General features: G+C 36.8%; 49 protein-coding genes, 4 tRNA genes and 2 pseudogenes (1 of these 55 cut by a window edge). 10 read left to right on the forward strand and 45 right to left on the reverse strand.

The genetic code is table 11. From position 1 onward, the window contains the following. Window positions 1–751 carry the 3' portion of an LLM class flavin-dependent oxidoreductase gene (locus C0966_RS13885; RefSeq protein ID WP_274856339.1) on the forward strand. Its footprint begins 299 nt before the window's first position, so 751 of the gene's 1,050 nt are visible here — the last part of the coding sequence; its start codon lies beyond the left edge, outside the window; its stop codon occupies window positions 749–751. Between the two features lie 207 nt (window positions 752–958). Here the strand turns inward: C0966_RS13885 and C0966_RS13890 are convergent, their stop codons facing one another. After that, window positions 959–1,906: an ABC transporter substrate-binding protein gene (locus tag C0966_RS13890; RefSeq protein ID WP_274856340.1), complete on the reverse strand. Its 948-nt coding sequence runs from the start codon at window positions 1,904–1,906 to the stop codon at window positions 959–961. A 230-nt stretch (window positions 1,907–2,136) separates the two neighbouring features. Between C0966_RS13890 and C0966_RS13895 the strand changes: the two genes are divergently transcribed. The 5 genes from C0966_RS13895 (at window position 2,137) to C0966_RS13915 (ending at window position 7,114) form a co-directional block, all read left to right on the forward strand. After that, window positions 2,137–3,141 (forward strand): FecCD family ABC transporter permease, encoded by a 1,005-nt coding sequence (locus C0966_RS13895; protein WP_274856341.1) that lies wholly within the window; start codon window positions 2,137–2,139, stop codon window positions 3,139–3,141. Beyond that, a complete protein-coding gene (locus tag C0966_RS13900; protein ID WP_274856342.1) occupies window positions 3,138–4,145 on the forward strand; it encodes a FecCD family ABC transporter permease in 1,008 nt (335 codons plus the stop codon). The genes C0966_RS13895 and C0966_RS13900 overlap by 4 nt, the downstream gene beginning before the upstream one ends. Window positions 4,146–4,157: 12 nt before the next feature. Then, a complete protein-coding gene (locus C0966_RS13905; protein ID WP_274856343.1) occupies window positions 4,158–4,943 on the forward strand; it encodes an ABC transporter ATP-binding protein in 786 nt (261 codons plus the stop codon). An 11-nt stretch (window positions 4,944–4,954) separates the two neighbouring features. Beyond that, window positions 4,955–5,659, forward strand: coding sequence for a (2Fe-2S)-binding protein (locus tag C0966_RS13910; protein ID WP_274856344.1), 705 nt, complete (start codon window positions 4,955–4,957; stop codon window positions 5,657–5,659). Between the two features lie 231 nt (window positions 5,660–5,890). Further along, window positions 5,891–7,114: a rhomboid family intramembrane serine protease gene (locus tag C0966_RS13915; RefSeq protein ID WP_274856345.1), complete on the forward strand. Its 1,224-nt coding sequence runs from the start codon at window positions 5,891–5,893 to the stop codon at window positions 7,112–7,114. A 122-nt stretch (window positions 7,115–7,236) separates the two neighbouring features. On the opposite strand, the gene C0966_RS13920 is transcribed toward C0966_RS13915, so the two are convergent. From C0966_RS13920 to C0966_RS13975, 12 genes are all read right to left on the reverse strand, one after another. Further along, window positions 7,237–8,034 (reverse strand): ABC transporter permease subunit, encoded by a 798-nt coding sequence (locus C0966_RS13920; protein ID WP_274856346.1) that lies wholly within the window; start codon window positions 8,032–8,034, stop codon window positions 7,237–7,239. A gap of 17 nt (window positions 8,035–8,051) precedes the next feature. After that, window positions 8,052–8,792 (reverse strand): ABC transporter permease subunit, encoded by a 741-nt coding sequence (locus tag C0966_RS13925; RefSeq protein WP_425535957.1) that lies wholly within the window; start codon window positions 8,790–8,792, stop codon window positions 8,052–8,054. 159 nt (window positions 8,793–8,951) lie between these two features. Then, entirely contained in the window at window positions 8,952–10,835 is a 1,884-nt protein-coding gene (locus tag C0966_RS13930; RefSeq protein WP_274856347.1) for an AlwI family type II restriction endonuclease, read from the reverse strand. Between the two features lie 15 nt (window positions 10,836–10,850). Beyond that, the gene (locus tag C0966_RS13935; protein WP_274856348.1) at window positions 10,851–11,816 is read right to left on the reverse strand and encodes a hypothetical protein; all 966 of its coding nucleotides are present in this window, start codon (window positions 11,814–11,816) and stop codon (window positions 10,851–10,853) included. A 208-nt stretch (window positions 11,817–12,024) separates the two neighbouring features. Beyond that, window positions 12,025–12,942 (reverse strand): DNA adenine methylase, encoded by a 918-nt coding sequence (locus C0966_RS13940; RefSeq protein ID WP_274856349.1) that lies wholly within the window; start codon window positions 12,940–12,942, stop codon window positions 12,025–12,027. A gap of 9 nt (window positions 12,943–12,951) precedes the next feature. Then, complete coding sequence (locus tag C0966_RS13945; protein WP_274856350.1) at window positions 12,952–14,172, reverse strand: DNA adenine methylase; 1,221 nt, start codon at window positions 14,170–14,172, stop codon at window positions 12,952–12,954. 186 nt (window positions 14,173–14,358) lie between these two features. Then, window positions 14,359–14,811, reverse strand: coding sequence for an OsmC family protein (locus C0966_RS13950; protein ID WP_274856351.1), 453 nt, complete (start codon window positions 14,809–14,811; stop codon window positions 14,359–14,361). A gap of 278 nt (window positions 14,812–15,089) precedes the next feature. Further along, window positions 15,090–17,723 (reverse strand): BpuSI family type II restriction endonuclease, encoded by a 2,634-nt coding sequence (locus tag C0966_RS13955; protein ID WP_274856352.1) that lies wholly within the window; start codon window positions 17,721–17,723, stop codon window positions 15,090–15,092. Window positions 17,724–17,801: 78 nt separating this feature from the next. Beyond that, window positions 17,802–18,917: a DNA cytosine methyltransferase gene (locus C0966_RS13960; RefSeq protein ID WP_274856353.1), complete on the reverse strand. Its 1,116-nt coding sequence runs from the start codon at window positions 18,915–18,917 to the stop codon at window positions 17,802–17,804. 2 nt (window positions 18,918–18,919) lie between these two features. Further along, the gene (locus tag C0966_RS13965; protein ID WP_274856354.1) at window positions 18,920–20,605 is read right to left on the reverse strand and encodes a class I SAM-dependent methyltransferase; all 1,686 of its coding nucleotides are present in this window, start codon (window positions 20,603–20,605) and stop codon (window positions 18,920–18,922) included. A 251-nt stretch (window positions 20,606–20,856) separates the two neighbouring features. Next, window positions 20,857–21,183 (reverse strand): type II toxin-antitoxin system RelE/ParE family toxin, encoded by a 327-nt coding sequence (locus C0966_RS13970; RefSeq protein ID WP_274856355.1) that lies wholly within the window; start codon window positions 21,181–21,183, stop codon window positions 20,857–20,859. Next, on the reverse strand, window positions 21,167–21,439 hold the full coding sequence (locus tag C0966_RS13975; RefSeq protein WP_274856356.1) for a type II toxin-antitoxin system Phd/YefM family antitoxin: 273 nt from the start codon (window positions 21,437–21,439) through the stop codon (window positions 21,167–21,169). Before C0966_RS13975 ends, C0966_RS13970 begins: the two co-directional genes overlap by 17 nt. Before the next feature lie 167 nt (window positions 21,440–21,606). Between C0966_RS13975 and tnpA the strand changes: the two genes are divergently transcribed. From tnpA to tnpC, 3 genes are all read left to right on the forward strand, one after another. After that, window positions 21,607–21,933 carry an IS66 family insertion sequence element accessory protein TnpA gene (tnpA, locus tag C0966_RS13980; RefSeq protein WP_274856357.1) on the forward strand — a complete coding sequence of 109 codons (327 nt, stop codon included), beginning with the start codon at window positions 21,607–21,609 and terminating at the stop codon, window positions 21,931–21,933. Further along, window positions 21,927–22,283: an IS66 family insertion sequence element accessory protein TnpB gene (gene tnpB / locus C0966_RS13985; RefSeq protein WP_274853330.1), complete on the forward strand. Its 357-nt coding sequence runs from the start codon at window positions 21,927–21,929 to the stop codon at window positions 22,281–22,283. The genes tnpA and tnpB overlap by 7 nt, the downstream gene beginning before the upstream one ends. Window positions 22,284–22,359: 76 nt before the next feature. Further along, entirely contained in the window at window positions 22,360–23,943 is a 1,584-nt protein-coding gene (gene tnpC, locus C0966_RS13990) for an IS66 family transposase (RefSeq protein ID WP_274856358.1), read from the forward strand. Between the two features lie 743 nt (window positions 23,944–24,686). Here tnpC and C0966_RS13995 read toward each other — a convergent pair. The 9 genes from C0966_RS13995 to C0966_RS14035 form a co-directional block, all read right to left on the reverse strand. Beyond that, the gene (locus C0966_RS13995; RefSeq protein ID WP_274856359.1) at window positions 24,687–25,430 is read right to left on the reverse strand and encodes a hypothetical protein; all 744 of its coding nucleotides are present in this window, start codon (window positions 25,428–25,430) and stop codon (window positions 24,687–24,689) included. A gap of 126 nt (window positions 25,431–25,556) precedes the next feature. Then, window positions 25,557–26,677 (reverse strand): IS3 family transposase gene (locus tag C0966_RS14000; protein WP_274856360.1). Its coding sequence is split into 2 segments (ribosomal slippage): window positions 25,557–26,431 and window positions 26,431–26,677, totalling 1,122 coding nucleotides; the frame shifts between segments, so codons are not numbered across the junction. A 271-nt stretch (window positions 26,678–26,948) separates the two neighbouring features. Beyond that, window positions 26,949–27,641, reverse strand: coding sequence for a caspase family protein (locus tag C0966_RS14005; RefSeq protein WP_274856361.1), 693 nt, complete (start codon window positions 27,639–27,641; stop codon window positions 26,949–26,951). Between the two features lie 210 nt (window positions 27,642–27,851). After that, window positions 27,852–28,442, reverse strand: coding sequence for a hypothetical protein (locus C0966_RS14010; RefSeq protein WP_274856362.1), 591 nt, complete (start codon window positions 28,440–28,442; stop codon window positions 27,852–27,854). 12 nt (window positions 28,443–28,454) lie between these two features. Next, window positions 28,455–29,414, reverse strand: coding sequence for a nucleotidyltransferase domain-containing protein (locus C0966_RS14015; protein ID WP_274856363.1), 960 nt, complete (start codon window positions 29,412–29,414; stop codon window positions 28,455–28,457). A gap of 266 nt (window positions 29,415–29,680) precedes the next feature. Continuing rightward, a complete protein-coding gene (locus C0966_RS14020; RefSeq protein WP_274856364.1) occupies window positions 29,681–32,929 on the reverse strand; it encodes a type I restriction endonuclease subunit R in 3,249 nt (1,082 codons plus the stop codon). A gap of 40 nt (window positions 32,930–32,969) precedes the next feature. Further along, the gene (locus C0966_RS14025; protein WP_274856365.1) at window positions 32,970–34,190 is read right to left on the reverse strand and encodes a restriction endonuclease subunit S; all 1,221 of its coding nucleotides are present in this window, start codon (window positions 34,188–34,190) and stop codon (window positions 32,970–32,972) included. Continuing rightward, complete coding sequence (locus C0966_RS14030; RefSeq protein WP_274856366.1) at window positions 34,180–35,697, reverse strand: type I restriction-modification system subunit M; 1,518 nt, start codon at window positions 35,695–35,697, stop codon at window positions 34,180–34,182. Before C0966_RS14030 ends, C0966_RS14025 begins: the two co-directional genes overlap by 11 nt. 20 nt (window positions 35,698–35,717) lie before the next feature. After that, window positions 35,718–36,311 (reverse strand): helix-turn-helix domain-containing protein, encoded by a 594-nt coding sequence (locus tag C0966_RS14035; protein ID WP_274856367.1) that lies wholly within the window; start codon window positions 36,309–36,311, stop codon window positions 35,718–35,720. Window positions 36,312–36,695: 384 nt separating this feature from the next. Here C0966_RS14035 and C0966_RS14040 point away from each other — a divergent pair. Continuing rightward, window positions 36,696–37,601, forward strand: a pseudogene (locus C0966_RS14040) (nuclease-related domain-containing protein). A gap of 367 nt (window positions 37,602–37,968) precedes the next feature. Here the strand turns inward: C0966_RS14040 and rlmH are convergent. The 23 genes and pseudogenes from rlmH to rpsF form a co-directional block, all read right to left on the reverse strand. Then, complete coding sequence (rlmH, locus tag C0966_RS14045) at window positions 37,969–38,448, reverse strand: 23S rRNA (pseudouridine(1915)-N(3))-methyltransferase RlmH (RefSeq protein ID WP_274856368.1); 480 nt, start codon at window positions 38,446–38,448, stop codon at window positions 37,969–37,971. Between the two features lie 80 nt (window positions 38,449–38,528). Next, on the reverse strand, window positions 38,529–38,690 hold the full coding sequence (locus C0966_RS14050; protein ID WP_274856369.1) for a CxxH/CxxC protein: 162 nt from the start codon (window positions 38,688–38,690) through the stop codon (window positions 38,529–38,531). 213 nt (window positions 38,691–38,903) lie between these two features. Continuing rightward, window positions 38,904–40,130: a S1C family serine protease gene (locus tag C0966_RS14055; protein WP_274856370.1), complete on the reverse strand. Its 1,227-nt coding sequence runs from the start codon at window positions 40,128–40,130 to the stop codon at window positions 38,904–38,906. 436 nt (window positions 40,131–40,566) lie between these two features. Further along, window positions 40,567–41,361 (reverse strand): MBL fold metallo-hydrolase, encoded by a 795-nt coding sequence (locus C0966_RS14060; protein ID WP_274856371.1) that lies wholly within the window; start codon window positions 41,359–41,361, stop codon window positions 40,567–40,569. Between the two features lie 25 nt (window positions 41,362–41,386). Further along, complete coding sequence (locus tag C0966_RS14065; protein WP_274856372.1) at window positions 41,387–42,163, reverse strand: two-component system regulatory protein YycI; 777 nt, start codon at window positions 42,161–42,163, stop codon at window positions 41,387–41,389. After that, a complete protein-coding gene (locus C0966_RS14070) occupies window positions 42,150–43,481 on the reverse strand; it encodes a YycH family regulatory protein (protein ID WP_274856373.1) in 1,332 nt (443 codons plus the stop codon). Before C0966_RS14070 ends, C0966_RS14065 begins: the two co-directional genes overlap by 14 nt. Next, complete coding sequence (gene walK / locus C0966_RS14075; RefSeq protein WP_274856374.1) at window positions 43,478–45,298, reverse strand: cell wall metabolism sensor histidine kinase WalK; 1,821 nt, start codon at window positions 45,296–45,298, stop codon at window positions 43,478–43,480. The genes C0966_RS14070 and walK overlap by 4 nt, the downstream gene beginning before the upstream one ends. A 9-nt stretch (window positions 45,299–45,307) precedes the next feature. Continuing rightward, entirely contained in the window at window positions 45,308–46,018 is a 711-nt protein-coding gene (gene yycF, locus C0966_RS14080) for a response regulator YycF (protein WP_274856375.1), read from the reverse strand. Between the two features lie 203 nt (window positions 46,019–46,221). Further along, window positions 46,222–47,070 (reverse strand): annotated as a pseudogene (locus C0966_RS14085) (peptidoglycan DD-metalloendopeptidase family protein); the annotation flags it as partial. 265 nt (window positions 47,071–47,335) lie between these two features. Further along, a tRNA-Phe gene (locus tag C0966_RS14090) sits at window positions 47,336–47,408 on the reverse strand. A 16-nt stretch (window positions 47,409–47,424) separates the two neighbouring features. Next, window positions 47,425–47,500: transfer RNA gene (locus C0966_RS14095), tRNA-Asp, on the reverse strand. Window positions 47,501–47,575: 75 nt separating this feature from the next. Continuing rightward, window positions 47,576–47,647: transfer RNA gene (locus tag C0966_RS14100), tRNA-Glu, on the reverse strand. 9 nt (window positions 47,648–47,656) lie between these two features. Then, a tRNA-Lys gene (locus C0966_RS14105) sits at window positions 47,657–47,732 on the reverse strand. Between the two features lie 478 nt (window positions 47,733–48,210). Continuing rightward, complete coding sequence (locus C0966_RS14110) at window positions 48,211–49,032, reverse strand: hypothetical protein (protein ID WP_274856376.1); 822 nt, start codon at window positions 49,030–49,032, stop codon at window positions 48,211–48,213. Between the two features lie 206 nt (window positions 49,033–49,238). Beyond that, window positions 49,239–50,531, reverse strand: coding sequence for an adenylosuccinate synthase (locus C0966_RS14115; protein WP_274856377.1), 1,293 nt, complete (start codon window positions 50,529–50,531; stop codon window positions 49,239–49,241). Window positions 50,532–50,856: 325 nt separating this feature from the next. Beyond that, on the reverse strand, window positions 50,857–52,221 hold the full coding sequence (dnaB, locus tag C0966_RS14120) for a replicative DNA helicase (RefSeq protein WP_274856378.1): 1,365 nt from the start codon (window positions 52,219–52,221) through the stop codon (window positions 50,857–50,859). 163 nt (window positions 52,222–52,384) lie between these two features. After that, window positions 52,385–52,834 (reverse strand): 50S ribosomal protein L9, encoded by a 450-nt coding sequence (gene rplI, locus C0966_RS14125; protein WP_274856379.1) that lies wholly within the window; start codon window positions 52,832–52,834, stop codon window positions 52,385–52,387. Then, on the reverse strand, window positions 52,831–54,804 hold the full coding sequence (locus tag C0966_RS14130; protein ID WP_274856380.1) for a DHH family phosphoesterase: 1,974 nt from the start codon (window positions 54,802–54,804) through the stop codon (window positions 52,831–52,833). Before C0966_RS14130 ends, rplI begins: the two co-directional genes overlap by 4 nt. A 31-nt stretch (window positions 54,805–54,835) precedes the next feature. Beyond that, a complete protein-coding gene (locus C0966_RS14135; protein ID WP_274856381.1) occupies window positions 54,836–55,780 on the reverse strand; it encodes a YybS family protein in 945 nt (314 codons plus the stop codon). Between the two features lie 330 nt (window positions 55,781–56,110). After that, window positions 56,111–56,353, reverse strand: coding sequence for a hypothetical protein (locus tag C0966_RS14140; RefSeq protein ID WP_274856382.1), 243 nt, complete (start codon window positions 56,351–56,353; stop codon window positions 56,111–56,113). Window positions 56,354–56,494: 141 nt separating this feature from the next. After that, window positions 56,495–56,734: a 30S ribosomal protein S18 gene (gene rpsR / locus C0966_RS14145; RefSeq protein ID WP_003347052.1), complete on the reverse strand. Its 240-nt coding sequence runs from the start codon at window positions 56,732–56,734 to the stop codon at window positions 56,495–56,497. A 49-nt stretch (window positions 56,735–56,783) separates the two neighbouring features. Continuing rightward, on the reverse strand, window positions 56,784–57,278 hold the full coding sequence (ssb, locus tag C0966_RS14150) for a single-stranded DNA-binding protein (RefSeq protein WP_274856383.1): 495 nt from the start codon (window positions 57,276–57,278) through the stop codon (window positions 56,784–56,786). 75 nt (window positions 57,279–57,353) lie between these two features. Then, window positions 57,354–57,641, reverse strand: a complete 288-nt coding sequence (gene rpsF / locus C0966_RS14155; RefSeq protein ID WP_274856384.1) for a 30S ribosomal protein S6 — start codon at window positions 57,639–57,641, stop codon at window positions 57,354–57,356. Window positions 57,642–57,671 lie beyond the last annotated feature (30 nt).

Below are 57,671 nucleotides of genomic sequence, written 5' to 3' on the forward strand. Positions count from 1 at the left end.
ACAATTCGGAACTCTCGAATCTCTGTTTCCCGGCCGAATTGATCTTGGTCTTGGCCGCGCACCTGGTACTGATCAGCTTACCGCTCATGCTTTAAGACGCGACCTCAGAAGCCATGGCGAGGATTTTCCTGAGCAATTAGCTGAGCTTCGCGCCTATTTTGATCCGTCTTTATCTTCAGGAAGAATGCATGTAAGAGCAGTCCCGGGCGAGGGCTTGAATATTCCAATTTGGTTATTGGGCTCAAGCGGATACAGTGCACAACTTGCCGGCATGCTCGGTCTGCCATTTGCTTTTGCAAGCCACTTCTCACCTAACAATACACTGGCGGCTCTGAAGATATATCGCAATTGCTTCAAGCCTTCAAAAGTGCTTGATGAACCGTATGCAATGGTCGCGGTGAACGTGATTGCTGCAGAAACAGATGAAGAAGCACGCCGTCTGGCAACTACATTGCAGCAGCAATTCCTGAACTTGGTTCGGAATCATAATGTGCCGCTGCAGCCTCCTGTAGAAAATATGGATGCTCTTTGGAACGAATATGAAAAAGAAGCCGTCGAGCAACAAATAGGTTCATCCATCATCGGCAGCCCTGAAACCGTAAAAGAAAAGCTGCAGAAATTTTTAGACGATACCCAGGCCGATGAAATCATGGTCAATGCCCAAATTTATGATCACCAGGCGCGTCTTCGTTCCTTCGAAATCGTAGCCGACATCACGAATTTACAGGAACAACGCGAAACACGGATTTAAATTATACGATAATGTACAAAAAAGGAACTGCACTAGGCGGTTCCTTTTTTGTTTTATACTTCGTTATTTTTAGGCTTTTAGGGTCTACTGGAAACGTCAAAAAGCAAAGGGTCAGGCCCCTCCAATAGAACATATAGACAAACACTAATAAAATCATTCTATCTATTGTCATTATGTCAGCCCCTACACCATATTAGGTATTTCACGTTATTTTTTCGCTAACGAATCAACAATTTGGTCAATTGTAAGTTTATTAGCAATCACACCGCTAATTGTCCAATGGCTCGGATCTTCCATGTTATATACGTTTCCTTTTTTAACAGCCGGAATACCATTCCAAACAGAACTATTTTTTAGTGTTTCTAATCCAGGTTCATTAGGTTTGCTAACAAGGAACAGGTGATCAGCATCAAGTTTGGACAATGCTTCAAGTGAAACCGGCTTCCATGTTGCTTCGGCTTTCGGTAATTTTTGAATCATTTCAGGTTGAGCAACACCTAAATCACCATAAAGAACATTTGCTGCAAAGCGTGTATTTTCAAACAAGTAAAATTGATCACCAGCTACCCATAAAATGGCTGCTGTTTCATCACCAATTGCATCTTTAATTTTCTTAGATGCTTCTTTCACTTTTGCATCATAATCAGCCAATAGATCTTTTGCTTGCTCTTCTTTACCTAACAATGTTCCCATTATTTCTAATTGTTTACGCCAGTCGGCACCCTCTTCATCTTTAAAAACATATGTTGGCGCCACTTTTTTGTACTCTTCATAATTCCCTTTTTGAATAGACGATGCTGAACTAAAAATAATTAAATCAGGTTGTGCTTTAATCGTTTGTTCTAATGGTAAATCCCAACTAATTGTTGGCACGTCTTTTAAATCTGATTGTAAGTAATCAAGGACAGTTGTTCCAATTGACCACTGAGCTGCCGGAGTCACGCCAAGTGCCACGAGCGAATCTTCCATGTATGGAGCAAGAATGCGTTTCGGATTTGCAGGGATCGTTACTTGTCCCATTGCATCCGTTACTGTCACATCTTTTGATTTTTCTTTTATTTCTTTAGCTTCGTTGTTCGTTCCACAACCTGCTAATAGTAATATCGTACATATGAAAACAGTGATGATTCCTTTATACGTATTTCGAAACTTCATTTGCATCCTCCTTAGTCTTTCTTTTCGATGAAAATGATAATCATTATCAACCAAAACGTCAACATAAAAATAATTTTTTTGATAATGGTTTTCAATTAATTTGTTAAATATATTGAAAGGATTAGATATTCGTTTTATACTTAATTATTATTGATAATGATTATCACTATTACAAAATAACAATGAAGGGTTGTTTTTAAATAGTGGCTAATTTACAGCGCGCTTCAATAGTGAGAAAACATAGATTAAAAACAGGTTTCATTTTGCTTGTCGGAATATGTTGTGTGTTGTTGGCGATTTGTCTTTCTCTCGTTTATGGGACGGAAACGATCAAACTGACAACCGTTTGGCAAGCGATTTTCGATCATCATCCTGATAACAAAGCACATCAAATTGTTCAAGAAATTCGTTTACCGCGTGCATTAATAGCAGCATTGATCGGTTCTTACTTAGCGTTATCTGGAGCAATTATGCAGGCAATCACAAGAAATCCACTCGCTGAACCCTCTCTTTTAGGGGTATCTTATGGAGCGGCATTTTCCCTTGTTATGACAATAGCCTTGTTTCCGAGCGTGTCGAATTTGGGAGCAACTGTTGCTTCTATGGTTGGTGCAGGAATATCAGTCCTTTTCGTATTTATGTTATCTGCTGCTTCAAAAGGTGGAGCATCACATGTGAAATTGGCACTTGCCGGTGTAGCGGTAGGAATGTTCTTGAATTCATTAACCTCCACTGTGGCGCTTCATTTTGATGTGTCAAAAGAGATGAGCTTTTGGTATGCCGGAGGATTGGCTAACACAAATTGGAATGATTTTAGAATTCTCGGTTTTGTTGGATTCATTGGCATTCCGATCGTCTTTGTCATTGCTCGTGCTTTAACGTTGCTCAATCTTGGCGAGGAAGTAACGCAAGGGCTGGGAATTCATTTAAATCTAGTCAAAGCTCTTAGTATCACGGCCGTCTTGCTATTAACCGGGGCCTCGGTTTCTGTAGCCGGATCAATTGTCTTTGTTGGACTCGTTATACCTCATATTAGCCGAATGTTAGTTGGACCGGATTATCGCTTATTGCTCCCCGTTTCAGCAGTATTGGGCAGCTTGCTCCTTGTTCTAGCGGATGTCGGTGCAAGAATGATGAATTCTCCTTTTGAAACACCTATTGGAGTCGTCACAGCAGCCATTGGAGTGCCCTTTTTCTTATATTTAGTTCGAAGTGAAAGGAGTAGGTTCATATGAACAACATCTCTATGAAGTTTAAATGGACGATGTTCACATTAATCGTACTCCTTTTCATCGCTTGTTTCATAAGTTTAAACTTCGGTGTTGTGCCCATTTCACCAAATGAAGTGCTTCATACATTGATTGGTAATGGGACGAAACAACAACAGTTGATCTTGTTTGAGATTCGTCTGCCAACAATGATATTAGCTCTCCTCGTTGGTGCAGGTATGGCTGTTTCAGGTACCATTTTACAAAGTATAACTCGTAATGAACTGGCTGACCCTGGTATTTTAGGCATTAATGCAGGTGCGGGTGCAGCTGTCGTCATTTATCTTTCTTTTTTTAAAACAGCAACAGGAAGCCTTAGTACGTTCAGTACTTTTGCTTTGCCTCTCTTTTCTTTTTTGGGAGCATTATTGACAGCAGGTTTGATTATAGGTCTTTCTTGGAAACGCGGATTTCATTCCATTCGCCTCATCTTAGTTGGAATTGGAATCAATGCAGGTTTGAGCGCTCTATTGATTGCCCTTCAATTAAGAATGACACCACACGATTTTATGCAAGCAATGGTTTGGCTGTCAGGAGATCTATGGGCAACGCAATGGAAGTTTGTATGGGCTTTGTTGCCTTGGTTTATCGTACTTATTCCATACTCATTGTATAAAGCACATACACTTAATATTTTGAACTTAGGGAGTTCAGTGGCAACCGGTCTTGGAATACGTTCAAATCGTGAACGACTGCTTCTCCTTATGGCAGCGGTAGGGATAGCCGGTCTAGGAGTAGCCGCAGGCGGTGGAATTACTTTTTTAGGTTTGATTGCCCCACATATTGCCAGGAGTCTTATTGGACCAAACCATCGTTTGTTGCTTCCGATCGCTGCATTGATTGGATCGTTCATTTTACTGATGGCTGATACAGTAGGAACGAATTTGTTGTCACCAACAGAAATTCCGGCTGGTCTTGTCGTATCGATTGTTAGTGTTCCATATTTTATTTATTTATTAATGAAAAAGTAGGGAGGAAGCGCTATGACCACTCTATCAGCAGAACAGTTGACTATCGGGTACGAGGACCAAATCATTGTTGAACAATTGAATTTGGAAATTCCATCGAATCAAATTACTGCCATTATTGGTCCAAACGGCTGCGGCAAATCGACTATTTTAAAAACAGTGGCACGACTGCATCCGGCATTATCCGGTGTCATTTATTTAGATGGAAAAATGATTCATAAGACACCGACAAAAGATGTTGCGAAAAAGATGGCCATTTTACCTCAGTCACCGGAAGCACCGAGTGGATTGACAGTGTATGAATTAATTTCATATGGACGGACACCATATCAAACAGGATTTTCACGACTCAGTAAACATGATTACGAAATGATTGATTGGGCGCTTGAGGTTACCGGACTAACCAATCTTCGAGACCAGTCTGTTGATACGCTGTCAGGCGGCCAAAGACAACGAGCTTGGATTGCGATGGCGATTGCGCAAGAAACGAATTTATTACTATTAGACGAGCCAACAACGTATTTAGATTTAGCTCATCAATTAGAGATTTTACAGCTCCTGGAAAAATTAAATCAAGAAGATGGACGGACGATTGCGATGGTCATTCATGATTTGAACCATGCTGCCCGTTTTGCACATCACATGGTTGCTCTTAAGAACGGAACGATTGTAAAACAAGGATCACCGGAAAAAGTCATGACGTCCGAAGTACTTAAACAAGTATTTAATATTGATACAGTGATTGTTACGGATCCCAGAACAGCGAAACCGGCCATGATTTCATATGATTTAATAAAATAGAGGTTGATATCATGCTGCAGCAAAATGAACTCTGGAGAGAACTTGAGAATTTTCAAATTGTTCCACATGAAACAACAACAGTGCCTCTCTTTGATAAAGATTTTTCAAAGCTATTCAATCTTGTGAAGGAACGGACGAAAGCAGAACAGCCATATGTCATCGCTTCCATCTTGATGAGGCATGCAGCCTTTTTATTTACAGGACAATTATTTATCCTCAGCAAGTATCGTGTGAAATGGACAGGCGATGTATCCCAAGTTGGAGTAGTGGATCGGATAATAAACAATAGATGGGCGCCGCAATGGTCGCTTTCCAGCGGGAAGTGGATTCCTTTGGAAACAGAAAAAGACGTAAAGGAAACGATCCAACGTATCATTTGCCATGATTGTCGAATGATTGTGAAAGCTGTTTCTACTGAATCGAAGAGCTCGCCACTCGTATTGTGGGAAAATATTTGGGGTTACGTCCTTTGGATGTACGTGCAGCTTCTCAACCAAGGAGACGATATTTCTACAAGAGCACGTGATGACCTGGAATTTTTGCTGGACTCAGCAACGTGGAAAGATATTGAACGATACTCACCGTTCCAAAGATTTTTAAACGGACAAACACCAGAAGAAGCAATGGCTCATTATGCTCGAGTTACGTGCTGCTATTACTATAAGGTCCCCGGAAATGATAAGTGTTCATATTGTCCTAAGAAACAAACAGACTAGACTATCTTTTAAAAAGACTTCTATCCTTTCATTTATAGAATCTTTAAAAGGAATCGATTAATGGTCGATTCCTTTTTCATCATTATTTATTTAATGCATTTTTCAATGGAGCGGAATAAGAAAAAAATCGATTATTGCAAAAATTAAGGAAATAAGTATCATAAAAGATGGTAGGAATATTATACCAAATGATTCTTCTTCAAATATTAAGTATTTTTTAAGGGGGAAACTATGTCATTTTTTGTAAGGAGGGAAAATTTAAGGACCTTTATCCGTCGTTTTCCCGCTGTTACATTGTTAACGCTCGCAATTATCGTTATACAACTAGCAACTTATTATTTTGGAAATGGCCCTACTGATCTTGAAACAGCTCGCCGTTTTGGAGCCATTCAAACGGGTGATACATCTCCAGAGGAGTGGTTCCGGCTTGCAACATATATTTTTGTGCAAATTGGCGGAACTATTCATTTGCTCTCTAATGTAGCTAGTTTAATCATTTTTGGTCCTCCACTTGAACGAATTTACGGTTCAGCCAAATTTACATTTTTATTTTTTGCAACAGGAATTGTCGGTGGTCTATTTATTCTAATTTTTTCAGAGAATGTTATATCAGCAGGAGCGTCAGGCAGCCTCTTTGGATTAATGGGACTGTATTTAGGGCTAATGATAAAACAAAATAAGATGATCGATTCAGAAAGCAAAGGTGTAATCTGGAGTGCTTTTGCGGGAAATATTATTTATACATTTTTAGCACCAAATATTTCAATTCCTGCTCACCTTGGGGGACTGTTTAGTGGTTTTCTCCTGTCATTTTTCGTTCACCCTCAATCATTTCGGCGTTTAGCAGAAACGAAGTGGAGTCAAGAAGTCATTCAAACAGCAATGGTTACATTGCTGTGGTTTTCAATACTATCTTTCCCGAAGTATCTTCCGGCATCCACTGAAATAAGTGGATTGACAGCAGAATTCGAAAAAATGAAATCAGTCGAAATGAATACATTTAATAAGTTTCATGTATCTGGCAATAAAAACGATTCCCCTCAAGTGAGTGAGCCTCAAAATAATCAAGAAAGTCAAAATGAAACTTTAAAAGAACCTAGCATCAAAATTTTACATGTAAATTCTGGAGTTAGAGAGGGTTGGATTGATACGAGGGAAGATTTTTTTGATGAAGTAGTATTAACTATTCAGGTGAAAAACAGATCAGAAAAAACAATTGATATTTATCCGGAAATGTTTATCCTATCAGATTCGGCAGGATATACTCCATCACTAGTCAATGAGGAACTATATTTTGAGAGTATTCCGCTTCCCCCAATGCAGCAAGTAACATTTGACCTTGTATATGCAATTTCATTGAAAGAAACAACTGGACAATTTTTGCTTTCCGTATCTGGTTGGAACTCTTTTGATCGATTCAACATAGAGTACTCAAAATTAATTTCGAGTAAATAGCCAGATCTTATTCACTTACTACGCTATATTTTAATAGAGTCGGAGTAAGGGAGCCTTTCCAATTTACTGTGGATTGGCTCCGTATTTTTCTTTGACTTTTGCCTGCAGTTTTCCCGCACAAACTACACATTCAAATCTCTTTTCTTAAAACATACATACGTTATTATCGAAAGCCCGACAATCATGACCACTGATAATATGACAAAGACCGCATCAAAACCTCCGCCGTACATCAAATTTTTCGCATCATAATATTTAAATGGTGTTAAATATTTCAAGTATTCAATGTTCTCATTCAAGTCAATAGCAATGGATAAAATAAACGTGATCAAAAGGATTCCGGTCGACAATGAGGCAGCGGTTTTTGGATTTTTTTTGACGGCTGCGATCGCTGAACCAATCACCATAAACAGAAGCTGTAAAATAAACATCCCAACCATTAAAATGGAAATATCATCACTTACCTCTTCGCCTTTGCTGTACTTTTGTACGATTAGGATAGAAGAAACAAAAGTAACCAGATTGAAAATCAATATATTTACAAAAGCTGCCAACAATTTCGATGTGAGAATTTTATTTCTGGAAGCCGGTTTTACAAATAGGAATTCGGTTGTTTTATCTCGTTCTTCTTTCGCAATCATATTTGCTCCGAGCATGGCAGCATGGATCGTTGCCATAACCAATAAGTATAAAAAGAGAACTCCATAATAACCGCCGGCCTTTGATAAATCAAAAGTTCCCGTCCCCATAATCGCCTGGAACGATTTCGGCATATCAGCCATAAGGTCATTCATGGATTGACCGGAAGAATACAGACTGTCATATTTATTCATTCCGGAAGCAACCATGAAGATGACACCAATACACCAAATGATTAGAGATTTTCGATTGGCTTTCATTTCTCTCAAAAATATATTCATTATTTTTCCCTCCTTCCTTAAACGGCATGGATATCCTTTTTGGCATAAATGAAATAGCTCGCAACAATCGAAGCAACAATAATCCCTATTCCGACAATTAAAAATGAAGTCTCATAGCCCGAATTTTTGATGATATAGTCAGTGTCAAAATACTTAAAGGGAGAAAGATATCGCAACGCTTCATCTTCAGCGGTAGAACTAAGCATACCAATAATGAATAAAGCAAAGACAGTACTAAGAGACACGGTTAAGATGGATTTAATTTTACGAACAATCACTGACATGATCATTCCCAATGCAAGAAAAATAAGCTGAACGAAAAACAATGTAATCGAAATCAGAAAGAATATTTTGCTGCTATAATCTTCTGTTTTCACTTGAGAAGCCATCATGTTTGCAGCCGCTAAATAAACGACATTCGTCATAACTAATGAAGTCAATGCTGCCAATAGCTTGGATGACAATATTTGTGTACGGGATACAGGCTTCGTTAAAAGAAAGTCTGCTGTTTTTTCGCGGACTTCCTTAGAGAAAATGGAAACACCTAAATTCATTGCCTGAATGGCTCCGCAAAGTGTGATATATAAAAACGCATACGAATAGAATCCTAGAATGGAAGCAATGCTGTCCACATTCAACCCAATTGCTTTCCTTACCGCCTCCGGATACCCTTCCAGCAGTTTTTTGAATTCCTCCGCATCCTTTGCGAAAGAAGGAAACAAGGAATAGATGGGAATTGTGATGAAGGTGAAATAAATATAATTTGGAAATGGTTTCCTTTGGAAAAAGTACTATGGTGTAAATTAAAAGGGTCAGACCTCTCCAATACAATATATAGATAGCCACTAATAAAAGCATTCTATATATTGTCTTTTTCGGAGGGAGTCAGACCCTTATGAATCAGCCATTTTTTTAGATCATTTATCTCTTGCCAACAACGAAGAACCCCATTCTTCAATTATTGTATCAACATTCTCTAACCAGGCGGTTGAATCATTTCCGGCAACCTCACTATGGGTAAATATGTCTGACAACAGTTTTTTGAAATCTAAATGGTTTATTCTTCTTCCTTTTTCATTTAGTTCCTTTACTTTTTTAAGTACTTTAACATACTGTTCAATTGTTAATGGAACAATCTTTTGAATTTTACCTTCATAACCCAATTTTACACTCATCCAAAAAGTATTTAGCGTATCACGATGAATGTTTGGAGCAATAAATAAACAGTAGTTGTCAGCAGATCGATTTTCTTCCCTTTCCTCAAAGTCTCTTAAATGCCGCATAACGGGCTGGCCTTCATTAAACCACTGATCCCGCCCTCTTAATAGTGTTACTTCACAAATCATATTAAAAGATGAATAGAAACATTCGATATCCGGGTTATTCCCTGGGGCAGTAAATAATGGTAAGTTATCATCACCCACTGAATAATTAGGTGAAATTTCTTTGGCATCATCTAAAGCCATTAATGATAATGTTACATAATACTCTAAATTCAATGGATCCTGGCCACTAACACTCTTTCTGCGATTTGCCAATTCTGATAACTTCTTAATATAGATATCGATGTTTTCTAAACTTCTTTCTCTTAAAATAGACAAATCATTGTTAAGCGTCTTTATTACTTCTCTAAGATAAGAGATTTCCACATTATAATCATTTATTGATTCAAGATTTTTCTTAACTAAAGAGAACTGGTGCAACGCCTGGCCACTGTATTGATTATTGATTTCAATTTGCAGGGAGTTTGCTTTCTCCAAAAGGTTTTCATAAACAGACTTCAAATCATCTAAATTTTCCCAAGGAAGCGCCGGTTTATTTATATCAGACATATAATTTAGATACTCATCTGCATCTTCGAACTCAATAGCACTTCCGTCGTAATTTTCAAGCAGCCTATCTATTTCAACTTTTCTTGTAGGGGCTAAATCCACATATCTTCCGTTTCCTCTATAAAAAAATAACTTGGTTTGTCTAAAATATCTTATTGCAGAGTCGCCATAATCATATAGATTGTTTACTTTTGTTTCAATTTTCTTTTTATCTGCAGGGTTTAATTTAAATACTTCAATTGCCGTTTCAATAAATCTTCGATCAACATAACGTTGTGCTTCATTTTTGTTCAACGCTTTTTTTTCTTTCCGAAATTCAATAATTTTTTCTACTCGATCTTCAATATCTCTGTAATCAATCAAAGTTGTCAAAAATAAAGAAAATTCTTCTTTAGATACACCTACAGGCTTATTCCCCAGTTCTTCCCACTTTCTATTCACTTTGCTGATCACATGCATTGCGGCTATAAAAGGGATAATATTAAAGTCTTTATAACCTCGTTCGGTTGGATTAGGCAATTGCCATTTTAAGAAATATCTAAAGAATACATTAACTAAGTCAATTTCACCGTCTATTAATTTTCTTCCCAGCTCAGTTATTTTCACAGCACCCATAGACTCTTTTGCAATTGCGAGACCCATTTTAGTCATATTACTTACAGCTGTTCTTCCTCTAAATGCATATGCTTTATTTTGGTCATTATTAAAACTCTTATTTTCGTAATTTACCTGACTAAGGATTTCTTCCAGTTCTTTATCTGTAAATTCCTCAGGTTCTTCAAATTTATTATTGTAATAATCTGATAAACCAGTAGGTTTATATACCTTAGTTTTTATTAATTCTTTAAAGTACTTTCCTTGAACATTCTCATCAAAAATCTGCCCTTCAAATCTTGCAAGAACTTTTAAGAATGCAACAATGCGCTCAGGATTTCTTAATGTTGTACTTATACTCCATGTGCCTGGCATTGCTCGATCCTCCCATCAAACTATAAACTCAGAGCCATATCGCTTTTTATTATCATTAAAATTCTTGAAGAACTCTCTATCATAGTGAACACACTTGAAGTCTGAAAGATAGTCCTTGCTTTGATTGGAATAGTGGTTCATATCATGTAGCCATCCTAAAAATTCATTTCTACTCATACAATATTTATTTTCAGCCAAGATGCCATTATTAACATCTAAATCAAGAATTTCAATAACAGAAATTTTTTCATAGATATCATCACTATAATTCACCAGCAGCAAACGTCCGTTTAAAAAGGACCTTAAATTCCATAAAGAAATATATTTCTGCTTGTTATCATTAGGCTTGCCTGACCAACAATATCTCATTGGATGTGCTTGTATATTGTTAATATATGGATTTTCTCTTTTCAAAAATTCATAGATAATAAATTCACTCGTAGATGATATGTACTGAAACAAATCGAGATCAAAACCTTTTGTCGTATCTCCATTTAAAAGTTGCTTTGTTAAATCCAGACCATTATCATCTTGGAAGTCACTGATGTTATAAAGAGAGCTTAATAAACTATTTACATATTGGTCAAAATTGTTTTTTCTGGCAGCACCTAACCCTTTTGATTGACTATCTCCGTCTATATTATTTAAATTTCTAAACCATATTTGGAGTTGCTCAAATGTAAAAACATGACCGATATTCTTATTCAAAAATGGATTCAACTCAATTTTAATATATAAATTCCGTTCGGGCTGATAAAAAATAAAGACCTTAACAACATTTATTTTTAATTTTAGGAGAAAATCTACTTTACTTTGTTCTATTTTGTCTATCATACCAAAAAGAGTGCTCCAAAACTCTTTCTGGGGAAGCAGTGCTTTCCCGCGAACAAGGTTAAAAATGTTTCCAACTTCCATGAATTCAAAGATATAATATTGATTTAATTTACTTGAATACTGTATCCTGTCAATACTGAACAGCATAGAACCAACTGCCTTATTACAATCTGGGTATTAATTACCATTCTAAATCAAAATTCATTTTCATTAAATACTTTCCTGTCATTTCCTGAAAAATATAGGGCTGCCTCAAAAGCAAAGGGTCAGTACCCTCCAGACAACTACTGATAAAACCATTCAATAGATTGTCATTGGTGGAGGGAGTCAGACCCATAAAAAAATAAGCTTATTTTTAGTAATTTGTAATTAGAACTTCAGTGGTTTTAGAACCTTTTTGTTTAATTTGGTAGTTTGAGTTATTGTAATTATAATCCAATACATTCACATTATATTTTTTTGCCCACTTTTTTAATATTGTGTTTTCTGATCCTTTATGTTCCAAAACATTTGATAAAGCAAAATGAACTCCATTAGCATTTAATTGATCAAGAAATTCCAATAAATCATTTTCCTCTTTTTCGGTCCAACCATTTTGCTCATTATATGTGGCAGTTGAAATTAAATAGGGGGGATCTGCATAAAGAAAGTCCCCCTTTGTTAGATTCAATTCCATTTCCCTAAAATCAACACAAAAAAATTTTATATTTTTGACTTTAATTGCTTCCATAAAATGAGTTAAGTTCAATTGAACTTTTTCATTGAAATCCCTTTTTCCTACAGGAATATTGAAATGCCCTTTTTTATTAAAACGAATTTGATTATTAAACCCAAAGACAGTCAACACATAGAATACTAAATCATAATAAGTACTATCTTGTGCTCGATTATTATAATCATCTCTTAACTTTTTATATCTCTCTTTATTATAACTGGAGAGTCCGCTGCTAGAGTCGCAGCCATATTTAGCATATCCGTATTTATGAGTATTTGTTAAGTCATAATTTTCAATAATACTCTCAATTGTATTAAAAACTTCATTGCTGCTAGTTTTTTTAAGTGTATTAAAAAGCCTGATTACTTCTCTCTGTTTGTCAATACAATAGATAGACCCTTTTGCATTCACATTTATCGCAACATTTGCCCCGCCACAAAACAAATCTACAAAGTTATTTATATTTTGGGGAAACAAAGGAACAATTTGTTTAAGCAGTTTATGTTTCCCACCCGTATAATTCAAACATGATTTTATATATTTCGTATCAGTTTGCAACAACAATTATCACCTGTCTATTTCACATAGATATAAGATTTCCTTATGGTCCTCAATATTGGTTTTTCCAGTTGTAAATACTTGAAAGTCTGTTTCAAAAATTTTTACATTTCCTCTAGATTGTAGAATCTCAACAATTTCTTCTGCAGAAATTTTAGCATTGGAACGCCCTACACCTTTATCAGCCATATTATTATAAGAAACCAAGATGTATTTACCATTAATATTTGAGATTAAGTCGGCAAATGCCTCAGGAGCCTTCATTGTACAATAATCACTTTTAATATGAGTGCGATTTACCATTTTCTTGGCAACTCCGGTAACTTCCGGCTTATTCCACTCTGCGATATTTTCTAAAAGATGATAAGCATCACCGTATTGACGCGAATTATAAGGGGGGTCTATATAGAATAAATCTGCCTTAATTTCTCTCACTAATGCATTTGCGTCTTTTTTAAATATTTTGTTTCCTTCATTGTAATGGTCTTTAAGATCCGGTACTAAAAGTTTGATTTCTTTCAAAGAATCTAGTTTTCTTCTATAGGCATCGTAGTGGCCTACAGTATTGGCCACCTTATCCATAGCATAGAGCAGCGATGTAATGAGGATTGCCTTTTCACGAAAGGTAATGTGCTCCGATAATCTTTCGATTTCTTCTCTTATATACCCTATTTTTCTCGCATTATATTGTGTAAAATAAGTTCCGCCAAAATGTTCAGACACATAATTGTCTTCTTTTGGTTCAGCGTTATTAAACTGCGTTATCAAATCCTCTATTTTTGTGTAGCCAATTGCTTCATCACTGAACCAAGTCCAATACGATAAGTAATTTGAATATAATATATCGTTAACGATAATTTTTTTACCTTCAATATTAAACCGATCAGCAACCACACCTGTCCCGCCAAAAATGTCTGCTACAGTGTGAACATCTTTACAATTTTCATTAACAACCTTCCAAATAAATTCTAATAATTTATATTTGCTTCCTAAGTATCTACGGTTTTTAATGTTCAGTTTTGTATCATTTTCAATTGGAAGAGACAATTGTTCTTCTTTTTTCCTGATTGTATTTTTTATTTCCTTTACGTGTTGTTCTGTCCACATTCTCCAGCCTCTCCAATCTTTCTCCGGTTCAGAAATATTTCCTTCTTTTACCCAATTGTAAAGGGTTTGTCTTGATAAATTAAATTGTTTTAGTAATTGTTTCGTACGTATCTGTGGGCGCATGTTTCCACCTCAATTACGCATCACCGCATCTATTCACTTTTACTATTTCGATTATATCATCAACTGGATGGCAATAAAACGTCTTTTCTGGCGAATTATGAAGAATACTGTCAGAATCATTCCCGCAAATAAAAGAAGGCGGATTTTTTAAGTCCGCCTTCTTTTAGCACCACCGTTTGAATTCTTTTATAATTTATACCATTTCGATTCGATCTTGACGCCTGCGTCTTTTATTAAATTATAAACAGGACATCTTCTTTCTACTTCTTCTTTTAGTTCCTCTATCCGAGAATCAGATTCGTCCGTTCTAAAGATTACCTCAAAATTCACATTTTGAAAATGGGGAGAAACTCCTTCCACACCCATTAATCCTTGTAAATCTAATGTTCCATCATTTTTAAACTCTACGCCTTGATAAGAAAAATTCTTTTCTTTAGCTATAAACGCAATCATAACAGAAGTACAGCTGGACAATGCACCTAATACATATTCAACAGGATTTGGTCCTTCATCTGTTCCGCCTAAACTTCTCGGTTCATCAACTATTATTGGAGAAAAATCTCTAATCGAAATAGAAGTCTTTAAGCCGCCTTCCCACTTTCCACTTGTATTTACCTTGATCAATTTCTTAGTTGTCATCTTATCCACCTCTAATTCCAAGTAAGTTAATAAGCTTTATTATAAAATAAAAATGCGGAAATGTAAATCTATTTATTATTTTCTGATATTTTAAAATAATGGTAGATAAAACAGAATATTGTAAAAAATATGATAGATTTTTTAGTCCCCCTGCTTATCATACGGTTCATCGTAACGACTTCAACGCTGAACCTTTTGTATTTCATTCCATTCATTGAACGATAAAAATCCGGCGCCATTTAAATGGCGCCGGACACTTTCGCTATATTTCCATTTTTTTAATCAACATCAGAAGATGAATATTCAGGGTATCTTTCCCCTACTCTCTCTTCTAATAAGGCCAATGTTTCAGACAATATTTCCTCTGGCTCTGAATTGGTTAGACTATTGGCCCATATTTTATCTAACTCAGAAATAGATGGATTACATAAATCTAAAAATTCCCCTTTATTTTGAGCCTCATTAATAAGTTGAACGATTGTCTCTTTATCAATCCCTTCAATCTTAGGAATTAATAATTCTCCAATGCTGCCTTCCTCTAATTTTCTTGTACCTTCTTGGTCTTTTGCCATGCCTTCAAATTGGAGTTGTGAAAACATACTTAGCAGCCATGAAAATGTAATCCACTTCTCTTCTAATGAGCCTCCGGTAACTTCAATAACATTAGTTGATATAAATGCTTTTTCTGTTGTAATAAAGACCCTCGCAAATCTTCTTACATTGCGTGGAATTAATATTGTATGTTCATTCGTTACTTTTTTTCGTTCCCTGTTAATTATTTTACGCAATTCTTCTTTCGTTTTCATTTTCTTTCTTTGTTTCGTTTGTGCTAAGGCAGCTGCCTGTACTTTAATATATTCATCCAATATTTTTTCTAAAATTTTGTATTCTTTTGTTCCGGATATGAATGCCTCATCACATGGAGCAAGGAAACGGACATCTGTGGTCGAAGAGTTAACAAAAATATGATCAACATCTTTTACCACCCTTAATGCAGGGTAGAGCCATTCTTCAGGTACAATATCCTCTACTAAAGCCCAAAATTTGTTATTAGAATTTATAAATAATAAATCGGAAGCCCCTGCATTTCCAATTCTTCCTCTTTTTAAGTCATGAATTTGAGATAATCTCTTACTTGTTGAAGCAATCGTGTTAACAATCCAATTATTAATACTTTCACCAATTGAAGTAAGGTTTCTCCACCCTTCTTCCACATTGTCCTGCAAATCATTTATATCCATTTCTCTTACCTCTACACCATAAGTAAGGGTATTTATGGAACGATCTGTTTTTAAATTATTTAAACCTTGCTTAAACTTTGTAAGATTTATGTTCGAAAGAGGAATTTCACTTTTAATTACTTTTACTTTATTAGACGTATTATTCTTTTTTCCTATTAGCACTACTGTATCTTTAATTACATCTTGAAAAATGCCTTCACGCGGATACATAAAAATCATATTTAAACCAAATTCTTTTAATAGAAAGTTTCTTAAAGCCTTTGCTTCTTTACCTTTTGTTGTTAGATACTGTTTCGGAAAAACTACACTTATTACAGTATTATCAGCAGCTAGGCTTGAAACCAGTTCAAGGAACGGAGCTTCAATTCCAACTTGTCCAACATTTGTTTCGGAGTTTTTTCCATTAATATCATAGATTCGGGCTGCAACTTTCCTTTTTGTTAAGGGATCCTTTACTCCTGAAACATAAGGTGGATTCATAAGAATAACTTTTACGTTATTAAAATCACTTTTTTCAAGTTCACAAACATCTTTTCGAGTTACTAAAGGGGAATTTTCAGGTGAAACAACTGTTGGAAACATTAACCCCAATCTAATAGAAAGAAGTTCTGTGAAAAGCGGCTCCTTGTCATTCCCCCACAATTGTTTAGGGTTTAAATTCTCGAATCCTGCCTTGCTTGAAGATAGCAAGTTTCCACTTCCTGCAGCCGGATCACAGATTATTTCGTCTTCATTTAATTCTCTATCAAGGACATCTCTTGATAAAATAGCAAGAATATTAGCCAATTCCAAATCAGTTGGTACTAAACCTTCATGTTCTCTTCCTGCAACAGCAATGGAGTGAACCAACTCTGCCATTTCATCGCCGCTCATTGTTTTTTGCCCTAACTCTTCCAAATCCTCTAACATAGTGGCATTCCATATATCACTATTGTTACTAATAGGTAACGGCGGATCAATTAATGGACTAAAATTAATCGACTTGATATTATCAATTAGTTTATTAGGCTTATTTTTATAATTTAATGCAGATCTCCATGACACTTTTCTATTATTGGCTTTCATGACACCCCTAATATATTCATATCCAGCAACAATTAAACTTTGATGCCATCGCTCTTGGTTTGATTTATTATTTTCTAATAAAGGAATGAAACTTCCGGTGAGTTCTTTATAAGAACCTGTGTCGTTTATTACAATTGTTATGATTTCCTCAAAAGCCTTAACCAATTTATGAAAGAAATCCATCGGCTGATCGGAAAAGGTTCCAACACGAATGGGACTTGGCTCTATTATTTGTTGAGTTACAGAAGGTCTATGATTATCGTACCTAAATACATCAATTACCTCGAGATTTGTGATTGCATAGTACGGCTTTTCAACTTGCGTTCTGGCTTCCTGCACATAAGATTGTGCTTGAATTCTATATCTTGTACTACTGACAGCGAACGGTTTCCTTTTGACTTCAACAAATAAAATATATTTGCCGGTTGACTTCCTTATCAATGCAAAATCTGCTTCAAGACTTCCAATTGTTTCATGGTGCTTTACTTCATAATCTTTATCTATTCCTAGATTTGTTAATGCCTGATTTAATGCACTCTCACATATGGGATGAAAGACCTTCACTTCATCATCATCATAAATAGGCAATGTTGTAATTATGCTCATATGCCGAAAACTCACCTTTCTCTGTAGCCATTTTATTCAATATTTTACTATAAACAATAAGAAAAAAAGCGCCAAAGTTTATTTTGGCGCCATTGAATATGCATTAATGGATTCCAACACTTTTTTAGCTAATGCTTCCGCTAATATAGGTGGAACAGCATTACCAACAATAGTATGTTTTCCTCTCTTAGTTGATGATTTTATTATATAATCATCAGGGAAACTTTGTAATCTTAATGCTTCTCGAACTGTAATTAATCTTTTTTCTTTATAATGGATATTACAACCTACATTCGGCCTATTAAAATGTGTATTTATCGTGTATGAAGGTTTATCCGGTCTTAATCTTCCATAACATGTGGTTCTTCCGCCAGTTTCTTTAAACTTTTTTATACGTTTCGATGGAACTGAATCGGGAACATCCATATAGTTTCCACCAACTGGTATATGTTCTATAATTATTTTATCTAATTCACTTAAATTTGGGATAATATGTTCTGTAACAAATTCTGCTCTATTATTTTCCCTCATTTTTATTTGATAAGCATTCGTTGGAGCGCTAATGTAATTTACTATTCCCGTTTGAGTTGGAGAGGATAAATCACCAAGTGCTTCTTCTACAGAAATCCATTTTAACTTGCCATCAATCCCCTCTTCATTGTGTGTTGGTAAAGGAAATTCAAAATCTATCCCTTCTCTAGTTCCAACGAGAAATATTCTTTTTCTTCTTTGTGGAACTCCATAATCTGCAGCATTTAAAACATCCCATTTAACTTCATAGCCAATTTCTTTGAAGGCAAGTATTAATTCGTCTATTACTAAGTTCCCGTCAGCTGTTTTTGCGGACTTTAACCCTACGACATTTTCAAACAGAAAGCATTTAGGGCGAAGTTCATTAATGATCCTTAAGTACTGCCAAACTAGTTGTCCTCTTTCATCATCAATTCTTCTTTTGCCAACAAGAGAAAATGATTGACAGGGAGGCCCTCCTATAACTATATCTGCTTTCGGAATATCTTTTTCGTGTATTTTTGTGATATCCTCCAGCACAATATGCTCTCCTAAATTTTCTTTATATGTCGACACTGCATCCTTATCTATATCAATTGCCCAAATAATTTCAAATCCACTATTTTTAAAGCCTAAATCAAGTCCTCCTCCACCTGAGAATAGACTTACGACTGTTGGTGCCAAGATTATACGCCTCCATCATTTACTAATTCCAAATGACCGACCCTTTTACTTAATCGAGTGTTTAATCGAGTTTCTAATAGCTTTTCTAAATCTCTAACTTTACATTTAGTTGTCACGTATGGAAGAAGAAGCTTGTCTATTTCAGCAATAATTTGTATAGGATTTTCTTCTAAGGTATTAGATAATTCCTTTCCTAAATTCTCTAATAACAATAAGTCATTCTTTTGGATCTTATATGGATTAATTATCTTTAAATCCTCAAGTTCATATTTTTGTATCTTCAGAAGTCCTTTGCCATGACTTCTTCCGATATTTTCCATAAACAATGAAGTAATTCGACTATTTAAAATTGAAAAAAGGACATGTTTGTTTACATTAATTTTAGGATAAATCTCATAAAAGTTATCTCTGGCAATCACTTCAGATTGATTTAGAATGAATTTTTTTCTTTCACGTACGATATAACTAAATAAAATTGGTGCAACCTTTAAACCGCTTATATTAAACCATTTTTCAGGATTAGAAATAATTTTATTATATAGTGTTTTTGGAAGTCCACTGTTTAAGATCTCTCTCTCATACCTTTTTACATATGCCTTTATTTCTGGAGGTAATTCATTTTCTTTCTTATTTGTACTAAAAACATAGCTTTTCTTAACTACATTTTGAGTGGAATAGCCCTTGATATCCTTTGGACTACACAATATTTCTTTGAAAAAATCCGGATATTGATTTACGTAAGCAAGTGTATCATTTATAAAAAATTGATTATAGTTTGTAGTTAAACCTCTTCTTAAATCTGCTAGTTTCTTTAACGGTATCAAATTTTCCTTTAAATCAAACAAATCACTTTCACTAAATAGACTCAGCCAATTACTCTCTGAATTCAATACTTTATTTGTTTCTTTCCTCACAAATAGTTTTTCATTATTGCTCTTTATTAATTTATCAAATGAATGAATTTCTTCTTTCGACAGTGATTGTTTTATATTTATTAGATGCGTATCGCTATTTTCAAAGTAGTTTTCCTTCTTTAAATGGATAATGCAACTGTCAACGTCTGCATCAGGAAAAACATCTTTATTAAATTGGATGATTGATTTAACCCAAAAATTACTTAAAATGAAATTCTTAAACGATCCTCCATATTCTGCAGCCATCCATGTATTGGGAACGATTGCAATAATTTCACCTTTATCTTTTAAAATGGACCATGCCTTAATAAAAAAATATATATATAGGTTACTTCTTGAAGAAATTGAACAGTTTGTTAAAGGCAGCCGATTCAATATTTCATCTTTATTTAGGAATTTAGGCATATCCCTTTTTAGCAGTTCTTGCCTAATATAAGGCGGATTCATTATTACACATTCTACTTCCCCATGAAAATCAAAGAAGTCCATATTATATAGTTCAATATCAGGAAATCTTCCCTTTACTTTATTAAAAAGTTCTGGATCGATCTCTATTCCTATGACATGGTTGTTCATATGATCTGCATTGTTCCTTATTTCCTCCAAAAAAACGCCTTCTCCAAAACATGGTTCTAAAATTGTTTCAGGTTTTGAGCTTATTGCTAAAGATACCATTAGCTTAGCAACATCTTTTGGAGTAAATACTTGTCCAAGCAAATCTTTTTTATTGTAAACCTCTGATAGCCACTTGATTTCAGGATTAGATAATTTCATTCATAACATCCTTTAGGTTTTAATCATTTCTTAATTATAACCTAAGTATTTATTTCATTATGACCCTAAAGTAAATGCCATAACTTACAACAAGAACATGTGTTCTTAAATCATGTTACTAAATAACACTAAAAAAAATAATGAGAAGGATAATAATATCCCCTCACTTACTTATGATACGGCTCACCGTAACGTTGGATAGGAAAATTAATAAAAGGTGTCCTGTTTGAAACACATTGTAATTTTTTGTTTTATTCCTGTAAGGCAAACAACTCGCGAAGATAATCACGACGTGCATGCAGTATACGGTAGATTATTACATTATTATCTAACAGTCTGTAGAAAATTAGATAGGGGTGCACTACAATAAATCGATATCCGCGCTCAACAAGAGTATATTCCTCATCTGATAAAACCGATCCCATATTAGGAAACTCTGCAAGCTTGCCAATTTGATTATTTAGCTTCTCCAGCATCATTTCTGCGGCGGAAAGATTATCATGCGATATATACGAGAATATCTCATCCATATCGTCGACTGCTGCAGGGGTATATTTAATCTTATTCCTTTGCGCCATTAATCTTTCTCCGCATCATTTCTATAACTTGATCATGTTCAATCAAATGAGCACCTTCATCAACCTGCTTTTCTGCAACCAACAGTTTTGATTGCAGTTTGATACGTGCCTCCATGCGTCGGTACGCTTCATAGCTCATGACAACCAGGTCGGCTTCCCCATTGCGTGTCAGCACGACCGGCTCATCAAGTTCATGGCAGTATTTTGAAAAACCATTATAATCATTTCGGATCGTTGTCGACGGCTTAATATTCACTCCTTGCAGCCCCTTTCACATATCATTATTCTAACTAAATTATATCATTTTTATATCATATATTCTATTCATGCCAACCATGCGTAACCGTAAAATAGTTCCCACCTATTAACCAAGATGACACTTTGAGATAATCTCTTCAAATCAATATTTGAGGAGGTTTTTTGATGTCTCGAGCAGAATTGCGAAAAGAATGGGAACTTCGGATCGCTGAGTTTAGGGCAAGTGGACAGACCCAATCCAAATGGTGTGCTGACAATAATGTGAAGCTCCATCAATTAAAATATTGGCTTAAGAAAATTGAAAACACAAATCGGATCTCAGCACCATCACCTAAATGGGTCTCAATCACAATGGATGAACAATATGCCGAATCAAAAGACACTTCATTATCCTTACAGATTAAAATAGGTCAAGCATCCATAGAGGTTAAACCAGGCTTCGACCCATCTTTCCTTGCGGAAGTCATCAGGACGTTAAGATCGCTATGTTAAACGAAACAATGATCGCGAATGTTTACCTCGCCCGAGGGAGTACAGATTTGCGCAAATCCATTGATGGATTGGCTGCGTTGGTGAAAGAAGGGTTTGATCTAGACCCCTTTTCGCCTAGCTACTTTGTCTTTTGTAATCGTAATCGGGATAAACTGAAAATCCTTCATTGGGAGCACAATGGCTTTTGGCTCTATTATAGACGTTTAGAGCGCGGAAAATTTCAATGGCCAACGGAAGAAAGTGATGTACCGCTAAAATTAAGCCGCCGCCAGTTCCGTTGGTTACTTGATGGACTTCCACTTGAACAGCGCCAGGCTCATCCTGAAGTTACCGCGAGGACAGTCATATAAAATCATATTTTTTATTTTTTTATTTACACACCAATTTTTAAAAGGGATTGATCAACATTTGTCGAATAGATAAAGTATGAAAAAGACAACGAAAACACCCACCCAACCAACTGAAAATCTTCAAAAACGATGTGAATCCCTTGAAAAGCAAGTCGCTGAACTGACTGTAAAACTAAAATGGTATGAGGAACAGTTTCGCCTCAGCCAAAAAAGACGATTCGGCTCTTCAAGTGAAAAAACACATTCCGATCAACTAGAGCTTTCGCTCTTTAATGAAGCAGAGGTAGAAGCAGCCTCCAATTTAGAGGAGCCTGCTTCTGAAACCATTACCTACCGTCGTCGTAAAAAACGTGGTCAACGTGAAACGATGCTAGAAGACCTGCCTACGGAAACGGTTGAATACCGCCTTTCCGCAGAAGATCAGGTCTGTTCGTGCTGCGGTGGATCTTTACATGAAATGAGCACGGAAGTGCGTCAAGAAATCAAAGTCATTCCAGCTGAAGTAAAAGTGGTTAAGCATGTCCGTTATGTCTACGCCTGTCGCCGTTGTGAACGTGAGGAGATCCATACACCGATTGTCACAGCGTCTATGCCGGCACCTGTCTATCCGGGCAGTTTAGCTTCTCCTTCAAGTATGGCGTATGTGATGAGTCAAAAATATGTGGAAGGGCTGCCTCTTTATCGCCAGGAAAAGCAGTTTGAGCGATTTGGGTTTACATTATCCCGGCAGACGATGGCGAACTGGATGATCTATGGCGCAGATCAGTGGTTACGTTTAATTTATGATCGGATGAAGGATCATTTACTTAAACAGGAGATTCTCCATGCGGATGAAACCACTTTGCAGGTGCTCCATGAACCAGGTCGAAAGGCAACATCCACTTCTTATATGTGGCTTTATCGCACTGGAAGAGAAGGTCCGCCGATTACTCTTTATAATTACCAACAGACACGGGGAAAGGAACAACCTCGCAAGTTTCTGAATGGTTTCAAGGGCTACCTTCATGTGGATGGCTACTCTGGTTATCAAGGGATGCCTCATGTAACCCTAGTAGGTTGCTGGGCGCATGCAAGGCGTAAGTTTGATGAGGCCTTAAAGGTTTTACCGGCTTCAAAACAATCCGCTTCGGTAGCTGCCAAGGAAGGGCTCAATTTCTGTAACCAACTTTTTGCGATTGAGCGTGACTTAAAGGATTTAACTCCTGAAGAACGCCATAAAAGTCGTTTGGAACGCAGCCGGCCAGTGTTGGATGCTTTTTCAGCATGGCTAAAAACGCAAAGGTCACAAGTCCTCCCAAAAAGCGCCCTTGGCCAGGCAATCCAATATTGCCTGAACCAATGGGATAAATTAGTGGGCTTTTTAAAAGATGGTCGGTTAGAAATCGATAATAACCGTAGCGAACGTTCAATCAAACCATTTGTAATTGGCCGCAAAAATTGGTTGTTTGCCAACACCACACGGGGCGCTCAAGCCAGTGCAACGATTTACAGTATTATTGAGACAGCTAAAGAGAATGACTTAAATCCATTTACCTATCTCACCTATCTTTTTGAGAAACTACCAAACATGGATACTAAAGATAAAGATGCCTTGGATCAATTAATGCCTTGGTCATCAACGATCCCATTAGTTTGTCGAGTGTTTAAAAAGAATAATTAAATCATAACTAAATCCCCATCTACTTATAGGTGGGGATTATTTGACGCTTACTTCATGCCAACCATGCAATTGTAACCGCCAAGTAGAAATGAACACTTTCTTACCTAAAAATGCTGAATAAGATTGAACACTTTTTTCCAGTAGAGACGTGCACTTTATTTGGAGAGGCGGGCATGATAGCCTTTGTCGGCTGAGCCAGATTCATTGATATATCAGGCTTCCTGGCTAATAATCTTGCCCGCAGAGGCTCCAAGTAAAGTGACAAAATGCCAGCACTAACTTCCAGTAAAGTGTTCACTACTAATTAGCAAAATGTGTTCAAAGTTATCAGGCGGTTACAGCAATGAATTATTAAATTGTACTTGTCATTCTTTCAGCAGACATACTCTTTATTTTCTTAACATTCACCTTTAATAAAATTTTTATCTGCTACAGCTATATTGGTCCGTCAATCCTTCTTATGTCGCATTTATTAAGTACCATACTAAGAAAGCACTTTAATATAGTAGATGATAAGCGCCAGGCAAAAAGCACTGGATCTTTTACTTTAAATAAAACCCCGTTCACTTATGATACGGTTCCCCGTGGTGATTTGAGAGGCAAAAAATTAGCACTGGGATTTTATTTTCTCAGTGCTTTTAATAACTTACTTAACGTGTGACAAGTTGATTTGGAATACAAACCCTAATTAAAGGAATTGTATTTGATCATAAAAGTAAACATGCATTTTAAAAAATTTATACCTACAGTTTCTCCTCCAATTGGCGCACTTTCTCTAAATCCAAGTAATATTGCTTTATTGCCATTTCCATACAGGTTCTTCTATTTTCTGGTGTTCTCTGTGATATATACTTTCTATTGTAATATAGAGTGAAATCATAGATTGTTCCAATTAAATCAGCACACGCATGACTCCAATCACGAATCTCATCAGGTGGGATATTTAAATTTTGACTATCAACAACACACTTGTTTATTTCAGGAATCAAGTTATCCATTTTCTTTAAAAAATCTTCTTCTGTAAGAACTCCATTATTATATTCGTTAAAAAAATGAATGACCTTTTGGGCAAGAGATACTACAGAGGCTAGTATTTTTTTTGTTTCAAATATTACATCATCTTTGCTGTCTGTATTCTCCTTGTTATATGTTCTTAATGATTCATAGTATGAAAAGATTTTATAATGGACACCGTTTAGAATAAAAGTGTCTTTATTATCTGTTCTATACCACCATTTTTTATCTTGAGAATCATCTACCCACGTTGTAACACAAATATAATTATTTTTCACAATATCACTTTCATCACGTCCAAAATAAATCCATATTATATTGGCTGATTTACCAGACAAACGCTTTTTAGAAATTTCATTATTGTATACCTCTGCATGTTTTACTTTCTTGGTAATTTCTAAAGAAATTTTACCTATTTCTTCAAGAGAAAGTGGTTCTTTTATAATAGTTTTTACAGCATATCTCTTTGTCAAACCAACATGAAGAGGTTCTACAGTGTAAATAATATATTTATCATATTCTTCATATATCCTTGTTGTACAAAATGGTACATATTCTTTTACTTCGAAATAAATAGTACCTGGTATGTCAACACTAAACTAGACAATTTTTTTAAGGTGTTCCTTTTTGTATTCAATAGGGCTTAAATACCCCAGTGATCCGTGAATTCTTATATGATTAAACCAATGAACATAATCGTCTAATTCCAACTTTAACTGTTCTAAACTTTCAAAATATTTACCTTTTACAAATTCTGTCTTGATAATTTTAAATGTGGCTTCGGCTACTGCGTTATCATATGGGCAACCTTTCATGCTTAACGACCGTTTAATCTCGAATGTATCTAAAGCTTCATCGATTGTCTTGTTTTTAAACTCGTTTCCTCGGTCTGTGTGAAATAGTTGAATTTGTCTTAAATCAGCTTTAATCGTTGATAAGGCTTGGTAGACTAGTCCAGCATCTTTATTAGGACCGGCACTATGTCCAACAATTTCTCTATTATAAAGATCAACAAATAGACATATGTAATGCCAATTTTTTTGGACCCTTACGTATGTTAAATCACTGACTACAACCGTTAATTCCTTTTGTTGATCAAATTCCCTATTCAACACATTTTCAACTTTAGATTCATTACATTTATCCACATGTGGCTTAAACTGGGCAACTGTATATTTTGATACTAGCCCATTTTCTTTCATGATTCGGCCAATACGTCTTCTGGATGCAATTTTACCGAGTTTTTTCAACTCATGTTTTATCTTACGAGTGCCATAGTTCTGGCGGCTTTTATGAAAAATATCGACGATGGTAACCGTAAGTTCATCATCTGATTTGGATTGTTCTTTTGCTTCATAATAATAAGTGCTTCTTGGGAGTTGTAGGACGTCGCACATTGCTGATATCGAGTATTTGTGACGATTATTTTTAATCACATTTACTTTCGTCCTAATATCAGCGCAGCTTGCTTTAAAATATCATTCTCCATCAGTAAACGCTGATTTTCTTTACGAAGCTTGATCAGTTCTTCTTTTTCAGGTGTTCGGTTGTCCTTCTCTTTGAATGAACCAGATGTTTGGCTCTGTTTCACCCATTTGTCTAATGCCGAAGGCGTTAAATTGTATTCACTTATAATGTCTTTTCTAGGCTTACCACTTTCATATAGTTTGACCATTTGAGCTTTAAATTCGGGAGTAAATGTTCTTCTAGCTCTCGTCATATCGGCGTACCTCCATTAACTGAATGAGATGAAGTAGACTTCCAAATTTAGAGGGTAAACACCGCAACTTGACAAGGAGCCTCTACGGGCATGCTTTCCCAGCCAGGAAACCAGATGATGAAAACATCTGGCTTGCCAAACAGGCTAGCATACCCGCCTCTCCTAGTAAAGTTGCTGGTATGGGATCTCTTATACTTGATTAGCAGTATACCCAGATTGGATGGTTAGTCTACCTGACCTTAATTTTTTTGTCCAGTTAAGTGTAGCCGATTCAACCGCCCATATTTGATCTAAATATAGGATGTTGTTGCTTATCAGGATTCTTTTTATTCCACACCTCTAAGTAAAGCCTAACAAGCTTTTGTATATCATATAATGAGACTTTACCTTGTCTTATAATATGTCTATCTTTAAGCGCAGAGCATAAAAAACTAGTAAAAATACTAATTGGCTTATCAGGATGTCTATATGATGATTGAGTAGAGCTGCTAGAGGAAAATACTGCATATCCTCTACCCACAAAATCACTAACTGTTTCCTCAATACTAAAAACCGGTGTCCCATCGACTGAAAAATTTCCTGAATAACAACAATCTAAAAATATACTCTTTCCTTTAGCTGAAACCCTCTCGAAATATTTTATAATTTCCTGTGTACTTATAAAGTCATCACTACACACGAGATAGTGTTGATTTTCTATTTTTGCTCCATGCCCTGAAAAATAAAATATCAAATAGTCATCTTTGTTTAAAAGTTTTGAAATTTGCAAAATGGAGCGTATAAAGTCTTCCTTTTTTACATCCTCTTTTTTTCCGAGTGTAATAATATCATCAGCATCTAACTTCAAACCAGAATAAAGGGCTTCCTCCACCTCAATTACATCATTCTTAACAAATGGGAGATTTACTGCCCCAGCTATAAAATAATTACTTACACCTACAACTAGTGCTTTTATATTTGACATACTAACACCTACATTTACATTTAAAGTTTACTAAAAATATTATCTATAAATATATTTAAATTAAGATACATTACAAAATTATAAGAGTCAGTGTTCTTCCTATTTTCTTAAGATAATAGTCCTCTTTTTTAAAGTAGTAAAAAATTTCTAACTACGTCTATATCAATGTATATAAGCGGGATCATCTACTATAACACCCTGTATTTTTTCCTAACCATCCTTTGCAATTTCCCGAGTAAGAATGCTAATGGATTCACCTTTACAAGAATTTAAATAAATATCACCTTTTGTTTGCCTACTTGTCCAATAGATCCCAGTTAATTTATTTGTATCATCTATAATGAATCTACAGGTACCAAATTGTATTGGGTTTAATTCACTATATTTACTTTTCGGATTTGTAATATATGTATAATACAGGACGTAATTTCCATTTTCCTTAATAATCTTACTTGTAATGGTTGAACTAACAATCTCATCAGTTACTAACTTAATTTCTAGGTGAAATAAACTTTGCTTAACATAAACTCTTATATTCTTATTACTAGTTTTTCCATTATATTGATATTCTATAGTACCGTCATATTGATTAGATAGTTTAGGAGTTTTTTCAAAAGGATTTAGTCTCCAACCCCATTTTTCATATAAGGCTGAAATAATTATTGTTAAAAAAACGGAAATACCTGTGTAGCTAGAGATATCTTTAAATGAATCAGGCATTGATATTAATGAACAAATAATAAATATAGCAATAGCGATATATAAGGCAACCTTCAAGTGTTTTTTTACTTGTTCACTCAAGAACTCTACCTCCTAAATATCGTATTCATAAAAGTTATATAAATCTTTAATAAATCTAGTATATTTTTCAACATCAATTGTAGATTCGCATAATGGTTTTATTCCGTTTGCTTCCTTATAAAAAGGTAGCATATGACTATTCTTCCACAAATATTCTGTTATTTCCCCAAATGCATATCTATATATAGTATATTTTGTAAATACCCCATTAGGTAAATTCCATAAAAGAGATTCCAAACCAAATGAACTTACATTATTTGCAGATTCATAGTTCTCATCCTGCATAATGTATCTCATTTTTTTAATAATCCTGACCATTTTTTTATAGTAAGTATTAGTTTGATTATTTTTTTCTCTCCCATTTCTTATGTGTTGTTCTGGGTAATTGATAATTGTCTGACCATCATCAGAACGTATAAAGATTCCACCAATAAAATTATTTGGATCAGAATTATAGTCATTACTATAATCTCTATGCCTCATGCATGGAACAGCATCAGCATCTACACGGTATGTATTACCATGTATCTTTATGGACTTATTTTTCCGTTCTACGTCACTACCGAATTTTTTCCTTAAAGCATCTTCAACATCATCTTTAAACGTCATTACATTATCAGTAGAATTTGAAAATCCATATTTAGCATCATTTATATTTGGTCTATACTTAACTTTAAAAGTTGATTCTAATACTACAGCTATGTCAACATCACTTTCTGTCCTTACATTGGTATTATTTGCATAGGATCCTTTAACAAAAAGTTTAACCTTCCTATTTTTTGTTGCATTTCTCATTTCTAAAGAATAAGAATAGGTGTCTGCATATAATTTTTCAATCGTTTTTCCATCATCAGTAAATCCAATGTCTTTTAATGCGTCCCTTACCATACCAATAGCATTTTTACATTTCTGATCCTCAGTTTCACTTAAAGGAGCTGCAAACAACCTTAATTTTTCTTCTGAAAATTTCATTTATATCCCTCCCATTTATAGAAATTATTAATCTACTTATTGTTAGTTTTCATTTATACTAACATCTATAAAAAAAGCAGTTCCAAAGAATCTGGAACTGCCTTCTGTTGTTATATCTAGTTGTTTTAAATCTGAGTAGCCCAATTCTTCATTTAAATCTCTTTTCTTTTTCTCAATCTAAGATAGAAGAGTAAAGAATTCTTCAAAAGTAAGTATCACTATAATCTTTGTTAATTTTCAATAAAACTAATTAAGAAAAGTTTTTCTTATACTTCATATTCACTTTTAGACTCCGCAGCCTGCAGCGTATTCCAATCTCTTACTTCCGTATTTTCTGCCATCAACTCTGCTTGACGCATAACTGTGTCCAATGCTTTTTTCGCTTGTTCTGGTGGATAATCGTACTTCTTCAATAGTCGTTTAATAATTCTCCTCATTCCAGCACGGGCGCTTTTTCGGACATGCCAGTCAATGGTCATGTTCCGTCTAATTGCTTGAGTCAGTTCATTGGCGATTTTACGTAAGACTTCATCTTCCATTAACTCTTTAACTATAGACTCAGATGTTAAAGCATCGTAAAAGGCAATTTCATCTTCATTTAATCCTAGATCTTTTTCTTCTTCTCGTTCTTTTTTCATGTCCTTTGCCATTTGAATTAGTTCTTCCATGACTTCGGCATTCGTAATGAATTGGTTTTTATATTTGTTTAGGGATTGTTTTAGCTTTTCTGAGTATTTTTGTGATTTAACAAGATTGCGTCTTTCCATTGTTTTGATATTGCCTTCCAGCAATTTTTTAAGCATTTCAAGGGCTAAATTTTTATATTCATATGAACGTACTTCTTCGAGAAATTCTTCCGATAATATAGATACATCAGGATGTTTCAATCCCATCACTTCAAATACATCAACTACTTCTTCTGAAATAATGGAACGTTCGAGTAATTGATTAACGCGGGCTTCGATTTCTTTTTTCGTCTTCCGCTTCGGCTGTTTTTCTTGTAGTTTATTTAGGCTTGCCTTAACCGCTTTAAAATAACTAACTTCAAGGGCTGCTGCTTTTCCTTCATCCGTCGCTGCACATAGTGAATGTGCCTTGGCTAGCTCAGTTGCGGTCCGTTTAAATTCTTTTTGTTCTTTTTCACTCTTTCCAAAAATGACATTCATTCCGCCAGTAATGGCTCGAATACGACCTGCTTGGGATGAACCCATATAAGCTGAGTAATCAAACCCGTGCATCATGTCTTGTAAAATTTCAAGTTTCTCTTTCATAACAGCAATTGCAGCGGATGTATCGATACCTGTTGTTTTCTTATCACTTTCGGTATATTGATTTAAAGCTTTCTTTAAGCTTTCTAATATTCCAATATAATCTACAACTACTCCGCCTGATTTATCTTTAAATACACGGTTAACCCTTGCGATTGCTTGCATAAGGTTATGACCCTTCATCGGTTTATCGATGTACATCGTATGCATCGAAGGTACATCAAATCCAGTTAGCCACATATCACGTACAATTACGATTTTGAGTTCATCACTATTGTCTTTCATTCTTTTTGCTAATAAATCCCGACGTTTTTTTCCGCCAATATGTGGTTGCAATTCATCTTCGTCTGCCGCACTACCTGTCATGACCACTTTAATTTTACCTTTATCGTCATCATCTGAATGCCAATCAGGACGTAGTTTTACAATTTCGTTATAAAGTGCTACACAAATACGGCGACTCATACAGACGATCATTGCTTTACCATCAATGGTTTTTGCTTTTTCTTCATAGTGTTCTACAATATCTTTTGCTAATTGTTTAATACGGTTAGGTGAACCGACGATGGCTTCAAGCCTCGACCATTTTGATTTATACTTTTCACGTACTGATTCTTCCTGATCTTCAGTAATCTCTTCAAATTCCTCATCGATCTTCGCTAATTCTTCTTCATTAGCTTCCAAGCGGATAATACGGTTTTCATAATAAATTTTTACCGTTGCTTCATCTTCCACAGCTCTTGTCATATCATAAATATCAATATAATTACCAAAAACGGCAGGCGTTGACTTATCTTCCAGCTCAATCGGTGTTCCTGTAAAACCGATAAAGGAAGCATTCGGAAGTGCATCGCGAAGATATTTTGCATATCCATATTTCACTTCGCCTGTTTTGGTGTCAGTCTTTGCAGAAAAACCATATTGACTGCGATGGGCTTCATCAGCAATGACGATCACATTTTTACGATCGGTTAAAACCGGCATTTCGCCTTCTTCTGGTTTGAATTTTTGAATCGTTGTAAAAATAATACCGCCTGATTCCCGGTCATTTAGAAGATCATATAATCCGTTTATCTCTTTTGATTTTTCGTTGGCTTGTTGTTTTTTCTGTTCTTCATTCAATTTGCGGACATCTGCTTGTTTCGGTGTTTGCCTTAAAATATCCTTTGATTTTAAAAACGTCGAAAATAGCTGGTCATCTAAATCGTTTCGGTCGGTGATCACCACAATGGTTGGATTATTTAGCTCTTTGACAAGTTGTGCTGTATAAAAAACCATCGAAAAACTTTTACCCGAACCTTGTGTATGCCATATAACACCGATTTTACGGTCTCCATTCTCACTGGTCGCTATTTTTGTCTTTTCCACCGCTTTTTTTACCGCAAAATATTGGTGATAGGCTGCGAGAATTTTGGCAATCGTTTTTCTTTCACCGATTTTCTTCCCATTTTCATCCCGTTCTTCTTCTTTGGATTCCTGAAAGAGAATAAAGTTTTCAATAATATCAATAAGCCGGTCTTTTGCCAGCATCCCTCTTAACAACACTTCATATTGCGGCACTTCAAGTGGCTCAATGTTTTCGCCATCCACCGTCCGCCAATTCATAAAACGTTCTTGACTTGCGGTAATCGTTCCCGCTTTCGCATTAATTCCATCGGATAAAATACAAAACGCATTATAATAAAATAAAGATGGAATATCACGTTTATACGTTTGAATTTGTGCATAGGCATTATCGATACTCACATTTTCATCAGATGCTGATTTTAATTCGATAACGACGAATGGGATGCCATTTATAAAAATAACTAAATCCGGGCGGCGTTCTTCTTTTTCAACGACCGTACACTGATTCACTACCAAAAAATCATTATTAGCTGGTTCTTCAAAATCAATTAAGAATGCCTTCATCGAACGGCTATGACCATCTTGATGAAACGACACATCAATGCCTTCAGTGATTAATTTGTGAAAATGACGGTTGTTTTCTTCTAAGCTTGGACTGTTAAAAGCAATAATTTGCCGAAACGCTTCTTCTATTGCTTCCTGTGGCAAATGACGATTATGTTTAAACAAAGCATCTTTTACACGGTCTTCTAAAATTACGGTACGATAATCTTTGCGTTCCGGTCTTTCCCCATCACAACTAATGTCCGGACCAAAGACATAGTCATAGCCAAGTTCCTGAAGAATCTCAATCGCAGCTTCTTCCAACTTATCTTCCGTAAAATTTTCTAAAAAACTCATCCCACTCTCCCCTTTCGCAATCGGAACCTCCCATATTCCATTAACTCTGTTCTACTAACTCTTCATTATCTAGCGGGACACGGATTTCTCCGGACATTAGTTTTGGTAAAATAGAGTCTCTAATTTTAGTTAATAAATCTGACTCAACCTTATTTGTTCTATATTTTTCAAACAAGCTTGAATAAAAATCTTCATACGAATTCACCACATTACTTGGTGGAATTAAAACTGTAGTATTTTTAATATCTTTCTGTGTTATTAATGGTTGAGTCGATCCTCTGTTTAATGACTTATAATCAATTGATTTTAGAATATTATAGGTAAACCCATAATATTTTGATTTAATTACTAAAGTGTTGTCTGAAGCCCATACTTTATTAGTAAACCTTTGAATAATTCCATGTGTTCCAACTCTTCCAATAATTAAAACCGGCTCATTATAGTTAAAATCAGATGTATAACCCATGATTGAACTTGCCCCAACAATTGGAAATGGATATTTTTCACTAGAATCAGCTTGTTTTTCTTTTGGTCGCTTTCCACTTGATATACTTATAATATCTCCTAACTTTCCAACTTCCCATCCTTTAGGTATCATCCCCAACTCACTTTCAACCATTTCGCCGCCACTTGATTTGTAAGGCTCACCATTCTCATTCGGAAACTCAAAGTCAACAAACCAATGTTTAAACAAAGCTTGAGCCATTTCTTCAAGCTTTTCATTGATTTGATTATTTGTTTTAATTTTTTCATCTAATGAAGAAAGAACCTTAACTAAATAATCTTGTTGTTTCCGAGGTGGAAGAGAGATTTTCATATTAGCATATGTTTTTGCATTAATATTTCCTCTAGTACTACCTGATATATAAGAAGACACCCAGCCTTTATACTCATTGGAAAGAGTATAATACCTCATAAACTTAGGATTTACTTTAGATGGATCTAAGCTAAATTTGATTAAGAATCCTGCATAGACCAACTCACCGTCTGATCCATCATAAAAATAACTCCTTCCTGTGCTATTGCCTGTACGAGCAAAAACAATATCATTTGGTTGAAGTAAATATTTTTCAGCCTTTTCATCATCTACAGACTTTAAATCAGTCTTATTCAATGTACCATCATCATTTATATCTGTAATTCTCAAGTAAGTATATAAATCATCAGAATACTCTACAGCAGATGCAGCAATTCCGTAACTACCTTTACCATCTAGAGATATTTCACCTAATGTAACTTCTTTCCAACCATTAGATGTCATACCCAATCCCCCCTAGATTCTTTCTAATCTCTTCCTCCAATCGGTGGGATTTTTCAAATAGTTCTCTTAATTCACTGGTGAGGGTTTCCATTTTTTCTTCAAATGGTATACCATCATCCTCGACATCACTTATTCCAACATAGCGTCCGGGAGTTAATACATAGTCATTTTGACGGACATCTTCTAAAGTCGCTGATTTACAGAATCCCTTGATGTCTTCATATTTCCCATCTGGTTTACGCCAGTTTCGGTATGTTCCTGCAATTTTTTGAATATCTTCTTCCGTTAATTCACGCAGGCGACGGTCAACCATTTGACCCATGTTTCGTGCATCGATAAATAGAATTTCATGTTCACGGCTTCGGTATTTAGGATGATTTTTCTTATTACGGTTTAAAATCCATAAACAAACTGGAATACCTGTTGAATAGAATAATTTGTCAGGCAAAGCAACAATGGCATCGACTAAATCCGCTTCGAGTATGTTTTTACGGATTTCCCCTTCATTCGATGTATTGGAACTTAACGAACCATTGGCTAATACAATACCAGCAGCGCCATTTGGTGCTAGGTGATAGATTATATGCTGCAACCATGCATAGTTGGCATTGCTCGCTGGTGGTGTACCGAATTTCCAACGAACATCATCAACTAATTCATTTCCGCCCCAGTCACTCACATTGAATGGAGGATTGGCAAGGATGAAATCTGCTTTCAGCGTTTTATGCAAATCATTATGGAATGTATCCGCATGGTGTTCACCGATATTCCCCTCAATTCCACGGATAGCAAGATTCATTTTACAAAGCTTCCAAGTCGTCGAATTCAATTCTTGACCGTAAATCGAGAGGTTATCGATTTTTCCTTGATGGCGTTCAACAAACTTTTCACTTTGAACAAACATGCCACCGCTGCCACAACAAGGGTCATAAATCCGTCCTTCATACGGTTCAATCATTTCAACCAATGTTTTGACAACGCTTTGTGGTGTATAGAACTCGCCGCCGCCTTTTCCTTCTGCACTGGCAAACTTACCTAAGAAATATTCATAAACTCGACCAAGTAAGTCTTTTTCTTGTTTGCTGTGCAATTTAATGGTTGAAATGAGGTCTATCAGTTCTCCTAAACGGCGTTTTTCAATCTCAGGGCGGGCATAACGTTTATCTAACACACCTCTAAGTGACGGGTTTTCTTTTTCAATTTCGATCATCGCTTCGTCAATATATTGACCGATTTTCGGGTCTTTCGCATGATCCTTAATAAATTCCCATCGTGACTTCTTCGGAACCCAGAAAATATTTTCGGCTGTATATTCATCACGGTCTTCTTCAAAACCTTCTCCTTCTTCAACTAACTCGTTATACTTCATTTCAAACTTATCAGAAATGTATTTTAAGAAAATCAATCCTAAGACTACGTGTTTATATTCGGATGCATCCATGCTTCCACGTAATTTGTCAGCCGCTTTCCAAAGTGTTTCCTCAAAACCAATCTTTGCTGTGTCCATCATCGCATCTCCTTTTAAATCTAGTAATTATAATCATCGAATACTTCGAATAATTCACTTTCAAATTCATCTTGTTCAGGACCTGTTGACACCCAATCTGGTAACACTTCTAAATAATGGGCTAAAGCTTCTATTGTTTTATGGAAAACCGGTTCATGCTGTGCCTTATCTAAAAGTTCAAGAACCAATTTAAATGTGTCGAGATAAGGTTGATGTTCAGCACGATTAAGCATGTTCCGAAATTTTTCAATTAGCTTGGCTTTTTCAATATCGTGTTCTATTTGATTCAATTCCTCTTTGTCATAAACCGGCACTTCAACAAGATCATTTTCTTCCCCAATGAGGAATTGTTCTTCGTGTTTCGTGATCACAGGCTGTAAATCCCGTTTTAATTTTTCTTTTTGAATCTCCAGTTTATCCAAATCAGTTAATTCTTTAGAAAAGTATTTAGCGTCTATGCCAAAAATTTGTTCCAAAGTAGGTAAATGTTTTTTGGAGATCTTTTGCTTTTTTTTAATCCAAAGATTAATATTTTGCTTTTTAATTCCAAGCTTTTCGGCCAGTTCAATTTGCTGCATACCAAAAAGTTCAAGTATGTATTCTAAACCTATCAATTGATCACCTACCAAAATATTGTCTGAGTCAATATGATTATATTGTAATAGGCTAATAGTTTGCAGTCAATTAAATTCTATTTTTTGTTATATTAATCAATGGCTATACAATGTTTACATAGAAAATAATATTGCTTGGTCCAAGCATTTGGTGCAGCAGAACTAATAAAGAATGTCGATTTCAAAATAGGGAAATGGATATCTATTATTGTTGAAAATCAAGTTTGACAATTAAAATTTATTTTTATAATCTATTAACAGAACATATGTTCTATAAAACCTTATTTTTCGTTGCAAAACTCTGCACTTGTATTTTTTGTCTCACATAATCTTTTTGCATGATTGATACTCACCCCGCAACATATAACTGAAAGGATGTAGACTATGCTTTATAAAGCTCGTACTAAATCTAAAGAATTATTAATCATGGAATTTTTAGACGCTCGAATGGATTTATCTAACAAGGACAAACAGTATTATTACTCTTTGAAAAAGGGTTATGAAGGAGAAGTTTTATTTGATGTCTTAACGGAGAAACTTCAATGTGAATGCTTTATTTTAAATGACTTACTACTAAATATAAATAATACAACCGTCCAAATTGACACTTTAATTATTACCTCAGGGAAAATTTATTTATTCGAGGTCAAAAATTATGAAGGGGATTATTATTACGAATCAGATAAATTGTTCAAAATAACCAAATCTGAAATTATTAATCCTCTTTATCAATTGAGTAGAAGTAGTTATTTATTACACCAGCTACTCCTTAATCTTGGATTTAATTTTCAAATTGATGCTTCGGTTGTTTTTATCAATCCTAATTTCACCCTATATCAAGCACCTCTCGACAAACCATTTATTTTTCCTACTCAGCTAAACCAATGTTTGGACAAACTAAATACCACCCCTTAAAAGTTAATTAGTAAACACAAGAACCTCGCGGATAAACTTATTTCCTTACATATTATTGAATCTCCTTATCAACAGTTGCCATCATATGATTATGACCAGTTAAAAAGAGGAATCACTTGTGTTCAATGCAAGTCTTTTTCTATCTACATCGAAGGAAGAAAATGTATATGTAAGGAATGTAGGCACGAAGAATTAGTTGCAGCTGCTGTAATGCGGAGCGTGAAGGAATTTAAGCTTCTTTTTCCAGATCATCGGATTACTACGAATGCAATTCATGAATGGTGCCATGTGATACCATCTAAAAAGAGAATCAGAAGAATACTTGCCAATAATTTTAATCAAGTAGGAGATCGTCAATGGACTTATTATGAGTAATAAATAGAAGATCTGTCTTTCGGTTAGACTGAGTTATCCTAAATTTGTCCCTCATTAACAGTATGAAGAACTTTTCCTATGTTTCCTATCTTGTTTCTGTCCTTCAGGAGGCTTATGACGGACTTTTCTTTTGCTCTCTATCTTATTTATGTCCTTCAACAGGCTTATGACGGACTTTTCTTTTGCTCTCTATCTTAATTATGGCCTTCAAAAGTCTTATGACGGACATTCAGCATATACAATGGCTTTTGTTTTTCCTTTATCGCCTCTATGAAGGACATTTACAAATTTGATTAGATCATTTTTGTCCTTCACAGTGGCATTTCTTTAAAATTATCTACTCAGACTCAGCTCTCTAAAAATCCGCTCATTTATGATACGGTTCCCCCCTAATAATCCGAAACGCCCGATAAATCTGCTCGACCAGGATCAGCCGCATTAGCTGGTGGGGGAAGGTCATTTTCGAAAAAGATAGTTGTTCATTGGAACGCTTCAAGACCTCGTCGCTCAGGCCGAGCGAGCCGCCGATGATGAAGGCGATTTTGCTTTTTCCGTATGTGGCAAGTTTGTCGAGGCTGTCGGCCAGTTCTTCGGACGATTTCATTCTTCCTTGGATCGCCAGTGCGATAACGTATGTATCCGGGCTGATTTTTGCTAAGATTCGTTCTCCTTCTTTTTGCTTGACTTGTTCCATTTCTGTTTCGCTTAAGATTTCCGGTGCTTTTTCGTCGGATACTTCGATGACTTCTACTTTTGCATAAGATGAGAGCCGTTTTAAATATTCGTCAATTCCTTGCTTTAAATATTTTTCTTTCAATTTGCCAACCGTCACAATTGAGATATTCACAGTTTACCCTCACTTTACGAACAACATATCCACAGAAGTTATCCACATATCAACATTTGCTATCCACATCTTGTGTGGGATCATTCGTTCGCCACAATATATACAGCTGGCTTTTCACAATATCCACAGGTTATTAACAGCTGTTTTTCGTCTGAAATTTTTGTTAATACAGGTGCTGTTTCATAGTCATCAACGATTACATCCAATGCCAATTCCACATGTTCTTCACAGCAATAAATCATCTTAAAACCCCTCTATATCAATGTTTTTCACTTTTCTAACAGATTCAAAAATAATTGGCTACTTCATTATTATACACTTGCTGTTATAATGATTTCTTTTTTATTATCGTACGAAATGAATCTATACTTATCCACAGTTGTGGCCTTTCGTCAAAAGAAAAAGCAGGACAGCTGTTTTTGCCTCCTGCTTTTTAAGTTATCCACAATTCACAGTTACAGTGTCTCTCCGGCAAGCTTCAATGTTGTTTCCCTCAGCTTTCCGTTCCGGTAAAATTTGATTTCCATTTTGTCGCCGATCTTCTTGTTATTATAAAGATACTTGCGAAGTTCGATGGCATCTTTGATTTCTTTTCCATCCATCTCCACAATGACGTCAAGTTCTTGAAGGCCGGCTTTTGATGCAGGTGAGTTTGGAATAACTTCGCGAATTGCAACACCATAGTTAACATCTTTCGGCAGCTTCAATGCTTCTTGCTGATAATAGGCCGGAATTTCATTAACTGATTTGAGGTCTACACCCATGTATGGCCGTTTGACCTCTCCGAACTTCTCTAAATCGTCTATAATCGGTTTTGCATAGTTGATCGGAATGGCCAATCCGATTCCCTCAACTGCCTGCTGGGCAATTTTCATTGAGTTAATTCCGACTACTTGCCCGTCAATATTCACTAATGCACCGCCGCTGTTGCCGGGGTTAATCGCTGCATCCGTTTGGATTACTTCTGCCTGCCAGTCGACAATTCCGTCTTGGTTAAGATCAACCGGAATGGTGCGCTCCAGTCCCGAAATAATTCCTTGTGTAACCGAACCGGAAAAAGTCGGTCCGAGCGGGTTTCCGATGGCGATAACAGGTTCACCCGGCTTCAAATTATCGGAATTGCCAAATTGAGCAACACTTTTTACATTTTTTGCATCAATTTCTAATACGGCTAAATCGGTCCAAATATCGCTTCCCCGAAGTTTGGCTGGCAATTTTGTGCCATCTGCTAAACTGACTTCAAGTTCCGAAGCTCCGTCCACTACGTGATGGTTAGTAACGACATACGCTTTGCCGCCCTCTTTTTTATAAATAACACCTGAACCGGTACCGGCCGGTTCTGTTTCCTCTTCCGACCAAAAGCTGGTCGATTGGATATTGGAAACGCCGACAACGGCATCACCAGCTTTGTCGACAGCCTCCGTTACGCCTGAAATAAGATTCAGCTGGACATTTTTTGTTGTTCCTGCCGGCTGGTTCGCATCATTGTCCGCTTCTTCCTGCAAGTTGCTATCAGGTTGTACATCGTATGGCAGGATATTTAAGTCGGCTAATTTTGGGAATGAAACAATCACTAAAAAAGCGCCCAAAATCGCTGCTATTAAACTGGCAAGAAAATATCCTCCCCAGTTTCCTTTTTGTTTTTTATAACGGTTTTCATAATCTTGATCGTAATAGCCCACTTTACATCATTCCTTTCCTGCAAAACGAATGCTAAAAATTATTCTTCCTTTCTATCCACAATTATACTCTTGCAGAAATGATTTTCTAACGAAAAGCATTACAAAATCAAGAATTTACAGCATTATTCAATAGATTTTCCATCTGATTGAAAGAATGTTCGACCAGGGGAGAATGAAAAAAGAAAACGTGCATGAGTTTTAAACTCTCAACCCTTACATAGAAATAGCTTTCATAATAAAACAGAACCAACATAATAAGGCGGTGTGAGCGAAGCCAAGCTCTAAATAGTTACAAAGCTAAACAAGTATCTTGCTAAAAATATGTTGGCATTTCTATTTATGTTTGCGCAGCTCCGCCCCTTTTCCACAAAAAAAGGAATGAAAAAGCCGCTGTCATTCGAGCATTCATTCCTTCATCTACCTAAATCGTCAGCCATTAAACAGCAGTCAAAACGGTTGGAATTTTTGGATCTGTATCGTAGAGGCTGAATTGTTCCCCGACAACAAATCCTTTTCTTTCCAGTGTTTGTGTCACTGACATTCGAGCCAAGTCTTTTAAATTGTTATCTTTGCTGAGATGGGCAAGGTAAATGCGTTTCGTATGATCCCCGATCACCTCGCTCATGGCAATGGCCGCATCTTCATTTGATACATGGCCAAAATCGCTTAATATGCGCCTTTTTACATTCCATGGATACCGGCCCATGCGCAGCATTTCAACATCATGGTTGCTTTCAAATACATATATGTCGGCATTGGAGATGATCCCTTTCATCCGGTCACTGACATAACCGGTATCGGTAATAAGCACGAGCTTTTTTCCTTCATGATGAAATACATAAAACATTGGCTCTGCTGCATCGTGAGATACTCCAAACGATTCAATATCAAGAGAACCAAAGCTCTTTACTGTTTCCATCTCAAACGTGAATTTTTGATCGAGAGGGATTTCCCCGATTAACCCCTCCATTGCTTTCCATGTTTTTTCATTTGCGAATATGGGAATGTTATATTTTCGGGCGACAACTCCTAAACCTTTAATATGATCGCTATGCTCGTGAGTAACAAGAATGCCCGAAAGCTTGTCCATACTTCGATCGATTTTTTGAAACAAACCTTCCATCTGTTTTCCGCTTAATCCAACATCAACCAGAAAGGAATGTTCCTCCGTCTCCACATAGATCGCATTTCCCGTACTCCCGCTGGCGAGAACACTAAAATGCATTGTCATATCTTTTTCACTCCATTATTTCTTTTCATCGTTGTTCAATTAGAATAATTTGCCCTTCAAATGCATTGACAAATAAGTTCTCTTCTTCATTAACGACAAACCTCCAGACAGGAGTTAACACTTGAGATGCCGTAAAAATTTCATATGTATAATAGCCGAGCTCGACTTTTGTTATTTTGCTTCCCGGCTCCAGCATCCCTTTTTGATAGAGAGTTTCAATTGCTTTTAAAGGGCTTAAAACTTCTTCTTTTTCAGCCATTTCTTCTATATCCTCAAGCAAAGTCTGCCTGTAAGAAATGATTTGATTGTTATCATTCAGGAAAAATTCGAGAGATCCGTTCTTATTGCTGTATATAAATTTATCTTGATACTTTTGAAAGTAAGTAATTTTTTTATCTTTTTCGGAGAACTCCCAGAACGCATACTTATCACCGTAGAGAATATTGATTTTTATAAACGCATTCATCTCGGCCGGTTCAAACTTATCGCTTAATTGATATGGTTTGTCAAAAGTGCCGTGAAGGGTCGTGCCATCTACGATCGAAACGGTCTGTCCGTTTAAATTCTTCATTTCTTCTCCTGTGAATATTTTTGGTTTCGCACTGACATATTGATCTTTAATCGGGCCCTTCGGCAATACCGTATACTTGATTTTATCAGCTTCCAACTTATCTTCAATCGACGTTTCTGTAATCAATTCATATTGGTTTTGATCACGAACTTTCAAAAACTCGTACGCAAGATAAATATCCAGAACGAGAAAGGTCAAAATAAAGATCGTTTTGATTTTACTCCAATCCAAGTTTCACCCCTCCTCGTTCGTCTTTTACGATTCTTCCCCAGGCATTATCATACTTGTAATACCAGTAAGGGGTAAACACAAGGTGCCTTGAAGATTGCTGGTCGATTGAAATCCTGTAGCCAATCACCATGTCTTGAAGCTTTTCCGGTTTAAACTCTTCATTTTGTTGGAGATATTCAAGCGCTTCCTCGCCTGAATCGAGCATCACTTCACTTATTTCATTTTTTATTGGGACATCCAAACCAAAGTTAGGACGGAAATAGCGATAAATATCATTTTGACCCCATATTAGTTCAAGTTCTGACAAACCATTTTCATTAAAAACAGGGTATCCTTCTAAATCATAAAGCCTGAAAATCACTTTTTGATTGAGCTCGTCCATCCCTGCATAACGGAAAGAGTCCGTCCACCCGCCATGTGCGTTTACATAATCGATGCTTCTTTGCAGCAAATCTTCCGGACTTTTTAAATAATCACTTTCTTCTTGCGGATTGACAAAGGAAAGCATTTTCATATCGCTGTCGACCGTCATCATACTGGATTCACCAATATATTCTTCTTTGCCCGGGCCTACATTTTTTTGGACGAACCTCGGATCGTTAAAAAGTGCTTCTGCAAATTTTTCCGAGCTTAATTTATACGAATAATATTTATACGTTGTCATTTTCGTTTTTTGATCCGGCAAAAAAATGCTCCGGTAATTTGTTGCTTTATATTCAAAATAACGAGGGTATTGATTCGATTGCTTGTAAAATTTTTGATTAAATTCTTTTAAATGGGCAGAACTGACGTGGCTGACATATACTTGCTGTTCTTCTTTTGTTCCATAACGGACGAAATAAACAATTCCGTCCTCTCCTTCTTTATTTTCCACATCTATAACAATACGGTTAAATTTGAACTTTGGCAGGTTTCGGTCTTCAATGCTTAATACCGTTTTATATAATTCAATCGGAACGACATCCGGAAAAACAATTTCTACATTCCCCTCTGCATGGACAAAATCGGGCAATTGATCAATTTGGTTTGATATGTTTTTGATTTCATAAAAACTCCACGTGCTTAATTCGCGAATCATTTTATCGATATTAGCGCTGGAAGCAGTTCCGTAATGGGTGCCTTGAAAATGGTAAAAAATTCGATCAGGTTTTACCACTTTGTTTACTTCTTTTTTCGTACCGATCTCGACTTCTCCTATATAGTTCGATTTTTCCATTGTGTCAAAATTCGGCTGGTACGTCCAAATATTCCACGTTAACACAGCACTCATTACCACTAAAACTATTAAGATGGCGGATTTTACATTTTCATATGTCATGACCATTCATCCTCTTCTGAGCGATCAACAGGCAAAGTGAAGAAAATAGTTGTTCCTTTCCCTTCGACGCTCGTTGCCCAAATATCTCCCCCGTGGGCTTTGACCATTTCTTTTGCAATCGCGAGCCCCAGTCCAGTGCCGCCCAGCTTTCTTGTGCGGGCCTTATCAACCCGATAAAATCGCTCAAAGATCTTTTCAATATTTTCTTTCGGAATACCGACACCTTGGTCGGAAATGCTGACTAAGATTTGTTCATCCTGCTCTTCTACTTTAAATGTGATCCGGCCGCCTTCAGGAGAATATTTTAATGCGTTTGAAATGATATTATCAAGAACTTGTGTAAGCTTATCTTCATCTGCTTCAACAAAAATAGGCCGTTTCGGAAGAAGCCGCTTAAATGTAACATTTTGTTCTTTCGTCATTTCGAATCGATCGATAATTCTGTGGAAAAATTCATTGAAATCGACCCACTCTTTCTTTAACTTGTAATCTTTGCTGTCCATTTTCGATAATTGCAGCAAATCATTCACAAGGCGAATCATCCGCTCTGTTTCCGTTTGCGCAACGTTTAGAAAGTGAGGAGCAAGCTCTTCGTCTTTCCACGCTCCTTCTGCAAGAGCCTCGAGATAACTTCTCATTGTCGTAAGCGGCGTCCGCAATTCATGTGATACGTTTGCGACAAATTCGCGGCGCTCCATTTCAATTTTTTCCTGCTCGGTAATATCATGCAATACAGTAATAAGACCGTTCACAAAGCCGGTTTCTTTTTGAATAACTGAAAAATTAGCCCGTAAAATATATGGAGTGTTTTTCGTACTGTAATCTAAAATGACTGATTCGCGCTCTTCAAGTAATTTTTCAAATGTATATTCTTCTTCGAGGTCGAGAAGTTCAAGAATGGATTTTGATAGTACTGTTTCACGTGAAACATTCAGCATTTCCGCTGCAGGTTCATTAATTAAAATAACCCTGCCGCGACGGTCGGTTGCAATAACGCCATCTGTCATATAAGAAAGGACCGATGATAATTTTCTTCGTTCTCCTTCCGTCGTCGCCTGCGCTTCCTGAAGCTTTTTCGTCAAGTTGTTAAAAGTAATGGCCAGCTGTCCGATTTCATCATACCCGTAAACTTTAACTTTACGCGAGAAGTTTCCTTTCGCCATCGCGAGGGCCTGTCTTCTCATGTCTGCAATCGGCCTTGTAATCGTCTGGGCCAGCAAGACTCCAAGAACCGCGGTAATGGCAAGGGCGATGGCTGTTCCGGTAACAAAAATTTTATTGATATCTTTCATTTGTTCAAACACATTTTCAATTTTTGCTACTAAATAAACAGCTCCAATCACTTCCCGATTATGTTTAATCGGAGTTGAAAGAACCCATATCCGATATCCGTACTTCGGATCAATCCTTACTGAATCCTGGGGCTCTCCAAGAACGATGGATCTTTTAACTAAAACATCCGTCATTCTTTGTTCGACCAATTCCTGATGATTCGGATCAGCACCGATAATTTTTAAATTATTGTCGACGACCCGGACTTCGGAGATCTCTCCGCCGGAAAAGTCTTTTAATAGGTCCCTTACTTCATCTTTAAGCAAGGGATCATCTTTCCCCCGGACTTTTTCAATTTCTTCTTCAAGATTATAGGAGAGCAAGTCCACTCGTTTTTCAATCGATGTGTAAAAGTTTTCTTTCAAATTCTGTTCAAGTTCTCTTACAAAGTAAACACCGATAATTTGAATCGCAACTAAAATAAGAAGTACGTAGATCGCCACAAACTTTAAATGAATCGAACGAAAAATACCAACTTTTTTCATTGGGATATCTTACTCCTGTTCGGGATTCCGCAAATAATACCCGACCCCTCTTCGCGTCACAATCCAAATTGGATGGCTCGGATTGTCCTCAATTTTTTCACGCAGACGCCGAACCGTAACATCGACTGTTCTCACATCTCCGTAATAATCATAGCCCCAAACTGTCTGAAGCAAATGTTCCCTTGTCATCACCTGGCCGATATGCTTTGCCAGATAATGAAGCAATTCGAATTCCCGGTGAGTTAATTCAATCGTTTCGCCTCGTTTTGAAACAACATACGCATCAGGCTGGATCACTAAAGATCCTACCGTAATCTCATTTGTCTCTTCTTCTTCATCAGGTTTTGATGCTATTTGCTGGTGGCGGCGAAGATTTGCTTTTACCCTTGCGATCAATTCTCTTGTGCTGAATGGCTTTGTCACATAATCATCTGCCCCAAGCTCAAGACCTAACACTTTATCAATTTCTGAATCCTTTGCAGTCAGCATAATAATAGGCATTTCATATTTTTTTCGAACTTCCCTGCACACTTCTATTCCATCTATTTGCGGAAGCATAATATCAAGCAAAATTAAATCAGGCTGAATTTCTTCAATCATTTCAATTGCCGTATTTCCGTCATAAGCGCAATAGACGTCATATCCTTCTTTTTTTAGATTAAATTGCAAAATATCTGCAATTGGTTTTTCATCATCTACAACTAGTATTTTCTTCTCCATACCTGTTTCTCCTTTTTATAAAATTAAGGACTCAATGTATTTAAAGTTTTTATGTTTTAAGTTAAAAATCCCCTACTTTACTTTACCATGTTATAAGTTTGAATTTCATCTATTAAGAAAACTTATCAATTCTATTATAAATTAATGCAAAAAAGTCTCTAGTTCAAACTAGAGACTTCCATATTTTGTTTGTTTTTCTCGATTTAGCGAAGATAATTTAATGGGTTTTGCAGTCTGCCATTCTTATATACTTCAAAATGCAGATGAACGCCAGTGGAGTCGCCTGTTGACCCCATAACCCCAATCTTTGTGCCTTTAGGCACGGTTTGTCCAACACGTACATTAATGGAAGAAAGGTGGGCATATACGGTCCGGAAACCGTTTTGATGGTCGATCACAATTTTCTTTCCATATCCGCCGTTCCAGCCTGCAGAAACGACTACTCCGTTATCAGCCGCTTTAATCGTCCGGTCACTCGGCCTTGCAATATCGATCCCTTTATGCATTTTTCCCCATCGGTAACCCATTTTGCTTGAAATATATCCGCCGACCGTCGGCCAGGCAAAAGAACCCTCGACTCTTGATGGTATGACTTTTGTTCCTTTTACGACAATATGATCAACGGGTTCTTGCAAAATTTCTTCTTTTATGGGAGTTTTCTTTACTGGTTTCCCGTTTTGTTCGGAAATGACATAAGTCACGGCACGGGAACCATTTTTTCCTTCTTGTTTAATTTTTGTATCGCCTTTAAACATAGAGGAATCTTCAACTACTTTATTTTTATAAGAGATTGTTTCTTTCTTGTAAACTTCTTTATCTACGACAACGAAAACATTCGGTTCATATACGGTTACATTTAATTTATCGCCTATATTAATAAGCGAATCTTCTTTTAACCCTGGATTTAACTGTAATAGCTGCTCTATCGTTAAACCATGGTTTTCTGCAATAGAACCGAGGACATCTCCTTCTTTTACTTGATATTTTTTTTCTTCTAATGTCCCTTTTAGAAGCAGCTTAACAGCTTCATCGGCAGTTAAAATCTGCTGCGGCGGATTAAAAGATTAATAGACTTCATAATGTAACAAAGATGTATAAGTACTGACATTTTGTTGCGAAATTATGACATGTGCTCATATGGTGGAATTTGGAATTTTTTCTGGAAGAAATGGCGGTGTTTGATTAGGAAAGCTTTGATATTATTGGGTTATAAAGTTTTTGGGAGGGGAATTTTTAAAAAAATAATTGTACTTTGCTAATAGTAAAATTACATTATTATTAAAGAAAAAAGGGAGCATTTAATCCTATGCTCCCAGATGGCTCGGGACGGAATCGAACCGCCGACACAAGGATTTTCAGTCCTTTGCTCTACCGACTGAGCTACCGAGCCAAATTTATGTATAAAATGGCGGTCCCGACGGGAATCGAACCCGCGATCTCCTGCGTGACAGGCAGGCATGTTAACCGCTACACTACGGGACCTAGATATATGTAGGATTGATGATGAGCAAGGAAACCGTCCTCGCCAGCTTCTTACCCATCACCAATATATGCCGATGACCCGTACGGGATTCGAACCCGTGTTACCGCCGTGAAAGGGCGGTGTCTTAACCACTTGACCAACGGGCCATCATAAGATGGTGAGCCATGGAGGACTCGAACCTCCGACCCTCTGATTAAAAGTCAGATGCTCTACCGTCTGAGCTAATGGCTCTTGTTTTTATTACACTCCAAGTTTTTCTTCGATGTTATTTCTAAGAAGTAAATTCATCATTTTGTTCAACGACGTCCCGATCTCGGTATGTTTATTCAAGCAGCAGCTCGATCGGTACGCTGAAGCTTTTTCTTCGAAGCTTACTCGGACGTGCTCTACCGACTGAGCTAATGGCTCTTGTTTTTAACGTTTTTGACGACGTTTCTAATATTAGCATATTAATTCATAAATAAGCAATGCTTTTTTAAAAAATTTTTTAATTTGAATTGTTGGTCTTAAGAACATAGATAAACGAAGCGACAGAAGCTGACCTCATAAAATTAACGAAGGCTCATAAATTAGAATGATGGCTCATATATCGGAATGAGAGCTCATATATCGAAACGACGGCTCATTTTTCGAAACGAAGACTCATATTTTCATATAAAGGCTCATATATCGAAATAAAAGCTCATAAAATCAAACAAAGGCTCATTTTTCAAAATAAAAGCTCATAACCTTCCCGTGAACATGATCCGGAGCGGGTTAGGCCTTCTTTAACAATTTCAAAATACTCCTCATCCAACATTTTGTTGCAAATCCCCCAATAATAACCGGAGACGTTTTTGATCCTTGTCTTTTTGAGTTTAATATTCCGTACCAATTGCTTGAACGCTTTTACAGCCAATTCAAGCTTGTCCTTTTCTGTGTAATAAGAAAGGCATCGAGTGCTTACATGAACCACTTTGTAAAATTCCTCGATCGTCCAAGCATCATCGTAAAAGCACTTCACAAGGTTCGTAAATGCAGAAGGAATTTTATTACTGGCGAATGAAGAATTTAACGCCATTGTACGTATATTTTTTAGATTGATAGTTTTATTCTTTGATGGATTCTTATTTGGTGCTTCAATTGATCCTGCTTCTGGTGCTTCATTTAAAATAAGTTCCGCTTCTTGCTTCGTTTGATATTTTTGAAAGACATAAACACTGTGACCTTGTCTGCCGTTTTGAGAATGAGTATGGATTACGTGAATTAAGCCAAACTTTTTCGCTTTTCTTAACATACGTTCAAAAGTGGAGCGGCTAATGCCGCCCATTTCAGAATGCTGATGGGTTGCAGATACAATCGTTTGAATTTTTGCGTTGCAAATCCCTGGAATCTTTGCAGAAAAGCGGACAAGCCTCTTTAGTGCGATCGTTTCACTTTTCGTAAACTGATCCTTCAAATCTGTCATCCACTGCTCAAAGTGATTGTTGAAATCCTTTAAATCACGAAACTGCGATAGTTCTTTAAAATCTTCAATTCTCCCCGACCGCATAAAAAATGCCCTTTCTTTTTTGGGGCATACTTTTACAAATTTATCAGATTTTTAATCAACACTTGTATTGCTGCCCCAACTTCTTTCCACTCGTTATATATAAAGAAAGAAGACAAAAGGACATGGCGATGGCTAGAAAATTTCGAAATTGGGAAGTACAAAAAAGAAGCCCCTCCTAAAGAAGAGCTTCTTAACTAAGCAAACCATTAGCTTTGACGCCAAGGGTTGTGGACGACATTTGTTTGTGAGCGGTCCGGGCCGACAGAGAAGATCGATAACGGAATGCCTGTGAGCTGTGAAACGCGCTCTAAATAGTGGCGGGCATTAGCCGGAAGATCATCGAGAGACTTGCAGCCGGTGATATCTTCTGTCCAGCCTGGCAGTTCCTCATATACAGGCTCACATTCAGTTAATACCTTTAAGCTTGCCGGAAATTCTTCAATTATTTCACCTTTATAGCGATAAGCTACGCAGATTTTCAATGTTTCAATTCCGGTTAAAACATCGATGGAGTTGAGGGATAGATCCGTAATTCCGCTGACACGGCGCGCATGGCGGACAACAACGCTGTCAAACCATCCGACACGGCGCGGACGTCCTGTCGTTGTGCCATACTCGCGGCCGACTTCACGAATTCGATCGCCAATTTCATTATTTAGTTCCGTAGGGAACGGGCCGTCACCAACACGTGTTGTGTAAGCTTTCGAAACGCCGACGACATGTGTAATTTTTGTCGGGCCGACACCGGAACCAATTGTCACCCCGCCTGCAACAGGGTTAGAAGAAGTGACAAACGGATATGTACCCTGGTCAATATCAAGCATTACACCTTGTGCGCCTTCAAAAAGTACACGGCGTCCTTCATCAAGCGCGTCGTTTAAGACAACAGATGTATCACAAACGTATTTCTTGATCTGCTGGCCGTACTCGAAATATTCATCTAAGATTTCTTCAATCGTAAAACCTTTTGTTTCATAAAAGCGCTCAAGTAAACGATTTTTCTCTTCAAGGTTGCGTGAAAGCTTTTCTTCAAAAACATCACGGTCTAACAAATCAGCAATCCGGATCCCGATTCGGGCTGCTTTATCCATATAGGCAGGCCCAATCCCTTTTTTCGTTGTACCGATTTTGTTTGCCCCTTTGCGCTCCTCTTCCACCTCGTCCAGTTTTAAATGATAAGGCAAAATCACATGGGCACGATTGCTTATACGTAGATTATCTGTTGAAACTCCTCTTTCGTGCAAATAAGCTAGTTCTTTTACAAGCGCCTTTGGATCAACAACCATTCCGTTTCCGATTACGCAAATTTTATCTTTATAAAAAATTCCAGATGGAATTAAGTGCAGCTTGTAAGTTTCACCGTTAAAACGAATGGTGTGCCCTGCATTGTTTCCGCCCTGATACCGAGCAATCACTTCGGCATTTTCGGAAAGAAAATCAGTAATCTTTCCTTTTCCTTCATCTCCCCATTGTGTTCCGACAACAACTACTGATGACATAAAAAACACACCTCCAAGGTTCACGAACATTAAAAAATTTCACGTATTAGACATATTAAGTTTATCAGCAATACAGAATGAAAGTCAACAAAACCCGAACAATTTATTATAAAATATTAAAATATGTTCGTAAACTATTACAATTGTAAAATATTTATTCAAAACAAAGATGCTTACTCCCCATCAGCTGGTATTTACTCTCGTTCATTAGGAGTTTACTCTCGTTCAGCAACTGGTTACTCTCATTCATAAGGAGTTTACTCCCGTCCGACAGATGTTTACCCTCATTCAATATAAAAGGCCGGCCAATTTTTAGGCCAGCCTTTTATGCTCCAGGCGGAATCGATGATTCATCAAAACGCCGCTCTAAATTTACGAACTTATTATACTCTTTGACAAATGCAAGTTCGACTGTGCCGACAGGGCCGTTACGCTGTTTGGCGATGATAATTTCGATAATGTCTTTATTCTCTGTTTCCTTATTATAATAGTCATCACGGTATAAGAAAGCGACAATATCCGCATCCTGCTCAATACTTCCTGATTCCCGGATATCTGACATCATCGGACGCTTGTCTTGCCGTTGTTCCACCCCGCGGGAAAGCTGGGAAAGTGCGATAACCGGAACTTCTAATTCTCGCGCTAATCCTTTCAGAGAACGAGATATTTCGGAAACTTCCTGCTGGCGGTTTTCGCTTGGGCGGCCGCTCCCTTGAATAAGCTGCAGATAGTCGATGACGACCATTCCTAAACCGTGCTCTTGCTTTAAGCGTCTGCATTTCGAACGAATTTCGCTTATCCTTATCCCGGGTGTATCATCAATAAAAATTCCGGTATTCGACAAACTGCCCATGGCCATCGTTAATTTGCCCCAGTCTTCATCTGTCAGAGTACCGGTCCGAAGCCTCTGGGAGTTAATGTTTCCTTCCGCACACAACATACGCATGACAAGCTGTTCTGCGCCCATCTCCAAACTGAAAATCGCAACATTTTCTCCTGTTTTCGTAGCGACATTCTGGGCAATATTCAGAGCGAATGCCGTTTTCCCTACTGATGGACGGGCTGCAACAATAATTAAATCATTGCGCTGAAAGCCGGCTGTCATTTTATCAAGCTCCCGGAACCCTGTTTCCAGTCCGGTAATATCTCCTTTACGATTATGAAGCATTTCAATTTTATCGTATGTCCGGACTAAAACATCTTTGATATTATGAAATGTACCGGCATTTTTCCGTTGAGATACTTCAAGAATGCTTTTTTCCGCTTCTTCTAATACTGTATCAACTTCATCTTCGCGTGTATATCCGTCCTGGGCAATCGCCGTCGCTGTCCGGATCAAGCGGCGCAATAAAGACTTTTCTTCAACAATTCTTGCGTAATATTCAATATTCGCTGCTGTCGGAACCGATCCGGCCAATTCACTTAAGTAGCTGACACCGCCTGTATCTTCTAAAATTTTTGCTGCGGCAAGCTCTTCAGTTACGGTAATTAAGTCGACCGCTTTTCCTTGGTCATGCAGCTTCAGCATGACATTAAAAATTTTTTGATGAGAAACCCGGTAAAAATCTTCAGGAATTAAGATTTCTGAAGCAACCGTTAACGAGGACGGTTCCAGGAAAATGGCCCCGAGGACTGCCTGTTCCGCTTCTATGTTTTGAGGCGGCAGCCGATCGGCAAATAAATCATTCATCTAATCAAACCTCCCTTATGAAGAGGAACAAAATAAAAGTATATAGAAACAGAAATAATAGTTTCATAGATCGTATTTAAAGACTAGAAAAAATGTGATCAGTAGAACCGATCACATTTTTCTTCTATTTTATCATGTTTGTTCAGGAAAAGAACTTCCAAAATTAGTTTGCTTCTTTTACATGCACATTCAATGTTGCAGTAACTTCCGAGTGCAGTTTGACAGGAACTTTTGTATATCCTAATGAACGAATGGCATCTTCAAGTTCAATTTTGCGTTTGTCGATTTTAATGTTATGTTTCTTTTGAAGTTCGTCAGCAATTTGTTTGCTCGTAATGGAACCAAAAAGGCGGCCCCCTTCACCAGCTTTTGCCGACAGTTCAACCGTTAGTTTCTCCAGTTGCTCTTTTAATTGTTTCGCCTGGGCGAGTTCCTGTTCTGCCATTTTCTCCTCTTTTTTCTTTTGGGCATTTAATTTGCTTAAATTTTCCTTGTTCGCTTCGACTGCAAGACCCTGCTTTATGAGAAAGTTAGTGGCGTATCCGTCCGCAACATTTTTGACTTCGCCTTTTTTTCCTTTTCCTTTTACATCTTTAAGAAAAATGACTTTCATTCCTTTTTTCCCCCTTCAACATATTCTTCGATAACAGCCTTTAACTGTTCCTCCGCTTCAGCAACTGTTATATCAGCTAATTGAGTTGCTGCATTTGTTAAATGGCCTCCGCCATCCAGGTTCTCCATAATCACCTGGACATTGACATCACCAAGAGATCTCGCACTAATTGCGACCGTATTCTCTGAACGTCTGGCGATGACAAACGAAGCGAGGACCCCTTCCATCGTCAACAACGTATCAGCAGCTTGGGCAATCACGACTTGATCGTAAATTTCGTCTTCTTTCCCTTTTACAATCGCAATGCCTTCGCGGTAAAAGTGGACGGTTTCAATCAGCTTAGCCCGCCGGATATACGTATCCACATCTTCTTTTAAAAACTTTTGGACTAAAACCGTATCAGCGCCTTTTCCTCGCAAATAGGAAGCAGCATCAAATGTACGGGAACCCGTTCTTAATGTAAAGCTCTTTGTATCGACAATAATTCCTGCGAGCAGGGCTGTTGCTTCAAGCATTTGAATTTTTCCCCGTTTCGGCTGATATTCCAAAAGCTCGGTAACAAGTTCTGATGTCGATGACGCATATGGTTCCATGTATACGAGCAGCGGATTCTTGACGAAATCTTCACCGCGGCGGTGATGGTCAATGACAACCACATTCTCTATTTTATTTAACAGCTTCTCTTCAACAACAAGTGAAGGCTTATGGGTATCGACAATAACCAGTAATGTATCATCTGTGGCGATTTCCAGCGCCTCTTCCGGACTAATAAATCTTGAAAACAGGTCCTCATTTTGCTCGATCTCTTTCATCAAGCGCTTTACACCTGTATCGATTTCCTGGAAATTTACGACGATATATCCTTCCCGCTCGTTCATCTGCGCGACTTTTTGAATGCCGATGGCTGAACCGATGGCATCCATATCAGGATTTTTATGGCCCATAATAATGACTTTATCACTTTCTGTAATTAATTCTTTTAATGCATGAGAGATCACGCGGGCCCTGACTCTTGTCCGTTTTTCCACCGGATTTGTTTTTCCACCGTAAAATTTCACTTTTCCATTCGTCTGCTTAATGGCTACCTGATCTCCGCCCCGGCCAAGGGCCAGATCTAAACTTGACTGAGCAAGAGAGCCAAGCTCAGGCAAAGATGAAACACCAGTTCCAACTCCAATACTTAATGTAAGAGGAACATTTTGCTTTGAAGTTGCTTCGCGAACTTCATCTAAAATACCAAATTTCTCTTTTTCAAGTGAATGAAGAATATGTTCATTGAAAACAGCAATAAACCTTTCCGAAGATACCCTCTTTAAAAAGACTCCGTTGTCATTGGCCCATTTATTCAATAAAGACGTAACAATGTTGTTTAAGTTGCTTCGTGTTTGGTCGTCCATTCCCTGCGTCATTTCATCATAATTATCTAAAAAAATGATGGCTATAACTGTACGCTCATTCTGGTACATTTTCTCAATTTCAGTTTGTTCGGTCACATCAAAAAAGTAAAGAAGGCGTTCTTTCCTCTTATGGATGACTCGAAATTTCCGCTCATGTAGAGTCACAATTTCGGTTTCAACTTCCTGTTTAATCAGAGGAATGAGCGAATCGGCAACATCATAGAGGGATCTTCCTACGAGCGTATCTTCTTGAAAACATGAAGCCAAAAAAGGATTTGTCCACTCGATTGTATAGTCATCATTTATCAGCATAATGCCAATCGGCATTTCCATTAAAGCTTCTTCACCGACTCTTTTGACCCGGTAAGATAGCGTTGTTATATATTCTTCCGTTTTCTTTCGCTGTTTTTGTTCAAGCCAGAATACAAAATAAAAAGAAAACGAAGCAAGAAGAAATCCAGCCAGGCTGAATAACAAGTTATAATAAGCTAATACACCCAGTTGCACCACTGTTACGCCCATAAGTCCGTATAGTGGATAACGTATGGACTTTTTTTCTCGATACGAAGGCATGTTTTCAGCTCCTATAACAGTAGTGTTTTTCTTATGATTGTTTTTTTAAGCGCTGCCTTAAATCAAAACCTAAATCAATTATACCTAATATTCGTACAACATAAAGGATTATTGGCATCAACAATGATAAAATTGTCACTGTGACCGGAATCGCGGCAGAATAGCCTTTTATGGAACTGAAATAAAAGACAAAGGATAATCCCTGTACAATCATACATAACTGTAAAATAAACGATAAATTTAACAGGGCCGAAAACAAATAGCTGCCTTCTTCAGGATTGACCGCCATCGAAATGAGCAAAACGGCCAAATAATACCATAATATACTTTTTGGCAGAGTCAAATCCTTGAAAGCCTTCCACTTTCCAATTCTAACCCCGAACCTTTTTAAAATTGGAAGAGAAACAAGCTGAATCAATAATACATTAATTAAAGAAACAACCACAAACAAACTTGGCATTAATGTTTCAATCATATCTACGCTTGATAAAAGCTGTTCGGCAGCCTTCTGTCCGGGATCTTTTCCAATGGATTCCAACATTTCCAGCGACATATCTACAGATTCCCGAAACATTTTCATCATTTCTTCAATAAAATTGAATTGAAAAAACGTAACTGCTACAACGTATTGAATGATCAAATTAAGCAAAAAGACGAGGGATCCGGCTATAAAAACCGTTCCTCTGTTTTTCTGTTCTCTTATTAAATATCCCATAACCGCTCCGGTCAATCCATAAGCAAGAGTTAATGGAACAGCAAAAATGCTTCCTGCCACAAGCGAGATAACGACAGATGCGATCAGAAAAACAAAAGAAGTTTTCGTGTCGTTTTTCGCAAAAAATAAAATAAATGGAAGCGGCAAAAAGAAATTAATAACCATTCCTAATAAAGGAATATACATCGTTATTAACAATAAAACGGTATATGCCGCTAATAAAACAGCTCCTTCAGTAAGCCTTTGAATATTTTTTTTCATAATTCACCTCTTAATCAGACACACCCTTGAAGTCTATTTTAGCTACAATCAAAGCCGTGTTCAACTATGCAGAATTGATTCTTCATAAAGCGGTTCATAAATACGGAATTGGTTTATAACTATGAGCATGAGATCGGTTAATATATTCAAAAAGCGGTTGATAGTGGTTGATATTTTCGAAAAGTGGTCGATATATCATGGAAAGTGATCGTTATATCCAGAAAGTGAGTCGATATATTCGAAAACCGGTTCGCTATTAAAACTGGTTCATTAACAAGAAAAGATAAAAAAGCAGCCCGCATTTTTGAATGGACTGCAATTGATTAGGGATTATATATATTCATAGAGGTTTTTTTCAATGAATTCAATGATTTGTTTGTGCAATGGTTCAGAAACGTCTTTTGATTTGAATTGTTTTTCCGCCAGACTCAAATATCGTTTCACTGTTTTATTTTTGGAGGCTTCTTTAAGTGTCAATTCACCGTTGAGGATTTCAATTGCAACCTTTTTAACTTCTGCATCATCTGTTAAGTAATAGAGTAAGCCGGCAATATAACTTGTCCGATCCAACACATCATCTCCACCTTTTCATATAGCTTATTAATAAATTCCATTCAGGTGGTCAAATATCCTCCTTATCCGGCAAAGTTTTACAAAAAGTTTCCTAGTAATAAAAAAAGCAACAGGAATCAGACCTGCTGCTTTGGTTCAAAATTATTCACCTGCAACGAATGGCAACAATGCCATTTGACGTGCACGTTTAATCGCAACTGTTAATTTGCGTTGGTATTTCGCGCTTGTGCCTGTTACACGGCGAGGTAAAATTTTGCCGCGCTCAGAGATGAATTTTTTAAGAAGATCAACATCTTTGTAGTCGATGTGTGTAATTCCGTTCGCTGTAAAATAGCACACTTTACGACGTTTTGCACGACCGCCTCTGCGTCCTCCTGCCATCATATTTCCCTCCTTTAATTTTCATGATAAAACGTTCATTATTTAGTCGTTAGAATGGAAGATCGTCATCTGATATGTCAATTTGCCCTTCGCCGGCAAATGGATCTTCATCTATACGTGTATAGTCTTGATTGTTGTTCTGGCGTTGATTCTGATTTCCAAACGGATTGTCTTGATCCCTTGGGCCGCCGTAAAAACCACTGTCGCCTCTGTCACCGGAAGCACTTCTAGGTTCAAGAAACTGAACACTTTCAGCTAAGACTTCTGTTACATAAACACGTCTTCCGTCTTGGGCTTCATAGCTGCGCGTTTGCAACCGTCCATCTACACCAGCAAGACTACCTTTTTTCAAATAGTTTGCTACATTTTCCGCTGCACGCCTCCAAACAACACAGTTAATGAAGTCTGCTTCCCGTTCACCTTGCTGATTCGTAAACGTACGATTTACAGCAAGAGTAAAGGTCGTAACCGGAACTCCATTTGGTGTGTAGCGCAGCTCGGGATCTCTTGTCAAACGTCCAACAAGAACGACACGATTCATCATCAGAATCAACTCCTTTCCCCAACAAATGTTTCATGTGAAACATTTTAAGAGTTGGGCATGTTATTTATTTAAAGCTTATTCTTCTTCTTTAACAACAATATGACGAATGATGTCTTCGTTGATTTTTGCTAAACGAGAGAATTCTTCAACCGCAGCCGGTTCAGATTTCACGTTAATGATGTGGTAAATTCCGTCGCGGAAATCATTGATTTCATAAGCAAGACGGCGTTTTCCCCATTCTTTTGATTCGATAATTTCCGCACCATTTTCAGTTAAGATGTTGTCGAAACGCTCAACAAGCGCTTTTTTTGCTTCATCTTCAATGTTTGGGCGGATGATGTACATAATTTCGTACTTTCTCATCACGTTCACCTCCTTTTGGTCTAAACGGCC

The sequence above is a fragment of the Bacillus methanolicus genome, from assembly GCF_028888695.1.
GTDB classification, from domain to species: domain Bacteria; phylum Bacillota; class Bacilli; order Bacillales; family Cytobacillaceae; genus Bacillus_Z; species Bacillus_Z methanolicus_B.

What these genes read in the sequence shown, in the direction of transcription:
- C0966_RS13890 (WP_274856340.1), bottom strand. Translation starts at nt 1,906, where the DNA reads ATGAAGTTTCGAAATACGTATAAAGGAATCATCACTGTTTTCATATGT.
- C0966_RS13900 (WP_274856342.1), top strand. Translation starts at nt 3,138, where the DNA reads ATGAACAACATCTCTATGAAGTTTAAATGGACGATGTTCACATTAATC.
- C0966_RS13905 (WP_274856343.1), top strand. Translation starts at nt 4,158, where the DNA reads ATGACCACTCTATCAGCAGAACAGTTGACTATCGGGTACGAGGACCAA.
- C0966_RS13910 (WP_274856344.1), top strand. Translation starts at nt 4,955, where the DNA reads ATGCTGCAGCAAAATGAACTCTGGAGAGAACTTGAGAATTTTCAAATT.
- C0966_RS13915 (WP_274856345.1), top strand. Translation starts at nt 5,891, where the DNA reads ATGTCATTTTTTGTAAGGAGGGAAAATTTAAGGACCTTTATCCGTCGT.
- C0966_RS13920 (WP_274856346.1), bottom strand. Translation starts at nt 8,034, where the DNA reads ATGAATATATTTTTGAGAGAAATGAAAGCCAATCGAAAATCTCTAATC.
- C0966_RS13930 (WP_274856347.1), bottom strand. Translation starts at nt 10,835, where the DNA reads ATGCCAGGCACATGGAGTATAAGTACAACATTAAGAAATCCTGAGCGC.
- C0966_RS13935 (WP_274856348.1), bottom strand. Translation starts at nt 11,816, where the DNA reads ATGCTGTTCAGTATTGACAGGATACAGTATTCAAGTAAATTAAATCAA.
- C0966_RS13945 (WP_274856350.1), bottom strand. Translation starts at nt 14,172, where the DNA reads ATGCGCCCACAGATACGTACGAAACAATTACTAAAACAATTTAATTTA.
- C0966_RS13950 (WP_274856351.1), bottom strand. Translation starts at nt 14,811, where the DNA reads ATGACAACTAAGAAATTGATCAAGGTAAATACAAGTGGAAAGTGGGAA.
- C0966_RS13955 (WP_274856352.1), bottom strand. Translation starts at nt 17,723, where the DNA reads ATGAGCATAATTACAACATTGCCTATTTATGATGATGATGAAGTGAAG.
- C0966_RS13965 (WP_274856354.1), bottom strand. Translation starts at nt 20,605, where the DNA reads ATGAAATTATCTAATCCTGAAATCAAGTGGCTATCAGAGGTTTACAAT.
- C0966_RS13970 (WP_274856355.1), bottom strand. Translation starts at nt 21,183, where the DNA reads ATGGCGCAAAGGAATAAGATTAAATATACCCCTGCAGCAGTCGACGAT.
- tnpA (WP_274856357.1), top strand. Translation starts at nt 21,607, where the DNA reads ATGTCTCGAGCAGAATTGCGAAAAGAATGGGAACTTCGGATCGCTGAG.
- tnpB (WP_274853330.1), top strand. Translation starts at nt 21,927, where the DNA reads ATGTTAAACGAAACAATGATCGCGAATGTTTACCTCGCCCGAGGGAGT.
- tnpC (WP_274856358.1), top strand. Translation starts at nt 22,360, where the DNA reads ATGAAAAAGACAACGAAAACACCCACCCAACCAACTGAAAATCTTCAA.
- C0966_RS14005 (WP_274856361.1), bottom strand. Translation starts at nt 27,641, where the DNA reads ATGTCAAATATAAAAGCACTAGTTGTAGGTGTAAGTAATTATTTTATA.
- C0966_RS14015 (WP_274856363.1), bottom strand. Translation starts at nt 29,414, where the DNA reads ATGAAATTTTCAGAAGAAAAATTAAGGTTGTTTGCAGCTCCTTTAAGT.
- C0966_RS14020 (WP_274856364.1), bottom strand. Translation starts at nt 32,929, where the DNA reads ATGAGTTTTTTAGAAAATTTTACGGAAGATAAGTTGGAAGAAGCTGCG.
- C0966_RS14025 (WP_274856365.1), bottom strand. Translation starts at nt 34,190, where the DNA reads ATGACATCTAATGGTTGGAAAGAAGTTACATTAGGTGAAATATCTCTA.
- C0966_RS14030 (WP_274856366.1), bottom strand. Translation starts at nt 35,697, where the DNA reads ATGGACACAGCAAAGATTGGTTTTGAGGAAACACTTTGGAAAGCGGCT.
- C0966_RS14050 (WP_274856369.1), bottom strand. Translation starts at nt 38,690, where the DNA reads ATGATTTATTGCTGTGAAGAACATGTGGAATTGGCATTGGATGTAATC.
- C0966_RS14060 (WP_274856371.1), bottom strand. Translation starts at nt 41,361, where the DNA reads ATGACAATGCATTTTAGTGTTCTCGCCAGCGGGAGTACGGGAAATGCG.
- C0966_RS14070 (WP_274856373.1), bottom strand. Translation starts at nt 43,481, where the DNA reads ATGACATATGAAAATGTAAAATCCGCCATCTTAATAGTTTTAGTGGTA.
- walK (WP_274856374.1), bottom strand. Translation starts at nt 45,298, where the DNA reads ATGAAAAAAGTTGGTATTTTTCGTTCGATTCATTTAAAGTTTGTGGCG.
- yycF (WP_274856375.1), bottom strand. Translation starts at nt 46,018, where the DNA reads ATGGAGAAGAAAATACTAGTTGTAGATGATGAAAAACCAATTGCAGAT.
- C0966_RS14110 (WP_274856376.1), bottom strand. Translation starts at nt 49,032, where the DNA reads ATGCGGTCGGGGAGAATTGAAGATTTTAAAGAACTATCGCAGTTTCGT.
- C0966_RS14115 (WP_274856377.1), bottom strand. Translation starts at nt 50,531, where the DNA reads ATGTCATCAGTAGTTGTTGTCGGAACACAATGGGGAGATGAAGGAAAA.
- dnaB (WP_274856378.1), bottom strand. Translation starts at nt 52,221, where the DNA reads ATGAATGATTTATTTGCCGATCGGCTGCCGCCTCAAAACATAGAAGCG.
- rplI (WP_274856379.1), bottom strand. Translation starts at nt 52,834, where the DNA reads ATGAAAGTCATTTTTCTTAAAGATGTAAAAGGAAAAGGAAAAAAAGGC.
- C0966_RS14130 (WP_274856380.1), bottom strand. Translation starts at nt 54,804, where the DNA reads ATGCCTTCGTATCGAGAAAAAAAGTCCATACGTTATCCACTATACGGA.
- C0966_RS14135 (WP_274856381.1), bottom strand. Translation starts at nt 55,780, where the DNA reads ATGAAAAAAAATATTCAAAGGCTTACTGAAGGAGCTGTTTTATTAGCG.
- rpsR (WP_003347052.1), bottom strand. Translation starts at nt 56,734, where the DNA reads ATGGCAGGAGGACGCAGAGGCGGTCGTGCAAAACGTCGTAAAGTGTGC.
- ssb (WP_274856383.1), bottom strand. Translation starts at nt 57,278, where the DNA reads ATGATGAATCGTGTCGTTCTTGTTGGACGTTTGACAAGAGATCCCGAG.
- rpsF (WP_274856384.1), bottom strand. Translation starts at nt 57,641, where the DNA reads ATGAGAAAGTACGAAATTATGTACATCATCCGCCCAAACATTGAAGAT.